General features: G+C 45.9%; 36 protein-coding genes (1 of these 36 running past the window's edge). 11 read left to right on the forward strand and 25 right to left on the reverse strand.

Annotation, left to right across the window (positions count from 1 at the left end; genetic code table 11):
• Nucleotides 1–94: 94 nt before the first annotated feature.
• The 11 genes from H583_RS36080 to H583_RS0111350 form a co-directional block, all read right to left on the reverse strand.
• Nucleotides 95–1446, reverse strand: a protein-coding gene (locus tag H583_RS36080; protein ID WP_245585872.1) for an IS1182 family transposase whose coding sequence is annotated in 2 segments (ribosomal slippage) — nt 95–879 and nt 879–1446 — 1353 coding nt in all. Because the reading frame shifts where the segments join, the coding sequence is not laid out codon by codon here.
• Nucleotides 1447–1594: 148 nt separating this feature from the next.
• Entirely contained in the window at nt 1595–2434 is an 840-nt protein-coding gene (locus tag H583_RS0111305) for a hypothetical protein (protein ID WP_028560565.1), read from the reverse strand.
• A 103-nt stretch (nt 2435–2537) separates the two neighbouring features.
• The gene (locus tag H583_RS0111310) at nt 2538–3149 is read right to left on the reverse strand and encodes a GNAT family N-acetyltransferase (RefSeq protein WP_028560566.1); all 612 of its coding nucleotides are present in this window, start codon (nt 3147–3149) and stop codon (nt 2538–2540) included.
• A gap of 311 nt (nt 3150–3460) precedes the next feature.
• Complete coding sequence (locus tag H583_RS0111315; protein WP_028560567.1) at nt 3461–4414, reverse strand: iron-hydroxamate ABC transporter substrate-binding protein; 954 nt, start codon at nt 4412–4414, stop codon at nt 3461–3463.
• Nucleotides 4415–4573: 159 nt separating this feature from the next.
• On the reverse strand, nt 4574–6229 hold the full coding sequence (locus H583_RS0111320) for a helix-turn-helix domain-containing protein (RefSeq protein ID WP_028560568.1): 1656 nt from the start codon (nt 6227–6229) through the stop codon (nt 4574–4576).
• Between the two features lie 110 nt (nt 6230–6339).
• Nucleotides 6340–6897, reverse strand: coding sequence for a peroxiredoxin family protein (locus H583_RS0111325; RefSeq protein ID WP_028560569.1), 558 nt, complete (start codon nt 6895–6897; stop codon nt 6340–6342).
• An 18-nt stretch (nt 6898–6915) separates the two neighbouring features.
• On the reverse strand, nt 6916–7638 hold the full coding sequence (locus tag H583_RS0111330) for a cytochrome c biogenesis CcdA family protein (protein ID WP_028560570.1): 723 nt from the start codon (nt 7636–7638) through the stop codon (nt 6916–6918).
• Entirely contained in the window at nt 7631–8311 is a 681-nt protein-coding gene (locus H583_RS0111335) for a hypothetical protein (protein ID WP_028560571.1), read from the reverse strand. Before H583_RS0111335 ends, H583_RS0111330 begins: the two co-directional genes overlap by 8 nt.
• A 198-nt stretch (nt 8312–8509) precedes the next feature.
• Nucleotides 8510–9592 (reverse strand): sensor histidine kinase, encoded by a 1083-nt coding sequence (locus H583_RS0111340; RefSeq protein WP_161631197.1) that lies wholly within the window; start codon nt 9590–9592, stop codon nt 8510–8512.
• Nucleotides 9579–10265 carry a response regulator transcription factor gene (locus tag H583_RS0111345; RefSeq protein ID WP_036709298.1) on the reverse strand — a complete coding sequence of 229 codons (687 nt, stop codon included), beginning with the start codon at nt 10263–10265 and terminating at the stop codon, nt 9579–9581. Before H583_RS0111345 ends, H583_RS0111340 begins: the two co-directional genes overlap by 14 nt.
• Nucleotides 10266–10366: 101 nt before the next feature.
• On the reverse strand, nt 10367–11770 hold the full coding sequence (locus H583_RS0111350; protein ID WP_081667134.1) for an aminotransferase-like domain-containing protein: 1404 nt from the start codon (nt 11768–11770) through the stop codon (nt 10367–10369).
• Between the two features lie 116 nt (nt 11771–11886).
• On the opposite strand from H583_RS0111350, the gene H583_RS0111355 reads away from it, so the two are divergent.
• On the forward strand, nt 11887–12819 hold the full coding sequence (locus H583_RS0111355; RefSeq protein ID WP_028560575.1) for a DMT family transporter: 933 nt from the start codon (nt 11887–11889) through the stop codon (nt 12817–12819).
• Between the two features lie 210 nt (nt 12820–13029).
• On the opposite strand, the gene H583_RS0111360 is transcribed toward H583_RS0111355, so the two are convergent.
• Nucleotides 13030–13554, reverse strand: coding sequence for an HPP family protein (locus tag H583_RS0111360; RefSeq protein WP_028560576.1), 525 nt, complete (start codon nt 13552–13554; stop codon nt 13030–13032).
• Between the two features lie 161 nt (nt 13555–13715).
• Between H583_RS0111360 and H583_RS0111365 the strand changes: the two genes are divergently transcribed.
• Nucleotides 13716–14705 (forward strand): GntR family transcriptional regulator, encoded by a 990-nt coding sequence (locus H583_RS0111365; protein WP_036709304.1) that lies wholly within the window; start codon nt 13716–13718, stop codon nt 14703–14705.
• Between the two features lie 378 nt (nt 14706–15083).
• The gene (locus tag H583_RS0111370) at nt 15084–15656 is read left to right on the forward strand and encodes an RNA polymerase sigma factor (protein ID WP_028560578.1); all 573 of its coding nucleotides are present in this window, start codon (nt 15084–15086) and stop codon (nt 15654–15656) included.
• 438 nt (nt 15657–16094) lie between these two features.
• Here H583_RS0111370 and H583_RS0111375 read toward each other — a convergent pair whose 3' ends face one another.
• Nucleotides 16095–16934: a helix-turn-helix domain-containing protein gene (locus H583_RS0111375; RefSeq protein ID WP_028560579.1), complete on the reverse strand. Its 840-nt coding sequence runs from the start codon at nt 16932–16934 to the stop codon at nt 16095–16097.
• 222 nt (nt 16935–17156) lie between these two features.
• Here H583_RS0111375 and H583_RS0111380 point away from each other — a divergent pair, with 222 nt between their 5' ends.
• Entirely contained in the window at nt 17157–19625 is a 2469-nt protein-coding gene (locus H583_RS0111380) for a beta-mannosidase (RefSeq protein WP_028560580.1), read from the forward strand.
• A 152-nt stretch (nt 19626–19777) separates the two neighbouring features.
• Here the strand turns inward: H583_RS0111380 and H583_RS0111385 are convergent, their stop codons facing one another.
• From H583_RS0111385 to H583_RS0111395, 3 genes are all read right to left on the reverse strand, one after another.
• The gene (locus tag H583_RS0111385; protein ID WP_028560581.1) at nt 19778–20245 is read right to left on the reverse strand and encodes a 2-thiouracil desulfurase family protein; all 468 of its coding nucleotides are present in this window, start codon (nt 20243–20245) and stop codon (nt 19778–19780) included.
• Nucleotides 20246–20351: 106 nt separating this feature from the next.
• Entirely contained in the window at nt 20352–21035 is a 684-nt protein-coding gene (locus H583_RS0111390) for a DUF554 domain-containing protein (RefSeq protein ID WP_028560582.1), read from the reverse strand.
• A gap of 75 nt (nt 21036–21110) precedes the next feature.
• Entirely contained in the window at nt 21111–21929 is an 819-nt protein-coding gene (locus H583_RS0111395; protein ID WP_036709307.1) for a MerR family transcriptional regulator, read from the reverse strand.
• A gap of 137 nt (nt 21930–22066) precedes the next feature.
• Between H583_RS0111395 and H583_RS0111400 the strand changes: the two genes are divergently transcribed.
• Nucleotides 22067–22555, forward strand: a complete 489-nt coding sequence (locus H583_RS0111400; RefSeq protein WP_028560584.1) for a DinB family protein — start codon at nt 22067–22069, stop codon at nt 22553–22555.
• Nucleotides 22556–22778: 223 nt separating this feature from the next.
• Here H583_RS0111400 and H583_RS0111405 read toward each other — a convergent pair whose 3' ends face one another.
• Together H583_RS0111405 and H583_RS0111410 are read right to left on the reverse strand one after the other, a co-directional pair.
• Nucleotides 22779–23699: a cation diffusion facilitator family transporter gene (locus H583_RS0111405; RefSeq protein WP_028560585.1), complete on the reverse strand. Its 921-nt coding sequence runs from the start codon at nt 23697–23699 to the stop codon at nt 22779–22781.
• A 257-nt stretch (nt 23700–23956) separates the two neighbouring features.
• The gene (locus H583_RS0111410) at nt 23957–24748 is read right to left on the reverse strand and encodes an SDR family oxidoreductase (RefSeq protein WP_028560586.1); all 792 of its coding nucleotides are present in this window, start codon (nt 24746–24748) and stop codon (nt 23957–23959) included.
• 181 nt (nt 24749–24929) lie between these two features.
• Here H583_RS0111410 and H583_RS0111415 point away from each other — a divergent pair, with 181 nt between their 5' ends.
• The 6 genes from H583_RS0111415 to H583_RS0111440 all read left to right on the forward strand — a co-directional run bounded on the left by H583_RS0111415 (nt 24930) and on the right by H583_RS0111440 (nt 30352).
• Nucleotides 24930–25805, forward strand: coding sequence for a LysR family transcriptional regulator (locus H583_RS0111415; RefSeq protein ID WP_028560587.1), 876 nt, complete (start codon nt 24930–24932; stop codon nt 25803–25805).
• A gap of 151 nt (nt 25806–25956) precedes the next feature.
• Nucleotides 25957–26904, forward strand: a complete 948-nt coding sequence (locus tag H583_RS32620) for a phosphatidylinositol-specific phospholipase C/glycerophosphodiester phosphodiesterase family protein (protein ID WP_051236324.1) — start codon at nt 25957–25959, stop codon at nt 26902–26904.
• Nucleotides 26904–27605, forward strand: coding sequence for a response regulator transcription factor (locus tag H583_RS0111425; protein WP_028560588.1), 702 nt, complete (start codon nt 26904–26906; stop codon nt 27603–27605). The genes H583_RS32620 and H583_RS0111425 overlap by 1 nt, the downstream gene beginning before the upstream one ends.
• Entirely contained in the window at nt 27580–28881 is a 1302-nt protein-coding gene (locus H583_RS32625; protein WP_051236326.1) for a sensor histidine kinase, read from the forward strand. Before H583_RS0111425 ends, H583_RS32625 begins: the two co-directional genes overlap by 26 nt.
• A 245-nt stretch (nt 28882–29126) precedes the next feature.
• Nucleotides 29127–29759, forward strand: a complete 633-nt coding sequence (locus H583_RS32630) for a class I SAM-dependent methyltransferase (protein ID WP_081667140.1) — start codon at nt 29127–29129, stop codon at nt 29757–29759.
• Nucleotides 29756–30352, forward strand: a complete 597-nt coding sequence (locus H583_RS0111440; RefSeq protein ID WP_028560589.1) for a DedA family protein — start codon at nt 29756–29758, stop codon at nt 30350–30352. Before H583_RS32630 ends, H583_RS0111440 begins: the two co-directional genes overlap by 4 nt.
• Nucleotides 30353–30445: 93 nt before the next feature.
• Here H583_RS0111440 and H583_RS0111445 read toward each other — a convergent pair whose 3' ends face one another.
• The 7 genes from H583_RS0111445 to H583_RS0111480 form a co-directional block, all read right to left on the reverse strand.
• A complete protein-coding gene (locus tag H583_RS0111445; RefSeq protein ID WP_028560590.1) occupies nt 30446–31441 on the reverse strand; it encodes a D-cysteine desulfhydrase family protein in 996 nt (331 codons plus the stop codon).
• Nucleotides 31442–32075: 634 nt separating this feature from the next.
• Nucleotides 32076–32642 carry a flavin reductase family protein gene (locus H583_RS0111450; RefSeq protein ID WP_028560591.1) on the reverse strand — a complete coding sequence of 189 codons (567 nt, stop codon included), beginning with the start codon at nt 32640–32642 and terminating at the stop codon, nt 32076–32078.
• A gap of 811 nt (nt 32643–33453) precedes the next feature.
• The gene (fabD, locus tag H583_RS32635) at nt 33454–34380 is read right to left on the reverse strand and encodes an ACP S-malonyltransferase (protein WP_051236328.1); all 927 of its coding nucleotides are present in this window, start codon (nt 34378–34380) and stop codon (nt 33454–33456) included.
• A gap of 257 nt (nt 34381–34637) precedes the next feature.
• The gene (locus H583_RS0111465; RefSeq protein ID WP_028560593.1) at nt 34638–34880 is read right to left on the reverse strand and encodes an acyl carrier protein; all 243 of its coding nucleotides are present in this window, start codon (nt 34878–34880) and stop codon (nt 34638–34640) included.
• 377 nt (nt 34881–35257) lie between these two features.
• Nucleotides 35258–43939, reverse strand: a complete 8682-nt coding sequence (locus H583_RS0111470) for a hybrid non-ribosomal peptide synthetase/type I polyketide synthase (RefSeq protein ID WP_028560594.1) — start codon at nt 43937–43939, stop codon at nt 35258–35260.
• Between the two features lie 2 nt (nt 43940–43941).
• Nucleotides 43942–51318: a hybrid non-ribosomal peptide synthetase/type I polyketide synthase gene (locus tag H583_RS35285; RefSeq protein ID WP_051236330.1), complete on the reverse strand. Its 7377-nt coding sequence runs from the start codon at nt 51316–51318 to the stop codon at nt 43942–43944.
• Nucleotides 51319–51347: 29 nt separating this feature from the next.
• A protein-coding gene (locus tag H583_RS0111480) for a non-ribosomal peptide synthetase (protein ID WP_028560595.1) crosses the window boundary here: on the reverse strand, nt 51348–57671 show its 3' portion. The gene runs 3657 nt beyond the window's last position; 6324 of the gene's 9981 nt are visible here — the last part of the coding sequence; its start codon lies off the right edge, out of view — the gene reads right to left on this strand; it ends in the stop codon at nt 51348–51350.

Genomic DNA, 57671 nt, shown 5'->3' on the forward strand with positions numbered 1-57671 from the left:
CAGAGTGTCGAGAAACCCACGTTTTTTCTAAAACGTTGGGTTTCTCTTTTGTTTTATGAGCGTTCGCGTAGCGAACGAGAGGGGGATAACCCTCTCATCCTCTCTTCTCAAGATGAAGGGCGATCTTCTTCATGTTCTGAACGGCAGCGGTCATCAACGCTTGTTCCATAACGTTGCCCAACCCCCGCAACCGGCAATAGCGAAACCCGTGGAGCTGTTTAGCATCCGCGAAGCTTCGCTCAATCGTTTCTTTTCGTTTTCGGTACAGCCGTTTCCCCGACTTGCTCAGCCGGTTTAGACGCACGTGTTCCTTACTGTCCTCCCAGATATGCCGTGTGACGATCTTTCGTTTGGTTTGAGATCGTGTACATGTGGCTAACAGGGGGCAAGATGCACATTGCTTGGGATCCGAAGCATAGTGGCGGTAACCCTGGCGGTCTGTCGTTCGGTAGGGCAACACTTGTTGTGCTGGGCATACATACACATTCCGCGTTCCATCATAGGTGAATTTCCACTTGGGAAACAACCCTTTTGTGGGGTGAAATCTGCGGTGCGCAATCACACCAAAAATATTTCGTTCCTCAAGTCCTTTGCAAATCGGAGTGGTCATATAGCCGGAATCCAGTGCGACGGCTTCTACCTGAAACCCAAATTGGTGACGCTGACGATCTAATCGCGAGAGGTACGGCACGGAATCATGCACATTTCCGGGGGTCACGAAAACATCCGTGATGAGGTTGTACTTCACATCGACCGTACGGTGATCCAAGTAAAAGAATCCTTCCGGCTTCCCTTCACGGTACATATAGCCGCTATCAGGGTCTGTTGTACTGACCTTCACTTCCTTGTCTTCGTTCACCTCCTCCCGTGGTTTTAGGGCTTTTTTCCTTGTGTTTTTCGTTCACTTTCCACCGCTGCATTCAGCTCATCGAGGTAGTCTCGCGCGTTTTGTTGTACCTGAGCTTTGGTAAACTTGTGTTTATTCGCACTAGCTTTGACATGAGTAGAGTCCGAAATAAGCACGCGGCCGCCAACCATACGATGAGAGATGGCTTGCAGCACAATTTCATCGAAGATATCTTGAAATACAGTCGTGTCTTTGAAACGAGTCCGGCGATTCCAGCTAATTGTCGTGTGATCGGGTACACGATCGGTGAGTCCTAGCCCAAGAAACCAGCGGTATGCCACATTCGTTTGAACCTCACGTTCCAGTTGGCGCTCGGAACGTATGCCATAAAAATAACCCAGGAAAATCATCTTGAAGAGAACGAGCGGATCGATAGCAGGGCGGCCATTATCTTGGGAGTAGAGGTGGCGTACCTTTTCGTCTATAAAAGAAAAATCAATATACCGATCGATCTTACGCAACATATGATCAGCGGGCACCAAATCTTCAATGGAAACCAGTTCAAAGTTCTGTTGTTTATCTCGATTAGACCTCAGCATACAAGAACACCATCCGTTCATAATTGGTTACTATTAGTATATAGTATTAACGCGGTGTCGTGTTAAACATTTTGGATATAAGAAAGGCTGTCGAGACTTTCTCGACAGCCTGAGCCGCTCCAATGAGCGGCCCTTCATCTTTTTATGATTACAATGGTGCCGTATAACGGTAGTTGCTCAGGATGTCGCGGAATTTGCCGCCTTGCTGCTGAATGACATTGAGCGAGCAGCCTTCGAAGCCGAACCATTCATAGGCAAGAGCATAACCCACTTTGGATTTGGTAACGAACAACACCTTGAACATACTGGCATCGATTTCTCCGCCATCGTCAACCCGCCACGTAGACTGCAAATCGTCATTGCCGGGGAAATCTTCGAAGAGAAGGCCCGATTTACTGGCCACAACCAGGCTTGCAAGCGGCTTTTGCCCCTTTTTCTTCTCAAACACAACCAGCCCTATCGTCACTCCATTGCCCGCCTGGCCGATCACCTCGTGCGAGACGGCTTTGCGCTTCTTGGCTTTCTCAATATTACGGATAACGTCCTTCGTCAGCTTTCCTTTGCCGGAAGGCTTATAGCTTAAAAACTCATGTCCCTGGAAAGCATCCTTCTCTGCCAGCAGAACACTTTCATCACCCGGGACACTTCCCTTTATAACCGTGAATAACTCCCCTTGGTCCTTGTCAAAATTATAATGATTTTGTCGGTCTGTGCTTTGCTCGTTTCTTTTCTGATGCTTATTGAACTTGATGGGGAGAATTTTTCCGGGAGCTGTGACCGCCTGTACATACCGTTTCGGATTTTTCTTTTCAAATCCGAGCAGCCGTTTGCCCGATTCATCGGCATAAGCAAAGCTGAGCTTTTCTGCTTTTAGCTCCCCCGTTGCTTTGGACGCTTTCGCTGATGCAACAGGGGCTGCTGCGGGAACCGCGGACTGAAGACTGCCGATTACAAGTATGCTTACAAGGATATAAATTAATTTTTTCATCGGTTGACACCGTCCTGTTTGAATGGATTCAATATCAATTAGACGTCATGCAAAGCCATAATGTTGTCTTTTTTACTAAAATTTGAGCAAAATAAAAAGAGCCTTACGGCTCCAAACTTTTCACCATCCGATATAAGGAATACGGCGGCTTCTCAATAGAATCCGCAATGGTATACCCAAGCCGCTCATACAGCTTGCGTGCCTGGTTATTATCCTTTTTGACCGTCAAGGAGCATTTGCCGTAGCCGCCGCGCCTTGCCTGCTCCTCCGCAAATTGAATCAGCCTGGAGCCAACGCCATACCCTCTGCTCTCCGGCAGCGTAGCCAAAGTCCCGATATGATATTCTCCCGCTCGGCCTTCATTTAAAGAAATCATGGAGAAGACAGCCTTCAAATTTTGGAGGGAATGGCGGATCAGGCTCCACTTGCGAAGCTGAATCAACTGACGCATTGTAGGCCATGCCAGCTTGTTCATCACCGGGACCGGGTAACAGGTTATCATGCCGATTGTTTTGTCCTTTAATTTCGCTTCAAACGCATATTGATGGCTGAAGCGGTTTGCACTCTTGCCCCAAAGATCGCCCAGTGTCTGCTCAATTAAGGATTTCTCTGTGGAGCCTACAAGCGGATACGCCATATAATCCAGCGCCATGCTGTTCAATTTGCCGCCGGCATCGGATGCCGGATGTCCCTTGACGATTTGAATATGTTCCATTCTGTTTCTCCTATCCGATGCTCTGAAGCAGTTTTAATATTTGTATAAAATGATAAACCAATATCTATTTTGATACTTTATTCTATCATTATTTACACATATAGATCAATGCACGTTGTACATATGCCCCAATCCACGCCTCGATCGTATCCCACATCGCTTTCCATGAATGATGGCTCCGATTTCATATTATGAAATAATAGGCAGACAGCTACAACAAACCCGCCCACTTCAAAAAGTGGACGGGTTTGTTGATATCCTTCAATGAAGGCGGGCGGATTCGGCTCATTCTATAAAGTGAAGAAACTGAATTACTTGCCCAGGAAGCTCTTAATGAAGAACTCCAGTTGGAATTCAAGGCTGAGCGGATCATTGAAATAGAAGGACTTGGCATCGACCTCATAGACCCGGTTGTTCTTCACGGCTGCCGTATTTTTGTAGACAGCTGTATCCTGGAAGGAATTGTCCTCATCCGCGTTTTTGCTGAAGATGACATAATCGCCGAAGTAATCATCCAATACCTCATTCGATAATGCCGCATAGCCATCCTTGCTGGTTCCTTCTTTTACTTTCTCAGGCATTCCGAGGTTGAACTCTCCGTACAGAATTTCTGTACCGCGGCCAAAGTTATAGCCGTATACATAAAGCTGTTTGTTGAACGTCTCAACAACAGATACTGTTGCACCCTCGCCGACCTTGGCACGGATTTCCTCACCGGCTTTTTTGGCACGCGCCTGGAAATCCTGAGCCCATGCCCGGGCTTCCTTCTCCTTGTTCAGCAATTTGCCGATCTCGATCTGCTGATCCAGGAAACTCAGCTTGTTGTAGGTATACGTAATAGTAGGCGCGATTGACTTGAGCTTATCCACATTTGCAATACCTGAAAGCCCAATAATGAGGTCCGGCTGCAGCTGCATGATTTTCTCAAGACTTTCGTCCGAGACCGATTCCACATCTTTCAGCCGCTCAGCGAAACGGGGATTTTCCTTGGACATTTCATCTACACCAATCAGCGGCACATCCAGCGCCATCACGTTGCCAGTCAGGAAACGGGTCAAAACGACGACACGCTGTGGATTCTTCGGCACCTCAACCGGGCCATCCTCGGACTGATAGGTCACCGTGCCGGAATCTTGCGTGTTTGTATTCTGTGCCGGCTCAGAGGATGAATCGCTGCCTTTGGCAGTATTCACCGCCTGATTGCCTCCGCAGGCGCTCAGCATCATTACTAACAATAGAACAATCGGAACAAAAAGCTTTTTCATACAGGTCTCTCTCCCTTATTAATTGCATGTATCCATTCCAGAAATAATCCCGCAAATGAGGCTTCTAATCGATAATGAAAACCATTCCCATTTACATAGATTATTATAGGGAGGCTTATTGTTTGAAACCATGCCTTTTTGTTGGAAAAAGAGCTTGGACTATTGATCGCCTGTCAATAAGGCGACTGCCCGATGAAGCTGAAGACGAATGGAGACCGGATTATATGGAATCCACTCATCCAGGCTCAGATGGTGAACCCGGTTCTGCTGTACCGCAGCCAGACTTGTCCATTCCGGAGCCTGGAACACGGCCTCTGCATGTGCTGTTGAACCCTTCGCATCGGGATATACAATAACTAAGAGCCGGTCTCCTGCATACTCTGAAAGCTCCTGCAGAGCGATTGGAACGGAATGGAACTGGTCCTTCTTCCGCTCCATCTCCGTTCTGATCCGATTCGGCGGATTGAGCCCGAGCGACTGATACAAGACATAACCAACATTCCTCGCCCCGTACACGAGAATCTGCTGCGGACGGAGTACAACAATCGTAATCACTTCGGCTGCCGCCGCAGTCTGCTGCACAACAAGGCGTGCCTCCCGCTCCTCCTGCTCGAAATCAGCGAGCCATTGCTCCGCTCTCCCGCTCCGCTGGACGGCATGGGCAATCAGACGAAGATGCTCTTTCCAGCCAAGCTCCATCCAGGATACCTCAATGACAGGGGCAGCTGCCCGAAGCTGCTCGGCAGTCAGCCCGTGTATGTTCAGATGCTGCCGGGCGGCAATGATTAGTCCGATGCTGTTCTCAAGCAGGACGGACTGAATCTGCCTGGGGGAACTGCCCGTATGGAGAAACATCATCGTCTGCGGCTGCAGCAGGCTTTCCGTATGAATGTACTCGCTGCTCTCTGCAATTGCAATGACAGGCTCCAGCCCAAGCAGCAGCAGGTGGCTCGCATAAGGTGTAAGCATGACAGCCGTACGCGGGGATGAACCGCGGTCATAGCGGGAAGGTGAAGCGCCGGTCTGCCCCTTGAAGCGGCGGCTAAGATAAAATTCATCCTTGTAGCCGACCTTGAGCGCAATTTCCCTGAGCGTGGCTGTGCTGCCAATGAGCAGCTCCATCGCCCGGTGCACGCGCAGCCGCGACAAATATTCATTGGGAGAAAAGCCCGTCATCTGCTTGAATAAAATCGAGTAGTGGGATGAACTGATACCCGCGATGGCAGCCAGTTGCTCCCGGGTTATTTTCTCATGAAAACGGGTCTCTAGATAAGCAATGCTGCGTTCCATACTCGGCTGCTCGACTGCCTGATCGCTGACATCCTGCCGCTCCAACAGCTCCAGAATGAGCTGGTGAAATAAAATCTGGTTTTTCACATGACGAAGCTCATCCTCAGGCAGACGGTGGCGGTACAGCTCCTCCACATTGGCGGTGATTACAGGCTCGCAGGGGAGAAAAAGGACGCTTGTGCCAGAGGCCACATCGCTTCTGCGCACCATAGCATCCCCGTGCAAAGCATGTCCCGGCTCCCCGGTACCGATAGTCAGCTTGTAGGCATGAAGAGGGTGACGCGGATTCATCAGCAATACTGCGGATGTGAATGCAGGAATCAGAACAATTCCTCCTTCGAGCAGTTCGAAGGTCTGATCTTCAATGCTTAAGGTGCCTTTGCCGGAAGCAATGGCAATCAGGACAGCATGCTCTTCATCTATAGTATGGACCGGTAAATTTGAGGTTCCGTAGAGCGAATCAATACTGTGGATAGTATATAAAGGAAAGCGGGATTCCGCCCACTCCGAGCTTGCATTATTCACAACCTAAGCCTCCAATAGAAAAAATGAGGAGCATTCGCCTCTGCTCCTCTGCATGATGGTAAGCCCTATTATCCGGGTTATGAAGGACGAACACAAGAGCTATTGCTCTTTTATCTAATTCTGGCAACCGCATTCTTCATCGTGTCATAGCTGATCGCTCCCCGGAACTTCTCCTGGATGACTCCCTTGGAATCGAGAATATAGGTTGTCGGATAGGCTACAACCCGATAGGTTTGATTCACAATTCCCTCCTCGTCGAGTACGATCGGAAACGTCAACTGCTGCTCGTCTACGAAGGCTTGGATGTCGTCCAGTGATTTCTCGGTCGGTGTAAGATTGACACCGATAATCATGATGTCCTCTGCAAGGTGATCATCAAAAAATTCTTGCATATGCGGCATTTCGATCCGGCATGGCGGGCACCATGTTGCCCAAAAGTTAACCATGACCGTCTTGCCCTGATAATCGGAAAGGCGTACCTCCTCCCCTTGCATATTCTGCAATACAAAGTCCGGGGCAAGCTGGCCCCTTTCAATTCCGACCACAAGCCCATTGTCCCCGGCGTCCGTGGTTTGCGCCGCCTTTGAATCAGACTTGCTAAAATAATCATAGCCGCCATATGCGACCAGCCCAAGCAAAACAATAATTGCAATCCAGCTTTTTTTCATCCTGACCGTCTCCCTTGATTAAAAATTGAATTCCCAGAACGTATATTGGGCAAGAAATGCGCTAAGCCTTTGCAATTGCCCGGTAAACAGCAATAGACCCATGGCAATAAGCAGCCATCCGTTGATTTTAGACAGGAGCGGCATCCACTTGCCCATTTTTTTGATGATGCCCATCGAGTAAGTAAGCAGCCATGAGATCAACAGGAAGGGAACCCCCAGCCCAAGCGAATAGACGGCCAGCATGCCGATTCCGCTCCATAGCGTCTCTGCAGAGCCCGCCAGCAGCAGGATTGAAGAGAGCGCCAGCCCTACACATGGACTCCATCCGGCCCCGAATGCCAGCCCGGTCAAGAGCGAACGGACTGCGCCACGGTTCATGCCCGGCTTGGTTTCCCATACTTTGCCGGACATCAGGATGCGCAGATTGAGCAGACCGGTCATTTGCATGCCAAAAATAATGATCAGCAACCCGCTAATCCGCTGGACCAGTTCGCGCTCCTGGGCAAATAAACGGCCGACAAAGCTTGCGGAAGCGCCCATTGCTATGAAAATCAGACTAAAGCCCAAAATAAAAAACAACGATTGATAAATCAGATTCCCCCGATGCACCACAAGCTTGCCATCCTCAAAGGACGAGCCTGTCAAATAGGACACGTAAGCGGGAATAAGCGGGAACACGCAAGGCGATAAAAAGGACAGCATGCCCGCTGCAAATGCAATTAAAATCGTAATATTATCCATGTATACCTTCCTTCTTCATCTTCTCAGCAAACAAGGGCCACCCGGTAATAAGCGCGGCAGCCAGCAAAAAAACAATTTGCTGTTTGCTGAAGGACAACCACCACAATGAACGGTCAGGATTCAAAAACATCAGCAGTACATTGCCGATGGAGAACCAGACGGCAGCACCCGCTTCCTTCCCCTTACCGTTCAGGCGTTGCGGCCTGATCAGGAACATCAGACAACCTGCAGCCAAGGCAGCGCTTGCTGCGTGATGCAAGACGACCCCACCCTCCACGACAAGCAATAAACTGTGATAGGCCAGCCACCATCCGAGAATCAGCCACACCCCGTTTGTCATCCATAACCGGGCAGGCCAACCATGCCTCCATGACCGATACCCGAGATACGATACGGATACCAATGCCGCCAGCCATATTCCCCGTGACCCGCCATCGAAATAGAGCACTGCCAACGGAGTATGAATGAATTCAACCGGATGGAACAGGATAAAGCTGCCTTTCCAGACGAGCAGCCACAGCCAGAACGCATTCCCTGCACTGGACAATATCAGCTCACGTCCCGCTGCTTCCCGCAGCCGGTACTTCAAAATCAGCCAGCCTGCTGCTCCGAGTATCAGGTATAGAACCAGCGGCCCATTCAGGATCATGGTTCCAATTTGAATATTGTGCAACTCCCTGCCCCCTTCCTGTACAACAGCTTACCTGCCGTGTTTAAAGAAATGATAAAGCAGCATTATGAAAAAAGTTCCATCCATGAATAACGGAACTGCAAGCCCATTTGGCGAAAACAAGCATCACAAAAAGGACTGAAAAGCAGTATGCTCTGCTTGTCAGCCCTTCTCATCGTTCCTCTTGCTTATCCTTTGCCCTCAATCACAGGGAATCGTAATCCAAAACGAAAGCTTGTCATGCTCTGAAATCAGTCCGACATTGCCGCCAAGCTTGGTAACGATCTCCTTGACAATTGCCAGGCCAAGGCCGCTGCCGGTTCCGTTCCCCGCGCGATGCCTTGCCGGATCTGCCCGATAAAAGCGCTCGAATACCAATTCTTGCAGCGGTTCCGGCAGCGGCTCGCCAATATTGCTGACTGTGATCCGGTACTCATTTGGCCCCGCCTCGCCGGAAAGCCAGATCTTGGGCCCGGTGCTATAGCAGATGGCATTCTGTATCAGATTCGTCAGCACCTGCTTTAGCCCGTCCTCGTCGCTCCATAGAATGCCTGGTTCCACCGACATCTCCAGCTCCAGCTTATTGCTATGGAGCTCAAGCTGAAAGGATTGCGCGCTCCGCATAATCAGCTCCTCCATTTGAATCTCGCCTGCGGCTATGCTCCCTGCCTGACGGTCCTCCCATACAGCCAGCTGGTGCAGTTGCTCCACAAGCCGGGTAATGTGCCGGGTCTCCTCCAGCAGAGACATATACAGCTCTCTGTCACCGGCAATTACACCATTGCTCAGCGCTTCCAGATAACCATGGAGATTGCTTAGCGGAGTCCGCAAATCATGGGATACATGGCTAAGCATCCGCTTGCGGTTTTCTTCCGTCTGCTTGAGTGTTAAGGTCATCGCATTAAAATGCCTGGCGAGTTCTCCGATTTCATCTGTGGATGAAATGTCTACGGGCTTCGGGTATGAACCGCTTGTCAGCTGGCGCGTGGACTGCGTTAATTTTTTGAGCGGGGACAATATTTTTTTAATGAACACAAAATGAATGATGGCAGCTACGGCAATCGCCAGCAAGCTGGCGCGGATCAGGTAAAAATTCATCGTCCGGTCAAAAAAGTAATTTTTCTCATCACCGGCAAGCTGATAATTGGCTACAAGCAGGCAGGCAAAATCTTTGACCGACACACCGGCCAGCCAGATCACAATCAGCATGACCAGCACATTGAGCCCGATTAGCTTCCAGGCCACATGCTGCTTCCACAACGCAAGCTGTTTAATAGGCTGCAAAGCGATACCCCATTCCGCGAACCGTCTCGAAGAAACGTGGTGTTTCGTTCGACGTCTCGATTTTTTCCCTGAGCTTGCCCATATGCACATCTACTGTACGGTCAATCACGCTCTTCTCCTCATTCGGATAGAGCTCGCCCAAAATTTGCTCTCTGGACAAAATCTGATTCGGATTCCGCATCAAAAAGTGCAGCAGCTTGAATTCATGCTGCGTCAGTGCAATGTTCGTCCCGTTGTACTTGACCTCTCCGCGTGACGGCTTGATGGTGAGACCCTTGAAGCTGATCTTGCTGCACCGGTTGGATGTCCGCCGAAGAACCGTATTCACACGGGTCACGACCTCCTGAGGGCTGAAGGGCTTGATAATATAATCATCCGCACCCATCTGCAAGCCTTCAATCCGTTCTTGTTCCGTTACTTTGGCAGTCAGCATGATAAGCGGGATATCGCTTTTGAGCTCGGTGCGAATCCATGTACACAGTTCTTCCCCGCTCACCTTCGGGAGCATCAAATCTGTGATTACAAAGCAGGGATCGAATTTTTGGAAGGCTTCCTTGGCTTTTTCCCCATCATCCGCCTCTATGATCTCGTATCCGTCTTTTTCCAAATATAGTTTGAGCAGCTTTCTTATTTTCGGATCGTCTTCAACGATTAAAATGTGTGTATCCAGCATGCGTCACTCCTTCCATTACTGATAGTAGTTTATCCCCTCTTTTTAAAGAAACCGTAAAGCACATTCAAAAACAGGCTTATGAACATGCCGAAGCCGTGTCATTATTGGCTTGCCTCCAGCAGTCCTGACGGTGCAGGGACAAGACTTATAAATCGCCTCATCCCCTCCCGCAGCTGCTGCTCATTCAGATAGGCGTAGCTGAGCCGAATCCAGGATCTGAACCCCTTGAACGAATCAAAGATATACCCCGGAACGAAGGTGATGGAATTGGCGATGCTTGTCTCCAGCAGCTTCTCCATCTGCACATGATCCGGCAGCCTGATCCACAGGTTAAAGCCCCCTTGCGGGCTTTCCCAGCTCCATCCGGTGTCTGACAGTGCCTCCTCCATAATTTCCTTGCGGACTTCCAGGGCAATTCTAAGCTTAACCAGATGCTGCTGCATACGCTCGGAGAAGAAATAATGCAAAAAGATTTTTTGGCTCAGCAGAGGCGTTCCACTGTCCGATATCGACTTGGCACGAAGCAGCTCCCTCATGACAGCAGGGCGGCAGACAGCAATGGATATCCCGAGTCCGGGAGCCACATATTTGCTGAAGCTTCGGATATAGATCACATACCCTGCGGTGTCATAAGTGAACAGCGGAAACGGAGGCTTCTCGCCAAAATAGATATCCCGGTACGGGTCATCCTCCATAATCAGACACCGGTATGTCTGTGCAAGCTCCACCAGCCTTTTGCGCTGCTCGGCCGGGATGGTATATCCGGTAGGATTATGAAAGGTCGGATTCATATAGAACAGCCGCGGCTTGAATTGCTGCATGAGCATTTCCACCTGATCCAGGTCATAGCCATGCGGGTGAATTTCGACCGGAATCATCCGGGCTCCGAGTCTGGTGAATACATCAATGGCCGGGCTGTACGTGGGCTGCTCCACAAGCACAATATCCCTGGACCTGACAAGCGCCCTTGCGACCAGATCAATCGCTTGCTGGGAACCGGAGGTCACAAGCAACTCGTCCGCCGTGATGTAGAACCTGTACTTCTCCGTAAAATAACGGGTTAAAGCCTCCCTTAGCTCCTGATCGCCCTGAATGGTCGAATAGGTTCCCAGCACTTTGGGATACAGATCAAATACTTTCTTCGCATATTCCGCAAAGTAGTGGTTCGGCAGGAGATTTGGATCAAGCAGCGCTTTGGAAAATTGATAGTCCACCTTCACATCATGAATTTCCGAGAGGCTGCTTCCCTGTACACTTGCCAGGACAATCGGGTCTTGAAGAGAATGAAAAGGCATCACTGCCCCGGTCTGGATATAGTAGCCCTGCTTGTCCTTGACATAGACCTTGTTGTTGTTCTTGAGCATCTGGTAAGCCTTGAATACGGTCAGACGGTGAACATGAAGCTCCGCAGACAAAGACCGGACGGACGGGAGCTTCTCATCCTCGCTCCATTCGCCGCGCTGAATCCGCTCCAGCAGATAATCATACACTTGTTTGAACAGCATAGCTCCGCCCCCTTTTCTCTCTATTATAAAAGATTTCCCGGCAATCTGTTCTATCCAGTTTTATCTGTTCTGCTCAATACCGCTTACAATAGGTACAGGAAACGGAGGAATCATCAATGATCATGTTCAATTACATCGTTATGTGCCTAATCTTCGGGACTACATTTTTGGCAATCAAGGTGGGCGTAGATGCGGGGGCGCCGCCGTTCTTCTCGGCAGGCATCCGCTTTTTTCTGGCAGGCGGAATTCTGTTCTTGTGGTCTGTATGGAGGGGAAAAGCAAGGCTTTCGCTGTTTCTCCGGAAAGAAATGATGCTTACAGGCGCAGGGTTGACCTTTGGTGTATTCGCCGCTTTGTATTGGTCTGAACAATATGTCAGCTCCGGTGTTGCGGCAGTCCTGTCAGCTACTGGACCTCTTATGATTTTGCTGATCCAAAGCCGCCTCTCTGATCAGAAGCTTCCGGTTAGTGCCTGGGCAGGCTGCCTGGTTGGCACAGTCGGGGTTGTTTTGCTAATTATGCCCGGAGTGACGATTGCATTCAGTGCAATTTGGATTGTGGCCTGTCTTGTTGTTCTGGTTGGCGAATTTTGCTATGCTGCCGGAGCCGTCTATTCACGGCGCGTCATCCAGCGCTTTTCGGATACATCCCCGATTGCGCTTAATGCCGCACAAATGACGCATGGCGGAATCATGCTGCTCTTGCTGTCTTTGTTTACCGAAAACGTCCGCCCTGGGTCCATACTCGCACCGGATGCCATGCTATCCTTGTTTTATTTGATTACCGCAGGCTCCATGGTCGGGCACACGATTTTCTATTGGCTGGTCGCCAAAACAAATTCTGTCTTCCCGTCAACCTGGCTCTATATTTCGCCTCTGATCGCGCTTTTCCTCGGCGTCTGGCTTTATCATGAGTCTGTATCTCTTATATCGGTAATTGGGGGGATTACAATTGTGCTAGGGCTCATACTCGTCAATTTGAAATCGCTCAGGCAGTTAACAATCAAAAAGCCAAAGCCTTTTCAGGAAACGAACCCGTCACAATCATAATTTGGAAACATAAAGAGCTCGTACAGGAAAATGCAGACAGAAACAGGGGACCTGCCAAGACAGTTCGACCGCCCCGGCAGGTTCCCTTATTTTAGCCCTTCATTCCATTGATAGCTGTCGGGCAGCAGCCGCTCTCCAAATATATTTGTACCGACCCGGACCAGTGTCGCCCTGTATCTGCTGTTGAATTGCAAACGGAAGGCTTTTATTTTAGAACCAAAAAGTCGGATAACGCCGGTGCTTGTGCAAATTATTGATAATGAGCGCAATGATCACAATGCATACTGAACCGGCAAGCACAGGTGTCAGCAGGAAGGACCAGCCGCTCCCGGCCATAATGACCACTAGCGGATCCGCACCCGCAGGAGGATGAGTCGTTTTGGTGAGCATCATCAGTCCAATTGCCAGTCCAACGCCTGCCGCCATCACCCAGATGCTGCTGCCAAACATATGAAACAGGAGCAGCCCTATAAAGGTGGAAATCAAGTGTCCTCCGATAATATTCCGAGGCTGTGACAAGGGGGCATCCCATAATCCGAAAGCCAATACACAGCTTGCGCCAAACGGAGCCATAACCCATGGCGTGGACGTTAAATCAGCAAGGCTCGCCAGGACAAAAATCGTGACAAAGCCGCCAATCAAGCCCAGCACCGCATTTCTTCCGCTCACTTTCAACGGACTTCTGCCAACACCTCTCATTTTTGCAAAAAAGCCCATTCCCTGTTCTTTATCCATCGTCCTATCACACCCAAATTCATAATTTACTATTTAAATAGTTATATATCCTATTTATGATCATGTCAATTACTTTCTTATCCCCCATGACTATAATCGTTTGCTATTCATTTGAACAAGGATATAATAAGACTAGAAAACTATGAAATGGGGTGTACTTCATGGTAGACAAGGAATTTGTGCTTCAAGTTGACCATGAATTGACATTCAACGTGAATACCCAAATCAAGGAACAGCTCAAATGGCTGATCGGGACCGGTCATATCGCCGCTGGAGACATGCTCCCTTCAGCCAACCAATTGGCCGAAGAGCTTCGCCTGAACCGGAATACGATCAACTGGGTTTATACACAATTGCGCGATGAAGGGCTTGTCACGATGCAAAAGGGCCGCGGCACACAGGTTACAGACGGTCTGGAGACACAGCAGCTTCGCAAGGAGCGGATGCCCATGCAGGGCATTGTCGAAAATGCAGTTCGTGAGGCAAAGGCCGAGGGCTTTGGATTGCAACCGTTTTTTCTGGCAAGCCTGGCGTATATCTTGCTCCATAATCCCCGGCCGGCGGGCAAGCTGCGAATTCTGTTTGTCGAATGCGAAGGGCATGATTATCCCTTCTATCGCCAGGCTATTGAGAAGTCTGCCGGCGCAGAAGTGGAAACCCTCTTCCTCGATGAATGCAGCCGCCCCGGCCATGAAATCGCTGAAATCGTTCAACGCAATCATATTATCGTGACTACGCTGAACCATGCGGATGAGGTCAAAACCGCTTTCGCACCATATGACCGTAAAGTTGTCGTCATTGGCGCTACCGTCGACAGCGCAGCACTCTTGGAGATTTCCAGGCTGGAGCACGGGACGAACGTCGCGTTCGTCTGCCTCGGCACGACTGGCGGCGACTGGATGGCCAGCAGGGTCCGCGAGGCGGGGATTGAACAGATCCGGTACGAGACCATCGGCTGGAATGAGAGTGAACAGGCAGCGGATGCTTACGGGCATTTGGACAAAATTTTTGCATCGGCTGCCGTGTTCCCGGCTTTGAAGGCGCTTGTTCCGGACAAAGTCGCGCTTTTTCCCATGCAGCTTGAAAAAAGCAGTGAGAATCTGCTCCAGGATATTTCCCTGGCCGGGCATCAACCGTCTGGCGGAAATTAATAAGTAACCGGCATCGTGCTTTCTTGCCAGTATGCGGCTCCGTCTGTCTGTTCTAAAAAAAATACAAAATCCCGGCAATATATGCCGGGATTTATTGTGTTGGTTACCAAAATGAAGTCATAGTTAATACTTTGAATACCTCGTTGATATCTTAACTTCTCCCCGTCAAAACAGACACCACCGCCGCCTGAACCAAACAACCATGTAATAGCATTCCTCTATCAAACTTGATTCCTGACAAAAAAATTCTACCAAAAATTTTCATTATATAAGATTTAAAATATGGTTATATATGCTAAAATTGGATTAAAGATATATTTCGGGTGGGCTGTCTCGCATTTTATACTATGTTCACAGTACGCAAGATGGGGTGGGATTATGGAGCAGGAGCAATGGAACACCTTCCTACGCAGCAATTTCAGTCAAATGGACAGCAACTCCCAGCAATTGCTCTTTCATTCGTATCGGAATCTGATTTATCGGGATATTTACTTTTTGTTCCGCAATCATGAATTAGCCGAGGATATTGTACAGGAATCCTTCCTGAAAGTCGTTGCGAAAGCTCCAAAATTAACCAATACTACAAATATGAAAGCCTGGATTAAAAAAGTGGCCCGCAACATCGCATACGACTACTTCAAGAAGAATAAAAAATATTACCCAATCTCCGAGCATAACGCTGCTATAGAGCTCACAGCTGTGAGCCAAGCGCAAATGCTGGCGGATCAGGTAGAGGATCAAATCCGCAATGAAGTGCTCCATCAAGCCTTAAATGAGCTAAGCCCAAATTATAGACAGGCCATCTTGTTATTTTACATTGAAGAAAAATCTTATAAAGAAATTGCACAGGAATTGAATACAACTGAACAGGCCCTTGCCCAGATCTTAATGAGAGCGCGAAAAAAATTATACCACTACTTTTCAAAAAAATGGGTGGATCGCAATGAATGACGAGTCCAAGCAGAATTGAAACATCCGATTCCGTTGAGCTTAACAATGCTGGCGCAAAAACCTCCTGCCGGTATATCCTGAGGTAGTATTGAAGATGCTCAAAAGAAGGCAGAGTTTCAAATTTTAATGCATATGCTCTGCTTTCGAACAGCAGGCCTTCCCAATTCTTACAACGATGCGGAAGCCTGGCTCAACAGCGATACAAGCTGCGCATTATCCAACGTGTCGTCTTTCCGCAGCTTCAGCGTTTTCTTTCCGGCGGACCGTCGAACTTGCCTTCCGGCAGTTCGGCTCACCCCACCCCGCGCAACTGGGCAGACAGCTCCTTCTGTCACTGCTCCTTCAATACTTCAATAAATTCTGCAATTTCCTGGCTCATTACGTTTCTCCCCTTGTTATCATTTCGGCTTGCTGCTGAACATATGTTCCCGGCCTAATTTAACGATACCTGATTTTTCCTGGGGAAGCACCATAATTTTTTTTGAACAGATGATAGAAGTGGCTCAAATTGTCAAAGCCGGCCTCTAACGCAATTTCCAGAATGGTCAGGTTTGTAGTCAACAGCAGGTTCTTGGCATACACCAACCTCAAATGATTAATGTAAGCCGTCGGCGTCGTATGAAGATACTGCTTGAATACGCGGTTTATATGGCCGACGCTGTGCCGTGACAATTCATTCAGACGGTTTAGCCCGCCAGTAAAATTCTCTTTTTTCTGAAGCTCAAGAAGGAGCGCGTCCAGCCACTGGGGCATCTTCTTCTGATTCTCATCCTGTTCCTTGAAAAAGTAATAGGTCAGCGCATCCGTCAGGAAGCTCCGGGCCATAATTCTGGCCTTCTGCTTGTCTATACTCGTGTACAGATGAATCTGCTTGCTCTTGCGGATCAATGCCTCCATATCGGCAGGCGGTAAAATAATACAAGGCGGCATCTGCAAGCCTTTCAACTTTTGCGCAAAAACTGGGGTTTCAAAATATTTGAAGGCATCTTCTACCACCTCTTTGTAAAAGTTCACATTGATGAACTGGCAGTCCGTCTCTTCATCATAAAAATCGTAATAATGCGTATCATCCGGCCGGATAAAGACCATCATGCCCTTCTCCAGATACTGCGCCTCCCCGTTAATATGGTGCGTGCACTTGCCGGATGTAATAATGAAGATCTCAAAATAATCATGCCGATGAAGCGGCGTTGTCTGCCTGATTGAATACTCGATATGAAAATTGGACTGCACCTGCGGATCAATGAGTGCGGCGGCTTTCAATACGGAGACTTGCATGTTCTGTCCTCACCTCGGCGGTTCATATTCAGCAGACCTGCTGCCTGATGCCACAGCTGCAATACAATGTTAATATAGCACAAAAAAAGTGGAAACAACACAAGACGACTATCCCCCGAAAGTGTTACTATCATGCTGTCGGTGGCTTACACACCCCTTCTTGCCGCCACACGATCATACCAATATAGCACAATAAACTACTTGAAAAAGCAGGTGAATCGCATGCTGTTGTTAACCTTGAATGGCGTATGGAACATGAAAAAAACCGATGAAGCGGAATGGATCAACGGGAATGTGCCCGGTTCGGTCTTCAACGACTTGCTTCAGGCAGGCAAAATGGAAGATCCTTTTTACAGAGACAACGAATTCGACGCCCTGGAGGTGTCCAAATTCGATTATGAATACAAAAGAGAATTTACTGTGGAGAAGGACATGCTGGAGCATGATGTTGTTCTGATCCGCTTTGAGGGCCTGGATACATTATGTGAAGTATTCCTTAACGGCACATCGATATTGAAAGCGGATAACATGCACAGAACCTATGAAGTTGATGTGAAAAACGTGCTCGTATCCGGCCAGAACGAAATTCATGTCGTCATCCAATCCGCTACCCTGTACGCGTTGGAAAAGGAGAAGGAACTTCATCTGTCCAGCTGTGCCGATGCAGTGCCGGGTATCTCGCATATCCGTAAAGCTCACAGTATGTTCGGCTGGGACTGGGGTCCGCAAATCCCTGACGCAGGAATCTGGAGAAATGTCCATATCTGCGGCTATGATCTGGGACGAATCGATGACGTGTATATGACTCAAAAGCATTCCGGCAATAAGGTTAATCTGGACATTCAGGTTGATTTGCAAAACTGGTCCGGCTCCGAGCTTAACCTGCGCGCTGTTCTGGAATCTCCGGACGGCAAAGTGCTGGAGCAAACGCTGACGACAAGCAATACAATTGCTTCGCTGGCGCTTGAGGTTACCGAACCTGAAATCTGGTGGCCGCGCAACTATGGCAGCCAGCCGCTCTATAACCTGAGGGTCGAGCTGTCCCGCGGGGAGCAGGCAATCGATGACAAATCCCTGACTATCGGACTTCGCACACTTACGATCAAGCAGGAAAAAGACACGTGGGGCGAATCCTTCGAGTTCGAAGTCAATGGCAAAAGCATCTTTGCGATGGGTGCCAACTATGTGCCGGAAGATAATGTATTCGGCCGTCTGAGCTTCGAAAGAACCGAAAAGCTGATCAAGAGCTGTGTGGAAGCGAACTACAACTGTATCCGTGTATGGGGCGGCGGCTATTATCCGGAAGATTATTTCTTCGACCTCTGCGACCAATACGGCCTGATTGTATGGCAGGATCATATGTATGCTTGCGGCAACTATGACTTTAACGATGAATTCAAGGAAAGCATTCGCCTGGAGACCATTGACAACATGAAGAGAATCCGTCACCACGCCTCCCTGGGACTGTGGAGCGGAAATAACGAGCTTGAATATGCATGGGCATACTGGGGCTGGAAAGAGCGTTACGGAGAAAAACTGGAGCAGGATTACATCAAGCAATTCGAAGTGTATTTGCCGGAGCTGTCCAAGTCAGTGGACCCTAACACATTCTACTGGCGCTCTTCCCCGTCTTCAACCGGTTACTTTGATGATCCGAACAATGAAAATATCGGGGATATGCACTACTGGGATGTATGGCACGGACGCAAGCCGATTACAGAGTTCAGAACGCTGTATCCGAGATTTATGTCCGAGTTCGGTCTGCAGTCCTTCCCGTCCTTGAAGACGGTAGAGACGTTCACGCTTCCGGAAGACCGGAACATCTTCTCCTATGTCATGGAGAATCATCAGAAGAACGGAACAGGCAACGAGAAAATTTTGTACTACATCAGCGAATACTTCAAGTATCCGAAAAACTTCGATACCCTGCTGTACGTTTCCCAGCTTATTCAGGCGGAGGGCATGCGTAATGCCGTCGAGCACTGGAGAAGAAACCGCGGCAGATGCATGGGTGCAATCTACTGGCAATTAAATGATATCTGGCCGGTCGCTTCCTGGTCCAGTCTCGACTACTTCGGCAGATGGAAAGCCGGACATTACTCGGCGAAGCGCTTCTTCGCGCCGGTGCTGGCGTCCGCCTGCGAAGAAGGAACAAAGGTTGCTCTGCATGTGAGCAATGAAACACTGAAGCCTGTTGCAGGTACGCTGACCTGGCGCCTGCTTAATAACCGCTCTGAAGTCATTCAAAGCGGAGAGCTGGCCGCTTCCATAGACGAGCTGTCGACGAAGGAAATTGTCAGTCTGGATTTCGCAGATGTGCTCGATACGAAGCACAAGCAGAGAGAGAGCTATCTGGAGTTTGACTTCATCGTGGACGGCGCTTCGGTTAGCGGCGGTGCGGTTCAATTTGTGAAATCCAAGCATTTCAATTACCTGAATCCGCAAATCAGCACCCGCATTTCTGAGACGGAAGACCAGTTCATCATTGAAATTGAGAGCCAGGCCTTCGCAAAATTTGTAGAGCTGGATCTGAAAGACGGGGATACCCTGTTCAGCGACAATATCTTCGACCTGTCAGCAGCACGTACGAAGACGGTTACGGTTAACAAAGACGGACTGTCCGGGAAGCTGACGCTTGCAGCATTCCAGGAGCAGCTTGTTGTACGCAGTTTGTATGACACGTATGAATAAGAAACAGATTTCCCGCAGGATGCCTTGATTGGCATTGGCACAACTGCAAAAGGCGCTGCGTCTATAACAGACACAGCGCCTTTTCATGTGAAGCCGATTGTAGCAGCTCCAGAATTCCTTCTTCATCTGGAGTGAATAGCCAGTTTCACCCGTTAACGGTTCTGCTGTAAATAAGAAGCCAGTGTTTCCTCCGACAAGACGGTAATTCCGTTTCTTCTGAGCAAGGCTGTTGTCACTCCGTTGCCCGCTTCCTTCTGTCCGGCAAACTGGCCGTTGTAAATCATCGCGCTGCCGCAGGAAGGACTGTATTCTTTCAGGACAACTGCCTTTGCCTTCACTTGTCTCGCTTTATCGAGCGTCAGTTGTGCCCCCCGCAAATACAGCTCCGTCACATCCTGACCGGATTGTTCCATTACACGGGCTTTTCCGTCCAGTACATCTTCCCCGTTGCCGCCTACAATTTCCGCAGGCTCCCGCGGGGTCGAGAACCCGCCCAGCAATTCCGGGCATACGCTGACCGCCTGTCCCTCCTCGATCAGCTCCCGGATTCTAAGGTCCAGGCTGTGCGTCCCATTATAACGAACCTCCAGACCAGCCAGGCAAGAACTTACCAATATCACGACTTCCACCTCTTACCCGCAAGCCAATTGCAGCCTGCATGTCTATTCTTAAGCCATTATTATACCGCATCATTAATGTGGTGCGCATCTGCTGTACTCCTAAGCACTAGAGGCCAAGCACATTTTTCAAAATTATAAAAACTACTGGAATCAATAGTGACGGAATCAGATTCATCATCTTAAAGCTTCGTATGCCCAGAATACTGATTCCTGAGCCCAAAATCAATATGCCGCCTACAATCGATATTTCAGTGAGCAGCTCTGGCGTCAGAAATCCGGCAATAGAGCCAGCCATGGCATACAGAAGTCCCTGCCAGCATAATAGCACAGCCGCAGACAGGATAATGCCAATTCCGAAGGTAGAAGCGAGTACGATCGAAGTGATTCCATCCAGGATCGCATTCGTAAACAGGTACGTATGGTTGCCGTTCAAGGCGCTCTCAATTGGCCCAATGATGGATAGCGTGCCGATGCAAAACAATAGGATCGCAGTCGACAGCCCCTCCGCCAGATTCCCCTTGGAAAAGCGGGATACAAGCTGACGGAATCGCTGCTCCAGATCCAGCCTTTGCCCGATCAATGCTCCAATTGCCAGACTGACGATAAACAGAACCGGGTAATTGCTGGCCGGCATGTATTTGACAATAGCATGGATGCCGAGCGCTGTAACTGCCAGTCCCATTGCCTGCATCAGAATATCCTGATACGAATCCTTCATCCCTCTCTTGAACAGGCTTCCGGCTATACTGCCGGCAACAATGGCTGCCACATTGACTATCGTTCCGATCATGTTGATTGATGTCTCCTTTATTCCAAGTTCTTATAGGCCAAGAATAAACCCTCTAGCAGCTAGAGGGTCAATCCGTTATTTGGCAAGCAATTGAATTTCGGTCACAAACTTTGCAGGATCACGGGTTAGTCCGTAATCAATATAGGTGATTTCTATGGCATCTTCAATCAGCTGGCCATTCTTCTGCCTGATGTAGTCCATCAGCTGCTGATAGTACGGTGAAGCGTCCTGATGAGTACCGACAAATCGAAGGGTAATATAGGTATCCTTTGGCAGCACCTTCAGATCCGTTCCGAATTCCTTCGGCGCTTCCTGCTCAAGGGTGACGAAAATCGAATCGTACTCATCGAACTTCTCTTGCAGCAAGCGCTCCCTGGAGATGGACAGCCCGACCTTGCCCAGAAAAATTGTGGAGTTCATCTTCGTCAGGTTTTCCAGCAGCCTGATCGGCATTTCCAGGTTGTCGCTCTTATGAATATTCTGTTTTAAAACAAGCAGGGTCCGCTCGGGCAGCTCTACTTCACGTATTTTGTAGAGTTCCTCTTGCCTCGAGGCATCTTCGATCTGATGAATGCGGCTTTCTATTTTTTGCCGGATGCGCTCAAATTGCCTGATTTTCTCCTCCGTTCTTTGCTGCTGCTTTTGGAGCAAATCCAGTATTCCTTCAATGTCACGGTGCTCCAGAAAGCTCTTGATATCCTTTAATGGAATATTAAGCGCCTTGAGATATAAAATCGTATTCAACTGTTCAAACTGGTCGATGGAATAATAACGGTATCCGGTGCTTGCATCCACAGAAGCCGGCTTGAACAGATCAATCGTGTCATAATATCTCAAAGTCCGGATATCAATTTGGAACAGCTTGGAGATTTCTCCGATTAAAAATGTGCTCATACTGATCCTCCTGCGACTAGTGTTGCCTGCTAGAAATATTCAGTCCCCAAATATGTTCATGATGATGCATTAGCCTTGACTTAAAGCGTACTTTAAGGATTATGATGGGTTGGATTAAAATAAAAGGAGAATGCATAATGGAATCCAAACAAGAGCTAATCTCAAATTCAGGAGCATTCATTGATTTTGTCCGGAAACTCCAGCCTTGTGATGAGCAGATCTGGATCAGACCGCTAGGGCCGCAAAAATGGACCATTAAAGAAGTGGTCGCCCATCTTCTTTTCTGGGACCAATATTTTTACGAGGAAGTCATTCGCAAGATTGTGCTTGGACAGCCTCTGACCTTGACAGAAGATATCGATGTGGAGGCCTTCAATCAAAAATCTGCAGCATGGGCATTAAGCAGATCAAAGGATGAGATCGTTCAGGCCGCCGTGTCATCGCGGACTGCAATTCTGGAAGCTCTGCGCGTCATCCCTGCAGAAGATTACACAAAGGAGTATACAGATGCGGACGGAGCACGGTTTGTACTCCAGGAGTTTCTTGTCGAAAACTTCGGGCATGACCAGCATCATAGGGGACAGATCATACAGGCTATAGAACCTGCGGGTTCCTGGAAAACATGAAAGTGCCTACTGATGCTCTTGAACTTTACATTTATAATAACATTCACCGCGGGATTATGTAATGTGGATCGGGCTTATAGGGGAGATGAAGGAGCAATTTGAATAAAAACACAACAAGCCCTCCCGCTTTGGCACACTGCCCGGAAGGGCTTTTAGCAACTGGCAAGCAAGTGAAAATGATCGAAAACATGCGGCGGGGCTGCTTCACGTTCATTCGTTTAACTTATCTATCCGCAGAAGCTTGCGGCCCGCCCTCGCCCTCATACCATGGATTAAGATGCACCATCACTTCTCCCACATCCTCATGCTGCTCCATAATGGTCTGCTTGATTGTCCTGGCAATATCGTGTCCGGTCTGAATGCTTAAGTGCCCCGGCACTCCGACCCTGACATCCACAATTATATAGTGGCCGTGGTCTCTTGCCCGGATTCGGTCAATGCGTTTGACTTCAGGGACGGATTCAACCAGTCTGGTCAGCTCGTTCAGCTTCTGTGCATCAACCGTCTTCTCCATTAACACATCCACAGATGACCTTCCCATATGAATAGACAGCTTAAGGACGAAATAAGCCACAACAATCCCAGCTACAGGATCGCCGTAGGACAAGAACGCAATCTGATAGTGGTCGCCAATCAACGCAAGCCCAATACCAATTACCGCGGCAATCGACGCATAGACGTCTGCCAGATGGTCGTAGGCGGTTGCAATCAGGCCGTTGCTTTTCAGCCTTTTCCCAATGGACATCGTGTACCGGTACAGCAGTTGCTTAACAATTAACGAGAAAGCCGCTGCAATAAGTGCGATTACGGTCGTCTCCTGGGGCGGATCAAACAGCACCATGACAGAGTGATACGCCATGTACACGGCTGCAAGCCCCAATATAATCGCCACTATGCCCGCACCCACAACTTCAGCTTTGCCGTGCCCATACGGATGGTCCTGATCCGGAGGCTGCTTGGAGATCCGCATCGAACTGAGCGCTGCGCCGGTCGCCACGACATCCCCCGCATTATGAACCCCGTCGGCAACAAGCACCGGGCTGTTGAACACAAGCCCGACGATTAGTTTGATGGCCGTCAGTACGATATTGCTTATAAAGCTTAGCCAAATGGCGAATGTAGATTGCTTATGGTTCTCGTTCATAAGTTCCCCCTCATGATGAGATTTCCTCATTTCACCATCATCATAATCAATTCAAACCGTGTGAGTCCAGAGAAACAGTTTTGCACCCTGCCAGTTTTCGCCGTTTCGGCGGTTTTATGCTACGTTTACTATTCCCCGATCTACAGGCAATACATGCCGGGAGAACGGAAGGTATCCAACTCGAAAACACAAAAAACCGGAGCACCTGCTCACAGGCACCCCGGAAGACAAAAATGACAAATTATTTATTGAAATTATTACACGGTCGGGATTGTACCGCCGTCAATCACGTATTCACTTCCGGTAATAGATGAAGCACGGCCTGATACCAGAAATGCCGCGAGCTCCGCTACTTCCTCCGGAAGGCCCGGACGTCCGAGCGGGATGCCGCCCAACGAATCCATGAGCTGCCCCAGTGCGCTTTCCCTGCTGCCTGTTGCAGTTGCAATGCGTTCAATCATGGCATCGGCAGCTTCGGTCTGAATAAAGCCCGGAGACAGCGTATTAACCCGGATGCCGCGGGGCGAAAACTCATTGGACAAACCTTTGCTGTAATTGACCAGTGCTGCTTTAGCAGCTGCATAAGCCAGTGTCGTTTCATACAGCGGCAGCTTTCTTTGAATAGAAGCAAAGTGAAGAATAACCCCTGCCCCTTTCTGCACCATAAGCGGCAGCAGGCCGCGGTCGAGCCGCACAGCAGAAAGCAGATTCCAGCTTAATTCATGCAGCCAATCTTCATCGTTCAGGACCAATGCTCCCCCGGGCGGTGTCGTCGATCCTCCAACACAGTGAATGATGATATCGATATCTCCAAACTGCTCTTTCACAGCTTGAATGACGGTATCCGTTCCTTCCTTTGTCGCCAAATCTGCCTGAACGAACTTTAGTCCGGGCAAAAGCGCCTCCGGTTTGGATCGGGCACTTGTCATTACCTCGGCGCCTGAGTTCATCAGTCTGCGTACGACAGCCTGCCCCATTCCCTTCGTACCGCCTGTAACGAGTACCTTCTTGCCTTCAAACTCTGTTGCTGGGTTATATAAATTGTGCATGGATAATTCCTCCTGACAGATAATAGTTGATGGATAGAAGCTTGACATGTTAGGAATTAGCCGGCCGGCAATATTGAACTGTTCTTGTCACATTAGTTATTGTAAACTTGACTTTATATAATGTCTAATTTATTATAATCATCTAATTGATTACTATTATTCATATAAAGAGGATGAAAAAATGGAACTTACCCAACTGGATTATTTCCTGACTGTGGCCAGACTGGAGCACATGACGATGGCTGCCAGAGAGCTGCGCATTACCCAGCCTGCATTAAGCCATGCGATCTCCAAGCTTGAGCACGAAATTGGCGTGCCGCTTTTTGAGCGCAACGGCCGCAATGTACAGTTGAATCGTTACGGCAAGATGTTTTCGGCCTGGGTGGAAAAGGCACTGAGTAATATTCAGCATGGCATGCAGGAAATTGAGGAATGGACGAACCCTGATCAAGGTGTGGTGTCCATCACCTATCTCAATATTTTAGGGGTAGACCTGATTCCCCAGCTCATCCGTAATTACCAGACTCAGTATCCCAAAGTCCGGTTCGAGCTGACACAAGGCAATCTTGGAGATATTGAACAGCAATTGGAACAGGGCTTGTCCGATATGATGATTTCATCCAGGGAATCTGCGAGCGACAGCCAGGATTGGATCATTATGAAGCAGGTTCCGTTATACATTGTTGTTCCCGCCGGACACCCGCTTGCAGACCGCCCCGGATTAAGTGTGGCGGATTTATCCGGTGAACCGTTTATTGGCCTGAAAAATAACTGCGGATTAAAAGCGACCATCTTATCCCGGTTTCAGCATACAGGCTTCATGCTGGCCTCCACTTATGATGCGGAAGACCTCATTACGGTTGCCGGATTCATTAAGGCCGGACTTGGCGTCTCCGTGCTTCCCCAAACTTTAGGACTCATGCTGGAAGGGCTGGTCTGGATTCCGATTACCGACGACGGCTGGTATTGGGAGATCGGGCTGAAGTGGCGCAGTCAAAGCTATGTATCCCCCGCATCCAGGCGTTTTATCGAATATGTCGCAACTTCCTTTTCATAGCGGACAAGACACAAAAGGCATGTAAATGAATCCTAAGTCTGTCTGGTTATGCTATAATAATCTTCATAATTTCATTCGTTTTTTCCTTACCTCTCCTTAATATCGGCCCTGTAAGATGGCTTACATAGGCACGAGAAAAGGAGAAAAGCAGATGTACAAGAAAAGCATGCGATTAAGTTTACTCATTGCAGTTTGTTTGATTTGGTTCGGCTGGGGAATGGTCTGGTCAGCGGGAACACCACAGGCAGCTGCTGACAACAGCGGCAGATGGAAAGAAAACGAATGGATTGCACACGCTTTGGGGGGAATTCAAGGTTCCACTTACACGAACTCCTATGAAGCGTTTATGACTAATTATCATAAAGGCCACCGCTTGTTTGAAGTGGATTTGCTGCAAACAACAGACGGTGATCTTGTTGCCAGACATGACTGGTCCGGGAGCCTCCAGCCTGATTTGGCAGAACTCTCCGGCCGCGCATTAACACTGCCGCAATTCGAAAGCTCGCTTATTCGCGGCCACTACCGCCCGCTCTCATTCCCGGATATACTCGACCTGATGCAAAAATATCCGGATTTCTATTTGATTACAGATACGAAAGAAACGGATCGGATGAAAATTGAGCAGCAATTCATAACACTGGTCCAGGAAGCCCGGGCCGTTGATCCTGCCTTGCTGGACAGGATCATTCCCGAGATTTACAGCCCGGAAATGTACGATGCCGTCATGAGCATTTATCCTTTTCCAAATAAAATGTATTCGATCTATAAATCTGCTGCTTCAGCGGAAAGCATTGTTGAATTTGTGAAGGAAAAGCAATTTACTGCGGTAGCGATGCCTGTCTACCGGGTATTTTTGAATCCGAATCTGGTTCATGCATTAAATCAGTCCGGCGTACAAAGCTATGTGCATACCGTTAATTCAGTTCCCTATATGAAGCTGCTGCAGGGATTCGGTGTGCATGGATTTTACACAGATTCGGAGACACCCCCAACCATGCTGGCGGATGAAGTCGCAGAGCCGCCGGGGCCGGCAAGCGCAGGATACATGGCGGCCCTGCTGTTTAGCATAAGCACAATAATAATGAAGGTGAAAAAATAATGGCTGCACATCATATTCTTGTCGTAGACGATGAACCGGAAATTCGCGAAGCACTTGTTATCTACTTAAAAAGTGACGATGTGGATGTATTCACAGCCTCCAACGGTGCAGAGGCGCTTGAAATATTGGAGAAGGAGACGATCCATCTCATCATCATGGATGTCATGATGCCTCAGATGGACGGCATTAAGGCAACCTTCAAAATCCGGGAAACACAAAATATCCCGATTATTATGCTCTCCGCCAAGTCGGAGGCGAATGATAAAATTCTGGGGCTCAATATAGGCGCTGACGATTATATGACCAAGCCGTTTGAGCCGCTGGAGCTGATTGCAAGAGTACGATCGCAGCTAAGGCGCTTTACGAATTTGGGGTCATTTCGGATGTCCGAAAGCGAGGATATTCTTCAAGTAAAAGGGCTTGTCCTGAACAAAACGACCAAGACCGTTGAAGTGGACGGCGAGGAAGTGCGTCTCACGCCGAAGGAATATAAAATTCTCGAACTGCTGATGGAAAACAAGGGCAAGGTGTTTTCCATCGAAGAAATTTATGAGAAGGTCTGGAATGAGCCGAGCTTTGCCTCAGATAATACGGTTGCCGTGCATGTGCGGAACATTCGCGAGAAAATCGAGATTAATCCCAAGGATCCGAAATATTTAAAGGTGGTATGGGGCATTGGATACAAAATCGAAAAAAAATAATTGGCTGAGCCGGATTTCGCCGGATTATCAGGTTATACTGGGAGCTTTGTTGTTAGGATTTATTGTTCTGGCGCTCCGCATCTATAATATCCTGTGGATGAGCATGCTTACTTTTGAGTCGATTATTACTATTCTTGTCGTTGTGATTCTGCTCATCTTAGCCGGGAAAATTTACTATCAAGTTACTCCAGGCACAGGCAAACATAACAGTGTAGTCCCGATTTATTTGCAACTGCTGCGTAGATACCTATCTGTGTGGCAAACATTCTTTATTAACGGCCAAATGACGTTCAAGTTTGTTACTTTATTTGTACTGACGGCTATAGCAGGGACCTGCATCTGGATTATGGTCAATAACCCTTACAGCTATGAACTGGTCGTACCGTATCTTGTTTTATATCTTTTCATTGTCATACCGTATTTGCTTAACAAGCTGCGGCAGTTGATTGAAATCGTCAGAAGCACCCGGGAAATTGCCCAGGGCAATATTCAGTCCGCCATTTCGGTTCAAGGCAAGGGAACGTTGCCCAAGCTGGCAGGCTATATCAATAATATGAAGTCGGGTTACCAGGATGCACTGGAAAACCAAATGAAGAGCGAGCGCCTGAAAACCGAATTGGTGTCAAATGTATCCCATGATTTGAAAACGCCGCTTACATCCATCATCAACTATGTAGACCTGTTGAAGAAGGAAGAGCTTCCCTCTGACAAGACCCGTTCTTATGTAGAAATTTTGGACCGTAAAGCGTTGCGGCTGAAAGCATTGATCGAGGACCTGTTCGAGGTGTCCAAAATGACCAGCGGCACCGTGGAGCTGGATATTCAATATGTTGATGTTGCGACCTTGCTGACGCAGGCAATTGCCGAGGTAAGCAGCAACTTCGGAGACGAATCCGTTGCGGTCCGGGAGAAAATCGCGAATCCCCATATCTATGCCCATCTGGACGGAAACCGGATTTGGCGTGTATTCGAGAATTTGATCGGCAATGCCAAAAAATACGCTCTGCCGGGAACACGAATTTATATTTATCTGGATGAATCGGAGAGTGATGTCCACTTTAAAATCCAGAACACATCCTCCTATGAAATTGATTTCGCTGCGGATGAGCTGTTCGAGCGGTTCAAGAGAGCGGACGAGTCCCGCCATACCGAAGGCTCCGGCCTTGGACTTGCGATTGTGAAAAGCATTGTGGAGCTCCATGGCGGCAATATCAGCATTGAAGTAAATGGAGACCAGTTCAATGTGAAGCTGGACTTGCCCAAAACACGGCTGTAAGCTCCTTCCACTGCTGCCATAGACCCAGGTTTTCAGCTCAAAAGCAATTCATTAAGCCTTTTCTCTCCTTTACCAATGGAGCAGAAAGGGCTTCTTTTTGCACTTGCATACGAATGAAACCGCAATTATGATTTTCTTATCAAGATTTCTTTAAAAATAATTAAGAATTTTCCCTAATTGAACTTCATTTTTATTGCTTAAAATAGGTACAGCAAACAGAATGACGGGAAAGAGGGTACCCCTTTATGTATAAAAATGTACACGAGCTCTTGATGTTCTTCTCCAAATTCATTCGCATGCCCAAGCAAATCGGCAGCATTACTCCAAGCTCGGCCTTTCTGGCCCGGAAAATGACAGCTCAAGTACCATGGGAGCGTACGGCCGCAATTGCCGAGCTTGGAGCGGGCAGTGGTGCTATAACCAAGTATATTGCCTCAGCCATACAAAAACATACGCAAGTGCTCTTATTCGAAAAAGATGCCGGACTCCGGCAAAGGCTCTCCGAGGACTACCCGGATTTTAGCTGCTACCCGGATGCCTCCTGTATAGATGATGCGCTGCGCCAGCACGGACTTGAGGATGAGAAGCTCGATTGCATCGTCAGCGGTCTGCCATTTTTCAATTTTCCGCAGCCTGTCCGGGACAAGCTGATGGAGCAAATTGCAGCAGCCTTAAAGCCGGGCGGGTTGTTCATTGCCTTCCAATATTCACAGCAAATGAGGAAGCAGCTTGACCTGCAATTTGAGATGGAGGATGTCCACTTCGTCCCTCTCAATGTACCGCCCGCCTTCGTCTATGTGTGCAGGAAGAAGCAAGTATATGCCTCTGCCGCTAGTATCGGTTCCATCCCATTCGAACAGGAGTGCTTAGATGTATGAGCTATGATTCTCTCTTATCCCTCATTCAGCAATTTGGCTATGCCGCCTTGTTCTTTGCCCTTTGGCTTGGCATTATCGGCCTCCCGATTCCCGATGAAGTCATCGTGATGACCGGCGGCGCCGTCACCTCTAATGGCGTCCTTCAGGTGCTGCCTGCCTTCCTGCTTACCTACCTGGGGGTCGTATCGGGTTTGTCGCTGGGGTTCATACTGGGCCGCCTGCTCGGGCCGCCCGTTCTGCAAAAGCTGCGCCGGAAAAAGAAGATGGACCACTACCTTCAACTATCGGAACGGATGATCCGGCAATACGGAAGCTTCGCCCTCTGTATCGGCTACTTCTTCCCGGTTATCCGGCATGTCATCCCTTATCTGATGGGCCTTGGCAAAATTTCATACGTGCGATATGCCCTGCTGTCCTGCACGACCGGTCTGGTCTGGACGGCACTCTTCTTCTTCCTTGGCCGGGGTGTCGGCAACCATGTTGAAGAGATCGGCTACCTGCTTTACCAGTACGGGGTGAAGCTGATCTGGGTACCGGTCGCAGCCATCCTCCTGTATGCGACTATCCGCATCCGCGTGGCCAAACGGAAATAGATGTGCAATAGATCCAACCCGGCGGAGCGTTATTGCCGTCCGGATGCGGTTCATCTGCATCCGGACGTTTGCTATGTAGAGATTATGCGGCTGTTATTGTGTAACGAATTGAAACTCATGCCCTTGTGGAAACAGGCCGAACAGCCCTCCAGTATGGATGAACAATATATTGTTCATCCCGGCAAATCTCCCCTTGCCTATCTCCTGCACCAGTCCGTAAAATGCTTTGCCTGTATATACAGGGTCAAGCAATATGCCCTCCAGCCCTGCTGCATCCCGGATAAGCGCTCTTTCCTCCGGACTGCCTGCGGCGTACCCCCGGCCTACATATCCGTCAATAATGCGGATATCTTCGTCATTATAGGTGAACGGTTTGTCCAGATAGACAGCAGCTTCGTGCAGCACTTGAGCGACAGCACCCTGAAAGTATCCGGGATGATGGCTGACATTGATGCCAATAATCTGATGCGCTGTATTCAGCATTTGCTGCGCCATAAAGAGGCCAGCATACGTCCCGCCTGATCCCATTGCAATTACAACGGCATCAAACGATACCTGCAATTTCCGCTCTTCCTGGAGGATTTCTTCCATAGCCGCATAATAACCGAATGCCCCGATTCCGCTTGAGGCTCCTTCCGGGATGATATAGGCATGATGCCCCTTCGCTTCTGCTTCTTCCTTCATCTGCTGCATCATCTCATTCCGGCGGGTGCGGTAATCCTGTTCACTCACCCATCGTATTTCTGCTCCAAAAAGCAAATCCAGCAAATAATTCCCTTCCACGGGAGAAGCTTCGTTTCCTTGCAGAAGCAGAATCGTTTTCAAGCCCAGCTTTGCCGCGGCCGCGGCAGTCGTCCGGCAATGGTTGGACTGGACACCGCCACATGTAATCAAGGTGTCGGCCCCCTGCTTGACGGCCTCACCCAGGACGTATTCCAGCTTGCGGATTTTATTGCCCGTCAGCTCCGTACCTGTCTGGTCATCACGCTTTATATAGATCGTCGGACCGCCAAGCTGTGCAGACATCCTGTCCAGCCTTTCGATTCGGGTCGGCAAATTGGCCAGCTTCAATTTATCAGGCATGATCATTTTCGTTGCTCCTCTTTCTATAATTGGTTTCATTAATTATTCCATTTTAGACGTACAACAACCTGAAATGGTTCATTTTTTATTATGTTCCAGATTAAAAAGGAATTTGGCCGTCACCAGGGGATAATTGTCCGCACCTTCTTATAATACTGTTCCGGCGCCTCTTTCTGGATACATACTCCATCAACGAAAGGAAAACAAATCCGTCTCCGGCCAGCACAGGTCTGCCGGTGTCCCCGCTGCTTCCAGAGTGGCGATGACCTCTATGACCGGTTTGCCATTCACAGGCACATTCTCAATTGTTATCCAGGGATATCCTGATGAAACATTTCATAAAGAGGAAGTTAGTCTTCGCCAGCCCAGCTGACAATTTTTAGTGTGACAGGGTCGCGACGGGGTTCAGTGGATGACGAGTCGGGGTCTACAGATTGATTCGTTACGGTCGTTGTGCTGTTGTGTCTCTGACATATACTTTTGGTCGATAAGCTTTTACGCACAGATTTTGCCATACGCAAGTATCCAAGCTACGCGGGGACTTGGCCCTTCCCATGACCGGACTTTCACCGGCTAGAAGATGCGTGCTTAGCTGGGCACGCTAAGCACGCAAAAAACCGCCCTTCAAGGCGGTTTTTTGCTATCTCTCCATATATAAAGGATGATTCTTCTCCCTTGCGTCTTGATCCAATACCCGATACAAGGATCGTCCGATGTAAAGCGGAATTTCCAATTTTGCAAAATCAGGCAATCCATCGTCAAGAAAAACCTCGCTATCCCGGTAGCATTGCAAAATTTCCCCTGCAATCCATTCATGATCGCCAAAGGTGGTCATGTTCATGACTTTGCACTCATAAGCGAAATAAGCATCGGTGAGAACCGGAATATCAGCTTTGAGCCCTTCTTCATAGGCAATGTTATACTTCACATATTTATCGATATCATGTCCGCTGAAAGTCCCCACCGCCTGGATTAATTCGGAGCATCTGGCAGGTAAAAAGTGAACGCCGAATACCCCGCTTTGCTCGATCAACTGATAGGTGAACGTTTCTTTACGAATGGATATTCCATAAATACTAGGCGAAGAACCAATGTAAGTATGCCAACCGGATGCCATAATGTTCTGCTTGCCATTAGAACGTGAAGTCACCACGGCTACCATGCCAGGGTATGAGTACCATACGGGTTCTTGGATCGGTAATCTCATTTTTCTTACTCCTCCCTATAGAATCTGTTTCAACTTACACACTTTCTTTATCGTAGTGGAGAACACATAAAATGTAAACAGACGCCTGGGGAAAAATGTTAAACAAATAAGAGATTAATGAGATCGAATATATCCCCTCTAAAATGACAGCTTGCTTCTTTAAAATCATTTTTTTTGATTGCTATACTAATTTATGATTGTTTTTCGAGATACCTTCGATCATGATATATTCAGTCCAGCAGTTCAGAAAGGAAATAATTGATCAGCCGCACCCTCGCAGCCTTGGCAAATGGCTTAAGCTTGCTGCACTCGGACTATTTCAATCATCCTTGGTGATGGGACTGAGTTATTTGAATCTGCAGACGATGTCATCGGGCAGTGTATCCACATTGGCTTCTATGAATCCGATTTGGTTTGTTTTTTCAGTTTTTGGTTCTTTCAACGCAGGTACCGCATCCTTCAATGAATCGGGGTCATAGTTGGTTTCATCGGGGTGATCATAACGCAAGGTTTGATATCCGGTTTGAGGAAAGCTGCCTTCTTACGCTTGGTGGCGGAATGGCTTAGGGGATACCATCCGCCTCAATTTATATCAGTATTATAAAGTGATAACGCGTTGATTCGTTAAAGTTTTTGGGCATAAGAAAGGCTGCCGAGACTTTCTCGACAGCCTTTGTTCGGATATGGTTGGATGGAACATTTATGTTTGACCAGACCAACCATCTTGATATCAAAATTCTCAGAACTTTTTCAGAAGAGCTGATTCTTGTCGCAGATACTTCCCAAAACAGAACGATTTCAGTTGCTCAGATTAAAATAACTCTTTCAAGGCAGCAATGTCATTATCAAAGGAGTGGCTGTCAAGTCCAGCATAAGTCTTTCTCATCATGTTTCGCAGGATACGTTGAGGTCCCAATTCCAATGTGAAATTGACCCCCTGTCTGACTAAAAAGTCCATCGTTGCGTTCCATTGTACCGGGCTAGTCATTTGAGTGGTTAGCAGTTCAACAATCTCCGATTTCCCTGAATAAGGCATTGCACGCACATTTGATATTACTGGGATCTCCAGCTCTGCCAATCGTATTTGCCTTAATTCTTGTTCCAACTTCCGAGCGGCATCTTTCATGAATACACTGTGAAAAGGTGCACTAACTTTTAAACGATATATACTGGCACCCAATAGTTGAAGGCGTGATTCCGCAAGCTCCAAAACCGATAATGTTCCAGAAATTACTGTTTGGTTCGGCATATTATTATTTGATATAGAGACGATATCGGTGCCAGAAGACACTTCCGTACAAACTTGGTCCACTACTTGAAAGCTAACTCCAGATATTGCTGACATACCGCCGGACAACGTGGACATTGCTTCTTGCATAAATATGCCCCGCTTGTTAACGAGGCGCACCGCATCCGCAAACGAAATTGATCCTGAACATGTCAATGCCGTAATTTCACCTAAACTATGACCAGCCATAAAATGGGGACGTATATCAAATTGTTGTAAAAAAACCCTGTAAGCAGCAACACTTTGTGTTAATATGGCTGGCTGAGTGAGTGCTGTTTGCTGAAGTTGTTCATTAGATCCTTCGAAACATAACGAACTCAATTCGAATTCCAGAACCCTATCAGCCTCCTTATACACCTCTTTTGCCGTATCATACCGATCGAACAATTTTTTGCCCATACCAGGGTATTGTGACCCCTGGCCCGGGAACAAGAATGCAATCCTTCTCAAATAACTCATCTCCCAATTAGTTTTTCATCACTATAAGACTCAAGGCCATGTCATAGTTGTTGTGTTGCAATTATCAAAAAGGAAAAAGTATGGAGACCTAGAATAATGAAATCCCATAGTGCCAATTATTTTTCGTCGAGAAGAGTTCCTGTTAACAAAAAGCCGTGCCCTGATCTCCTTCAAGAGGCTATTTTGAATGCATGAGTATAAAGATTCAATATAGCCCCTCTTGGATGGTTTGGATTTACTTTAAATAATCAAATTTTCCCTTCAATATAGCTGATTAGCTTATTAAGATTTTCAAAGTTCTTTATATCCAAATCTTCATCATCAAATTCAATTCCAGACTCTGATTCAATAGCTACAACTAATTCTATGAATTTTATTGAGTTTAAACCAATATCACTTAGACTATCTTCCAAACCAAGTGCGAAAACTGCCTCCTTGTTTTCTGTTAATTCACTAATAAAGTTCCTAAGTTTTAATTCTATCTCATTCATATAAACCTTCCCCTTCGTATCTCATTTTTAATTATTGTGCTCAATATATCCAAAAGAGGAAACGAAACTCTTGTTGGAATCATGAGGGCGGACAGTAATCCATCCGCCTAGCTTTTGAGACTCTTTTAACTGATGTACCCTACGGACCGATATCCCTCGTCCAGCTCATTCCGTTTTCCCAGAGATCCTCAGAAGCAAATGTGCATCACCCAGGAAATGCAAGCCGCTCCATTTCAGCCTGATACACAAGGTATTAAAAAAATACCGAGCTTCTGCTATAAAGAATGATTAGTGTCGAGTCCCTCCATTAGAGTCAACACGACCTAGTGATTTTCTACCTACCATTTCCTGTTCAAGTGACCCAACACATAATATTGCTATATCGATTGTAGTTCATCAATATACCTTGCCTCCAGTTCAGTAATTACTTCTAATTTGCTCAATAAGTTATAGACAGAGTTTTTACCAAATTTAGAAACTAATGTATACTTCACCACAATGGAACGGATATATTTCCAGTCGGTTAATAGCTGATCGGCCAAATTTATAAGACTTTCATTATTAGGACAAACAACTTCAAGCTTATATAACTCTGCTTTTTTAATGTTGACTATATTATTCAAATCACCAAGCAAGTTTTCTGCATAATCGATATTGAAATCGCCTTCTGTCACCTGCATCTTCAAATACTGAATAAATATCTGTATAGCATCAAGATGCCTTATAAGAGCCTCCTTATTTTGACTGATATTTTTTGCCAAACACCGTCTGACATTGTCTGCAGCCATATTTTCAAACTGTTCCGGGGTCTTATAAAACTCATAAAACGAGTGATCGTTGTGGGCTTCTGGAGAGTTCTCCAGATATCCTTTATATGACTGTTCTACATCACTAAAGCCAATTACTCTCTTTTCATAATTCAAATTGTCTCTATACAGGTGCTCAACTATATAAAGAACCTTTTTCTCCAGATCATACCCATATATAAGCCAAGTATGCATCATGTGATCTTTCTGATATGTCTCCTCACGTATTGACGCATAATAGCAATCAACCCAAATAATCACCGTTCTATCATTATTTATCGAAGTAATTATATCACTGATTATATTGTCACTACTCTCCTTTGAAGAGACACTCACACCTACTTTTTCCAAGACAGACTCCAACGGTTCATATTCAATGTATTCTACATCAATCGTTTTATATCCAGACAGTTCATTACAGGTATAAACAGCAAGATCATTGGCCAAAAAGCATGCCACATCCTTGTCATAATACCTTATTACAGGGAACAATGAGTTGTAGTAACAGCTTCTATAAAACAACTCGTTGAAAGGCTCAATTCCGTCAATAATCTTTCTCGTTCCATGGCTGTAACTTTTATTTGCAGAAAGATTAGCGGCCAAAGCTGTGTTTGCTACAGTAGTACTTTTAAGTTGCTTGCTCTCCCCATGTTCTAATATCTGCAAAAAATTCCGTATTGTCCTGTACTCAAAAACATTGGGTTCATCAAAAACAAACCCTTCCTTCTCCAGTTCCACCTCAAGCTTTATGGCGAGGAGGGAGTTCCCCCCAATATTGAAAAAGTCATCGGTAACCCCAATCCTATCTTTTTGCAGGACTTTTTTCCATATTCCTGTGAGCTTGACCTCAAACTCGGTCTCGGCGGCTAAAAATTCATTACTTATGACATTTTGATCAATGCTGTCCTGTAACGCTTTTCTGTTAACCTTGCCGTTGGGAGTGGCGGGAAAACTGTTCATCCATATAAACCTTATAGGAATCATGTACCTTGGGAGTTTTTTTATCAAGCAATTTAAGAGCAGTTGTTCATCCATCTCCTTGTCGGATACATAATAACAATATAAATTGTTAGTTTCCGACTCTTTCTTTGCTATTACCGCTACTTCAACCACCCTGTCAATTTCTAGCATTGCTTTTTCAATTTCTCCTATTTCGATCCTATAACCACGGACTTTTACCATTCCATCCTGCCTACCTATAAATCCCACATTTCCATCGGGCTGATAATATCCATAGTCTCCTGTCATATACATGATTTCACCGTTATTAGATATGAAAGTCTGGTCTGTTTTTTCTTGATCCTTGAAATACCCTTTGGTTACATTCAGGCCGGATATATGAATCTCTCCTATAACTCCCACCCCGCAAAGCTTCTTGTATCTATCGAGAATCAACAGCCTGTTGTTTACTATAGGCTTGCCTATTGGCAATGAACTAAGACTCCCTACATTGTCATCAACCGTATAACTTGTCACCCATATGGTAGTTTCGGTGGGACCATACATGTTGACAACAGCCGACTTTTCAAAAACCGACTTTATTTCGGTAGCTAACGCAACGTTCCAAGCTTCCCCACCTAGCATGATGAGCCTCATATCAAGTATATTTCCATGGTAGCCGGTAGCTATCTTCTGGGACAACTTCAGCATCAATTGCGTCATCAAAGCCGGGACGGAATGCCAGACACTAATGCTTTTCTGGCTAACATATTCAATGAGCAGATCCGGGTTTTTCAGAACATCACTTTTAATGATATGCAGTGTTGCCCCACTCAACAGTGCCCCAAAAATCTCGAACACTGAAATATCAAAGCTAATGGAGGTAACCAGTATCATGTTATCATCCGCATTCAGTCCGAAATTCTCAATGCTCCAGTTAATATAATTATATACGTTGCCGTGACTTACCATAACACCTTTGGGTATACCCGTGGAGCCCGAAGTGTACATGATATACATAAGACTTTCATTAGTATAAATTACGTCTGGATTGTCTTTGCTCTGGCGTATAACATCCTCCCGGGCATAAACATTAATATTTCCTTCTAAGATTACCCCGCTCCCTGAAATATCAATTATTGTCGTTACATTCAGTTGATGCCCTAATCTTTCAATCAGTTCAGTCTCACTAATGAGAATCCTGGCTTCAGAATGCCTCAACACAAAAGCTACTCTTTCGGTAGGGTACTCAGGATCTATCGGAACGTATACTCCCCCTGCTTTAATAATACCCAATATGCCGACTATGGTCTGCATACTTCTGTTTATCATTAACGCAACAGGCTCCCCGACTTTAACTCCTTCTCTCAGCAAAAGGCCGGCAAGCTGGTTTGCCTCTTCATTCAACTGCTCATATGTGACCTTGATGTTATCAAAAAACAAAGCTGTTTTGCTGCCGCAGGACTTGACCCGATTTTCAAATAATTCCTTTATATTACCGGCTTCTATACATGCGACGCTTGTATTATTTATACTATCTAATATTTTCCTTTCCCATTCAGACAACACATCAAATTCGCAGATGCGCTTTCCTATAGATTCCGATATTTGCTTCAGTATGCTCAGGTAGCTTTGAGCAAACCTTTTTATGGTTTCTTCTTTAAATAACCCTGTGCAATATTCAAATGTAAAATCAATCCTGTTATTTTGCTCCATAGCCTCTAGCTTCAAATCAAACTGGGCAATATTGTTTTTCATGGGGTAAGGTTCTACAGAGACGCCATCCAGAATTAAGCTCCGCTCACCCATATTCTGTAACACGAACATTACATCAAAAACAGGATTTCTGTCTAAGTCTTTTGGTAGATTCAGTTTTTTTACAAGTTGCTCGAATTGAAAGTCCTGGTTTTCATAAGCATTCAGTGTATTTTCTCTAACTTGTAACAAGAAGTCCTCAAACGCCATGTCACCTATAGGTTGATTCCGCATGCAAAGAATATTGATAAATATCCCCACGATATTTTCAGTGTCGGGATGCTGCCTGCCTGCCACTGGTGATCCGACGACTATATCCTCGTTAAGGGTAAGCTTATACAGCAACACGTTCAGTGCACTTAACAAAACCATATATAAAGTCGTACCTGTCCTGTAGCATATTCTGTGAAGCTCCTCCATCAAGCTCCTATCCGCTTCAAAGACATATCTGTTACCTTCAAAGTTCTGCCTTAGAGGCCTGGTATAATCCAAAGGCAGATTCAATGCATTAAACTCGTTTGAAAACTGGTTCATCCAATATTTTTCCTGGCTTTTCAGTTCTTCTGAAGATAAAAGCGATTTCTGCCAGGCTGTAAAATCCTTGTATTGTACTTTTAGTTCAGGCAATGTGATCCCGTTATACAAATCACACACTTCCTTTATTAGGATATTCATGGAAATCCCATCAGAGATTATATGATGAATATCAAACAAAAGTATATTCAGGTCATCCTTCCTTGAAACAATGCCAACTCTCATTAATGGAGCAAGTTCAAGCTGAAACGGTCTAATAAAATCATGTATAACAGACGCTATGGCCTCGTCCTCCAAATCGCCGGCAGTGTAGTATTCCATGTTGAGCTCAACGCTATCGACAACCTTCTGCATTATATCCCCATCAACCATATGAAAGGATGTCCTGAGAGACTCATGCCTTTCTATCAAAGCTCGAATTGCATCCCTGAATCTGCATTTGTCGAAATTGCCACGCATTGTGATTGCGTATGGAATATTATAGCTAAGTCCGATGTTGTCCATCCAGTTTATGAAATAGACTCTCTCCTGTGCTGAAGAAACATTATAGTATTCCTGCTTGTTCAAAACGTCAATAGGCTTGTATTCTTCTTTAACTTTCTTGCCATTTATAAAATCCGCCAGTTTTTCTATACTGGAATTATTCATGAGTTCACGGAGCGATACATCCTTTCTTAAAATCTTTCTTATTAAGTTCAACAAACTTAATGCTTTTAAGGAATCCCCGCCCAACTCGAAGAAGCTGTCCTTAATACCAATGGCGGTAATACCGAAAAATCCCTGCCAGATTTTAACCAGTTGTTTTTCCGTATCTCCCTGAGGCGCCGCGTATTCGGAACTTAACCGGTTCCGGATATCCTCACTGACATCCATGATGACAGAGACACTCTCGTCAAGTTCACAAAGATCGATCCATCGGGCCATTCGTTGTTTCAATCCTCCCACATTGGAGACAACAATGCGGTTTAAATGCCCGACAGTCAGAATCTTGTATATCGCAGCTACGGTTTTGGCAGGAGACAGTTTATCCCAGTCAACTGAAATCCATCGTGTTGCAGCAGTTGAAGGTTTGCTTAATATTTTGTAATCCATGAAGGAATTGGCAGATGAATACGCACAAAAACCCATTCCTCCCAGAATCGTGGAGACCGATGACATAACCAGGCAGAAATCCGGCTGTCTGGTTTCAAGCAGTTTTTCCAGGTTCATCAGACCATAAACTTTTGCCTGAAATTGCTCTTCAAAATCTAATTCATTCAATTCGAACACAGTTTTAAAAGATTTTTCTTCAATAATTCCGGCACAATGAATGATTCCGTCGATCTTGCCGAACTTGCTTTCGCCGATCGTGAACGCTTCTTCCAGTTGCTTATAATTTCCCACGTCGCCCTGCAGGTATAAGACTTCCGTTCCCGCAGAACGAATTCTTTGAAAATTCTTTATCCTGGTATTTTCCTTTTCGCCTTCCATTTGTCCGGAGTCTAACGGATGGCGTCCAGTCAGAATTAATTTAGCTTTATAATCACGGCTAATCGCTTCGGCTAATTGTAATCCAATCTCTCCCATACCTCCAGTGATTAGATACACACCATTGGTTTTTAACAAAGAGGTTTTTCCGCTTTTTTCTAGTACATCAAAATCTTCAATCCAGCTCTTTTCCCCTCGGAAGGCGACTATTTTATCTTCCGGGGGAAGATGGATAGCCTGATAAAGCTGCCGTGCCCCGCGCTCATGAATATGCTTCTCCTCCCACGGGGAGATCGAAAAATCGATATTCCTTGTTTTCAGAAAACTCATTTCCTGCGGGAAAACCTTTAACGGTCCTATAATCGTGGAACTTTCCACGAATAATGTTTCTTCTCCGGTTACGGAATGTAAATTATTCGTTACGATCGTAATCTCAATATCGCTTATGATTCCCGCTTCTTTGATGGCCCGGGCTAACAGCATGAGACCGAAAAGACCGGTTGTTTGAGCAGCTCTAAACCTTTCTTTCGCTCCCGTATCGGCATTTGACCGAGGGTTGTCCATTGACCAGAAATAGATAATCTTTTCGGGAATCCTTCCATTCTCCTCCAAGTCAAGAAGCAGACGCGTATAATGCATGAAATTCTCAGGGTCAAGGAGATAAGAGTACCCAGCGCAAATTTCAAAGGAGTCATGGTAAGCTACTTTGCTTATTGAGCCGGAGCTTCCTTCCAAGAGTTTAATAAAGTCATTGCATATGGGATGCGCAGAGGCAAAAACAAGTATGGATTTTGCCGCGTTTTCTTCCAGACTATCAACTGGAGGAGGGGGAGAAGACTTCCAGGAGATCGAGTAAATCTCCTCATCCTGGGATTCATCAACTTTCATCTGCCCTCTCAGAGCATCTAAAACCCCTTTTTCGGTCAGCTCGTTCTTCAAAATCTGTTCCTTAAAAGGGAAGGTCGGTAAAGAAATCCGATGCCTGTCCCGGGATAAGAAAATATGATCCCATTTCCATTCGACTCCATGATTCCATAACAGACCGATCCGGTTTAAAAGGAAGGGATAATCGTCGCCATCCTCGCCTTCGCTTTTGATTGTATTCAGGATAATCCCCTTTTTACCCACATAACGGCTAACAAGATTGACCAAATCCCGGCCGGGACCAATCTCAAGCAATACCGGCTCATCCAGTTGGGACAGCAGCTCCATGCTTTGATGGAATAGCACTGTTTTACTCAGGTGATCGACCCAATATTCCGGGCAGGCCATTTCCAAATCGGATAGCCACTCCCCTTTGACATTGGAGAGTATAGGAAATTGCGGCTTTTTCCAGTCTATTGCGGCCATTGCCTTTTTGAATTCATCGACAACGGGCAGGGCGAGATGGGAATGAACAGCCCGGGAATTGGAAATTCTGAAGGAGAAGATCCGCTCCTTTTTAAGCTGCTGTTCCAGTTCCGTCATCACATCCGCTGTTCCCGCGAGAATGGATGACTCCCCATTATCTATAGCCAGGGATATGTCCGGGCCCAGATATTTTTCTGTCTTTTCCTTTGGCAAAGGGATGGATAGAAGCACACTGTCTTCCAGTTTAGCAACCAACTCTCCCCTTGCTTTTAATATCTCCAGTGTTTCCCTGACTGTCATGATTCCGGCAATACAGGCTGCGGTGTATTCCCCCAGGCTGTAGCCGATAACACCCGTCGGCTTTATCCCCCAATGCATCAAGAGCTTGGCCATCGCATACTCCAATATGAAAACAACATATTGAGAGCGGACAAACTCATGAATTTCTTCCCCGCTTGTCAACTCGGGAGAGTTGTAAAAGTGAGGTATACGTACCCCCACTTCTTCCTGCAGGATTTTATAGCAACTGTCAATCGTATCGCGGAAGAAGGAAACCTTTGCGTATAGTTCGTTGCCCATATTTATATATTGGGATCCAAGACCAGCAAACATAAATATAAGGTTATGCTCACTGGCCGTTGTTTGTGAGAACTTTATTTTTCCCGGGGTTGGGTTCGCTAAAATGGATGCTGCCGTCTCCAAACTCGAAGCAAGGAACATACAACGGTGCTCGAAGCCTTTTCTCCCCACCCGCAGAGTATGAGCCATGTCTGAGAGAGAAATATCTGTATTCGATCCTATGAAATCCCTAAGGTTATCGATCGATTTTTTCAAGCCCTCTTGGCTGCGGGCGCTGAGCAATACCAACTCTGCTGTATCCTCACTTTTTTTACCGACAGGAGAGATATATTCCTCTAGCAGAACATGAGCGTTGGTCCCTCCGATCCCAAATGAACTCACTCCCGCGCGCCGCGGGCCTCCCTGTGCCTTCCAGGGAATATTTTCAGTGTTTATATAAAACGGACTATCTTCCAATTTCAGCCGCGGATTATACGCCTTGAAATTTATCATTGGCGGAATTTCTTTGTGTTTCAAGGCCAGGACAACTTTGATCAAACCTGCAATCCCCGCGGCTGTATCGAGGTGCCCGATATTAGCCTTTACTGAACCTAGTGCACAATAATTCTGCTTCGGAGTATTAAAAGCGCTTTTCAATGCCCCAATTTCTATTTGATCTCCAAGATTAGTTGCTGTGCCGTGGGTTTCTACCAGCGAGATGGAATCGGGTTCCACCCCGGCCAGCTGATGAGCATATTTTATAACTTCCCTCTGTCCTGCCATACTGGGTGACGTATAGCTTTCTTTTCTCCGCCCATCGTTATTTATCGCGCTTCCCTTAATTACCGCATAAATATTGTCATTGTCTCTTATTGCATCATCCAGCAATTTTAAAACGACAATGCCCGCGCCTTCTCCCCCGATAAAGCCATCGGCGTCCTTGTCAAAGGGACGACAATGCCCATCAGAAGACAGGATCATTCCCTCCTGGTACATATATCCATATTCTTCATGTGATTTAAGAGAGACTCCCCCTGCAAGGGCCATATCACACTCCCCGTTCAACAAGGATTGGCAGGCCATATGAACCCCGACCAGGCTGGTAGAACAAGCAGTATGAAGATGAAAAACCGGGCCTTTAAGATTGAGTGCATAGGAGATCTTGGAGCATATGTAATCCTTGTCCATGAATTGAGATTCAGAGAAATCGTCAGTCTCTTTATCCCCTTCCGCAAGGGTATTAATGCCTTCCCAATAAAAGCTGGAAGAGGCTCCTGCAAATAATCCGATAAGCTTCTCATACTCAAAAGGATTGTATCCTGCATCCTCCAGGGCTTCCCAAACGGTCTCATGAAGTATTCTGGTTTGGGGATTCATAACCCTGGCCTCATGAGGGGTGTAACCGAAAAAAGTATAATCGAATGAATCCCTGCTTTTAACCCGGCCCCCTTTGACATCAACAAAGCCGGCAGAGTTTATTTTCTCTGCCGGTACCCCTGCTTCAAGTAATTCATCTTCGCTATAAAAATCTATAGATTCTACTCCATTTTTAAGGTTGTCCCAGAATTCCCGGTAATTTCGAGAACCGGGAAAACGTACGGACATTCCGATTACGGCTACTTCTAATCCGTTCCTCTTATCCTCGAACATTCTCATTCCTCCTTACGCAAATGTAGACGTTTTTGCCGGTTTAGTCTGCCCCTGTCTATTTTCTCCTGCCGGTCAGCCGCGGCAGGCTCGGGCAAGTCATGTTCCAAGTATTGACTCAATAACTCGATTGTAAAATGGGAGAAAATTACTATAGGAGGGATTTCCCTTCCCAACTCTTCTTCCAATTTAGATATTGCCTGGATCGCAGAAAGCGAATCCCCTCCGATTTCAAAGAAGTTATCTTTAGTACTAATCTCTTCTTTGTTCAGAACCTTTTTCCAAATTTCAGAAAGCTTGTTTTCTATAGCCGAGGCAGGTTTAACAAAATCGACCTTAGACTCAAATCGTTCTCCGCTCCGCTCTAATTCACTAATATCTATCTTATTATTGGAAGTAATAGGAATTTGACCGATTTTATAAAATAAAGCGGGAACCATATAATCCGGCAGCTCTTTTTTAAGGCAGGATCTTATATCCTCCAAATTAAACTCTTTACTTGTTTTAAGATATGCCGTCAGGAGATCAAATCCGCTGTCGTTCTTTTTAGGTACAATAAAGGCATTTTCAATCCCGTCCATTTTCAAGAGGCTGCTTTCAATTTCTCCGATTTCAATACGATATCCCCTTATCTGAACCTGCTTGTCGTTACGACCGATGTAGATGATCTCACCTATTGTATTGATAAACGCCAGATCCCCTGTTTTATAAATGATTTCATTATTGTTATAAGGGTTGGGAATAAATCGTTCCTCCGTCAGTTCAGGTTTGTTCAGATAGCCGGAAGAAACCCCTTCCCCTCCGACGTAAATCTCGCCCGTGATTCCGGGAGGTACAAGCTTCATATGTTTATCAAAAAGATAGATATTCATTGTAGGCAGAGGTTTTCCTACATTCGAAATATTCCCTTCAATCTCCTTCTCCCCGATTTCTTTAAATGTGCCATGCACGGTTATTTCAGTAATTCCGTACATATTCATAATCCGGGTTTGCGGATATTGCTCCTTAAAGGCTTTTAAATTGTACGGTGTTAATTTTTCACCACCAAATATGACATGCCTCAAGACAACGGGAAGCTCGTCCTTATGACGGAGAATTTCCGCCTGTAAATTAATAAAGGCCGAGGGGGTTTGATTCAATATTGTTATTTTTTCCTTGTGCAACACGGAAAGCAAAGCCCTAGTATCTTTTTTCACGTTATTAGGAATAACAACGATAGTTCCGCCCCACAATAAAGCACCGAAGATTTCCCATACAGAGAAATCAAAACAATAAGAGTGGCATAGTATCCAACGGTCATTTTCATTAAAATCGTATACCGGGGAATCATTATAGAACAAACGAATCACATTGTGGTGATTGATGAGCACACCCTTCGGCACCCCGGTAGTTCCCGAGGTATATATAATATAAGCCCCATCCTCTTTCCCGGTAAAATTCTCCGGATTAGCAGTTTCTTCGTTATCAAGGGCGATTGTTCGCAAGTTATATATCTCATGGCCATCAAATTCCTCGTGTAGTTCATCATCCTCAAGCAGTATATGCTTCACCTTGGAATCCGTCAGAATCTGTTCGATTCTTTTCCGGGGATACAGAGGATCAATAGGCAGGTAGGTACCGCCTGCCTTCAAAATAGCGAGAATGGCAATAATCATTTCAGCAGAGGGTTCCAGCAGCAATCCGACAATGGTGTTGCCCGTTACTCCTTTCTGCCGCAAGAAATGGGCCAAACGGTTAGCGCTCTCATTTAGCTCTTTATAAGTAAGAGATTTGTCCTCAAAGACCAAAGCATGTTTTGCGGGATACTCTTCCGCCTGCTTTTCAAATAAGCCTTGGATAGAATGATTCGAATAAGTTGCAGGATGATTATTACATAAAATTGTCAGGTACTCTTTCTCTAGAGCGGGAGCCAAGAGACTAATATCTTTCAGATGAATTTTGTCATTGTTAAGACATTCATCAATAATATGGATAAAGTATTCTTTGAACTGCATGATCGTTTCTTTGTCATAGAGATCGGTGAAATATTCAAACTCAAAATAGATTTTATCATTACGCTCTTCGGCTATGACGGTTATATCGAATTGAGCAGTTCTACTTTTATAAAGATGTGGACTTACTTCCACCCCGGGAATTTTCACCGTAGAGTCGGTGTCATTCATCATATTCTGAAAAACAAACATCGTATCGAATAGAGGATTTCGGTTGCTTGTCTTTTTGACTTCGAGTTTATTTACCAATTCATCAAAAGGATAAAGCTGATGATCAAAAGCCTCGAGTGTAACCTCTTTGACATATTTCATAAAAGAAAGAAAGGTTCCGTAACCATCCAACTCCGCTTTCACAGCCAGGGTATTTACAAAGAAACCCACTACATTTTCAAGCTCCATGGTATCCCTGCCGGCGATAGGCGTTCCGACAACAATCTTTTCCTGTCCCGTTAACTTATATAATAAGACAAAGTAAGCAGAGAGTAAGTACGCATAAATACTGCTTCCTTGCGCCCCTGCGGCTTTTCTGATCGCCAGCGCTTTGTCCGTATCGATATAGAAGGATATCGAGTCTCCCCGGTAGCTGAGATTTGCGGGACGTGTTTTATCCGACTTCAGATCGAGCAAAGGGATTTCCCCTTTAAACCTCTCCAGCCAGTAGTCTTCTTCCTTCCTTATCCTTTCCTGCTGGGCAGGTTCATGCAGCCATTCGCTGTAATCTTTATACTGAAACTGCTGAACTCCGGGCTCATCCCCGCTGTAAAAATCCATCAATTCACGAATGATGATTTTAAACGAAACCCCGTCAACAAGTATATGGTGAAAATCTAGAACCAGCACAGAATAATTATCCCGGACCTTTAAGATATTTACCCGGAACAAAGGAGCTTCCAGCAAATTAAAAGGTTTCACAAATCCTTGAATAGTCGAATCAAGAGATCTTTCATCTGTTTCTATCAGTTTACACTCAACAGGTAAGTGAGGAACGACTTTCATAAATGGTTTTCCGTCCAGCTCTACCAGAGAGCTTCTGAAGGCATCATGCCTGGATGCCAACTTTGAAAACGCCTGTATGAGGCGTTCAACCTCAAGGGCGCCGTCGACTTGAAGAACATGTGTCTGGTTATAGGCAATACTGCTCTTATTCAGTTTCCATAAAATATACATCCGCTTTTGTCCCGGTGTCAGTTCATAATACGCTCTCTCTTCAGCTTTTTTCATGGGGACGTATTCATTATCTTTATGACCTTCTATTAAATTTGCTAATTTGCTGATCGTTAAATTTTTATAAAAATCCTGGATGGATATTTTCACATTGAGTTCTTTATGAATCATGGAAAGGATCGTTAACGCTTTTAAAGAATCCCCGCCCAATTCAAAGAAGCTATCCTTAATACCGATGTCGGAAATACCGAAGAATTTTTGCCAGACTTTAACCAGCTGTTTTTCCTTTTCTCCCTGGGGCGCCTCATATTCGGTGCTTAACCGGTTCCGAATATCATCACTGATATTCATCATAACAGGGGCAGTCTCGTCAAGCCCATGAAGATCGATCCATTGGTCAAGTCGGCCCTTAAGATCTCCCCCGGCAGACACAAATATCTGTTCCAAGCCCTTTATCAAAGCAATCTGTTCAAATTGCTCCATACTTTCCCGGAAATTCATCCCATCCCAATCGATAACTTTCCAGCACCTGTTGTGCTGAAAATTATTTTCCAGAATGTAGGAGTCAAGGAAAGCATTCGCTCCGGTATACGCTGCAAACTCCATTCCGCCAAGCAGGCTGGAAATGGAAGAGACAAAAAGGCAAAGTTCAGGCTCATCTCTTTCCAGTGCCAAGGCGACATTCTTAATACCGTAGACCTTTGTCAGGAATTGACTTTCGCAGTCGTTCTTCTTTAAGGAATCTATAAATCGGATACCCGGTCCGGAGACAGAACCCGCTGCATAAATTACCCCCGTGTAGTCCCCGTAGCGCCTTTTCACTTCATCAAAAAACTTTGAGACCTCGGAGGCTTCCGCTACATCCAGGGAGAAGTAATGAATACCGGTACCATATTCTTTTAATTTATTCAGTCTGTCCAGCCGGGTTTGTTTTAACTGATCCTTTGTGAAAGAGTCAGTAGAATCCATCTCTTCCAATCTGCTTTTTCCTGCAATAATCAAATTAGCTTCATACCTGGAAGCGAGCAAACTGGCAAAAGAAAAGCCCACATCTCCCAGACCGCCAAAGATAATGTAGGTGCCTCTTCTCCGTAAAGATGTTTCCCCTTCAGCCTCCGGCAGGTTTAATTCCTGGAAGTCCTGAATCCACTTCCGTTTTCCCCGGAGTGCAACCACAGGATATTCCACAGTCTTTAACAATTCATCGTAAATCAGCGCCAAGGTTGCTTCCCATGGTCCGAATGTATCGATATCGATATTACGACAGACTAAAAAGGGATATTCCTGCGGAATCACCTTCATTGGACCCATGATAGTCGCGGTTTCGGGAAAGGTACGGTTTTCATCACATAGACGATAAAGGTTTTCCGTTATAACATTAATCACAGTTTTATGGGAATGCTCGAACATTTTCAGACTTTTGGCAATATTTAATAACGAGTAAAAGCCCTTGTTCTGCTCTTCCGCGAAATCTTTCCCGGTCTGTTGACCCGGTGCTGTGAGTGAAAAGCAGTGCAAAATATGCGAAGGAATTAAGGACTGTTCAGCCAGGGAGGAAAACATCTTCATGTAATCATCCAAAGCCCCGTGCCTGACAATAAAATGATTGTCAGGCAGAGCCTTAAAAGCCTCCCCCCCTTTTACTAAGATGGGAGCGGAAGAATCATTCCCCAGCTTTTCGGCTAACTGTTCACCGAGACCAAAGTCATCACAAAAAATTAGCCAGCCCTTTTCAACGCTCTCTGCGGAACTTATTCCTGTTTCATTCTTTTGCTTCCAAAAAAGTGTATTTAATACACCCGAAGGCTTTTTATTTTTTAAGAAGGAATCCATTCCGTTTCGCAGGCTGATTTGATTCAAATCAATAGAGTAATCTTTCCGTTCAAATTGAACGCCAGGCAAAACCGCCCTTTTTACCTTCTGTTTCGCATAAGTCTTTTGCCATTGAATATCCCAGCCCTTGATCCATAATATCCCAAGTGTATGGCTAAGAGCTGTTTTTTCAGACATTTCCCCTCGTGATACTAAGGGGGTAAGGATTTCCTGGTCTAAATCCTCCTTGATATTCTCTTTTAGCAGGGATGCTAAATATCCGCCCTGCCCAAGTTCCAAAATTGTAATATTCTTTTGAGCGCACAGGCTTCGGCTCACTTTCTCCATTGAAAGAGCGCTGGCCGTCCGGTTAACCCAGTAATCCCGGGAGCTGATTTGAGCTATGTCCACAGGTTCCCCCGTAATGCTCGAAATCATGGTTATCTGGGAAGCTTTAATAGGCAGGGGAGCCGCTGCCTGTTCTGTTGCTATTTGTGGCTGCAAGCTTTTTACAAGAAGAGTCAGCAGATCTTCTAAGCTAAACAGACTCGCCGCGTATGCCGCAGCCAGTTCTCCCAGGCTGTCTCCGGCCACAACATCCGGCAAAATACCGTAAGCCTTTAATGTATCCGCCAGGGAAATTGCCACACAGAAATGTAAAAGAGTAAAATGGGCGGGATCAGTAATTCCCTTTTGCTGAAAATTATTTTTTAACGCAATCCCAAACTTTTCATTTAAGATGTCAAAGCATCGATCCAGATAGGCCTTAAAGTGATAACTGCGGCTATACAGTTCGGTTCCCGGAAGAAAATCTGTTGCCTCTATTCCGCTAAAAACAAAGGCGACCCGGCTTTTCTTTCCAACAGGAGAACTTTCCCTGTAACTCCCTTTAATCAGCCCCGCTTTGATATCATCAAGCCCCTTTCCTAGCAGCAGACGGCGCACAGGAAAAGAAGATCTGCCGGTCTTCAATGTGTAAACCAGACTTTCAAATTCCACAGATTCATTAGCCATACACCCGATAATTTCTTTGCCCAACTGCTCCAAAGCAGTTTGAGACCTTTCAGAGAGGAGTACGACATCTCCGTCAACGTTTACAGACCGGGAAGCTATTTTAACTTCCGGAGCTTCTTCAATAATGATATGGGCATTCGTTCCTCCGATGCCGAAAGAACTCACCCCCGCTACCAATGGGAAATCTCCGTTTTCCCATTTGGCAGGCTCATCTAAAATCGTAAACATACCATTTTCATCTGTCAAAGAGGCGATTGGTGAATCACAGTTGATGGAGGGTGGAAGCGTTTTGTTTTTCATAGCCAGAATAACCTTGATTATCCCGGCAATCCCCGCTGCCGAATCCAGGTGTCCGATATTGGGTTTCAAAGATCCCAGCACACATTTTTTATCACCGCTAATGGATTCCATAGCATATTTTAAGCCCTCGATCTCAACAGAATCTCCCAATGGGGTTCCTGATCCGTGAGTTTCGATGTAGGACAGCTCACCAGGCGCAATATCCCCAATGGCCATGGCCGTTTTAATTACGTCAGCCTGAGCATATATACTAGGAGCGGCATATCCCACTTTTCTTTTTCCGTCGTTGTTAACAGCGGAACTTCTGATAACTCCAAGGATATTATCGCCGTCACTTAAAGCGGCAGCAAGAGGTTTCAGGACAATGACCCCGACCCCTTCTCCAGGAATTGTCCCTTTGGCCTCTTGATCAAAAGCACGGCATTGCCCGTCAGGAGAAAGAATCATTCCATCCTGATAGCTGTAACCCTTGCTCATATCACCAAGGATTGAACCTCCGCCGGCCAAAGCCATGTCACACTCCCCTCCTAACAGAGCGCGGCAGGCCATATGGACGGAGACAAGAGATGTGGAGCAGGCTGTATACATAAAAACACTGGGTCCTTCAAAACCAAAGTTATAAGAGATCCGGGTGGGCAGATAATTCGTGCTTACCAGATTGTCCAACATAAGCTGGGAGGAGATCGCATCGTCTTCCCGGGCAATATTTACAAATTGCCAATAGAGATTCGGGGCCGCCCCGGCGTACACGCCCACAGAACCGGGAACATTGCGGGGATCATACCCCGCATTTTCTAATGATTTCCAGGCCACTTCGTGAAAAATCCGCATTTGCGGCTCCATAGCCTGGGCTTCGCTTTCACTATAGTTGAACAACCCCGCGTCGAATTCATAGGGCGAATCCATTGTGCCGCCTTTTACTTTTACATAATCAGGAGAATTTAGCTGTTCTTCACTTACACCGGCAGCAAGCAGCTCAGAATCCGTAAGATGCTCTATACAATTTCGGCCTTCGTAAATATTATTCCAGAATTCCTCAGGCGACGATGCCTTGGGAAATTTCAATGACATCCCTATAATAGCGATTCCGTAACCTTTCACTTGTCTACTCCTCCCAAACCTATTACTGATTACAGTTCCTCATTCTTATCTTTCAATCTCTTCTTAATCATGCCGAGATTTGAAATGCTTTCAGCCATCCGTTTGGCTTTATCTTCATTAAACTCATAGAAAGATTCCCGGTAAGTAATGAAATAAGCCAACTGGCTTATGGTCGTATGCTTAAATAACTCCATCAAGGGCAGCCTTATCCCCAATTCTTCCTGAATCCGGGAATTCATCTGGATCAGCATCAACGAGTCGACTCCCATATCGAAATAATTATCCAGTACACTGATTTTATTTATCTTTAACAGCTCTTTAATAATATCCCTTATCTTTTCTTCCGTTTCATTCCTGGGTAATACAAATTCCTCATCGGAAACATAATGCTCTTCGGGTAAAGGCAGAGCCTGCGTATCAACCTTATTATTCCTGTTTAATGGTATTTTTTCCAGATGCATAAAATATGAAGGAATCATATACTCGGGTAATTGCCCGGATAAATAATTTTTTATGCTCTCTGCTTCCAGCTTTTTATCCGCTTCATAATAAACACATAGTTTTTCGGTTTCCCTTTGCTGGAGCACATGTACCTGATTGATACCTGGATAATTCATCAGCTGGCTTTCGATCTCTCCCAACTCAATTCGATACCCTCTAACCTTAACCTGCCGGTCCTTCCTCCCCAGATACTGGATATCCCTTTCTGAAATCCATCGTCCCAGGTCCCCGGACTTATACAATATTCCGGCAGAATTAAACGGATTGGCTATAAAGACTGTGTTATTCAGCTCAGGACGATTTAAATATCCCGCCGACACTCCAGAGCCACCCACATAGATTTCACCGATGACACCACGGGGAACCAGCTCAAGTTTATCGTTCAAGATATAAACTTCGGTTTCGGGCAGAGGTCCGCCTATATTACTTATAGCTGTGCTATCAACAATCTCATCTTCCCTTAAGAAATGATAGGTTGTGTGAACGGTTGTCTCTGTAATGCCATAAAGGTTACACATCGAAATTTCATCTAAAGAGTACCTTTTTATCCAATCCTTAAGTAAATAAGGCTCGAGCTTGGCTCCTCCAAAAAGAACATACTTTAAGTGCCGCTGCAATTCAGGTTCCCCAAGTTTTTTCTCCACCAGCATGAAAACAGAAAAGGCGCCGGGAGTTTGATTCAAAACAGTAATTTTGTTCTTTTTTACGATATTCACAAACTGCTCGACATCCCGGATCTCCTCAAGAGAAGGTATGACCAGTTCTCCTCCTGTTAGCAATGAGCCAAAGATTTCCCAGACAGAGAAGTCAAAGCTATAAGCATGAGCCATAATCCATTTGTCCGCTTCTGAGAAGTCAAAAGGCATATCTTCGTTAAGAATCAGACGAATCACATTGCGATGCGTAATTAGACATCCCTTAGGTTTGCCCGTAGTACCGGAAGTATAGATTATATAGGCAGGATCGGTCTGCTCCAGGGAAGGGACAGGGCGATGCGCCACCTCCGGAGGATTCTCTGCATAACAGTTTACATTAAATACCTTGAACTCCGGTTCATGCTCATCATGATTAATAATATTCTGATCCGTAATGATTACCTTACTCTTGCTGTCCTCCATAAAATATTTAATCCGGTCTGTCGGATTTTCAATATTGATAGGCAAATAACTGCCACCTGATCTTAAAATGGCTAATATAGCAATAATCATCCATTCGGAATTATGCATATAGAGCGCCACAATTTCGCCCCGCTCTATTTGATACGCTCCGAGCAGGTAATCAGACAGATTAACAGAGAGCTTCTCCAGCTCCCCATAAGAAACCGAACGGCCATTGAACGTTAAAGCTGTTTTCTCCGGCATTTTTTCCACCTGTTTTTGGAATGCCTCAAATAAAGTCAGCTCCCGGGGATACACCGCGTTATTCCGCTGCTGAAGCCCGAGCATAGCCTCCTTAACCTCTCCGGTAATAACCGGATAAGCTAAAAGATCCTTCTGAGGATCGGTAAAAAGTTCATCCAGCAAGACGGTAAAATGCTGCACCAGATGGTCTATAGTCGTGCTGGAGTAATAAAGAGCATTATAAACAAGAGTTCCGGTAACAGAAGAAGCTGTTTTCTCCATTAACAGATTCAGGTCATATTTACCCAATCCCAGGTTAGCTTCCATACATTTATACGTATCGGTATCACCAGAAATATCGGAATAGCGGAAAAGAATATCAAATAAAGCTGTCCGGCTCATGTCCTTTCTTGGATTAATATGGGCCACTATAGGCTCAAAAGGAATATCCGTATAGGGATTGCATCGGTTTAAATAGTCATCTGCCGCCATAACCAGCTCTTCAAAAGTCATACCTGGGGCTATATCAATCGAAATGGTCAGCAAACCAGCCAAAGGCCCAATAATTGAATCTCCCCCGACCTTACTTCTGTTATCCGTCATCTTTCCGATAGTGATATTTTCGGTGCTTGAATATCTGTACAATAAGGCCTGAAATCCTGCCATTAACAAGGTAGCCGTATCAACATTTTGTAAACCGGAACGGTTGTTCAACTTCTTTAAAATTCCCTCAGGCAGGGTAAATGTTTTAATACCCGATTGATAAATATGAACATCTTCGCGGCGGAAGTCGCTGTAAAGTTCTAATGGCTTCACTTTGTCAAGCAGGGTATTTTCCCAGAAAATCAATAGCTGCTTTTTAACATCCTCCGGAATCGAAGCCTGCCAGTGGGAGTAATCAGCATACTGAAGATTTTCTCCATCATATTTGACTGCTCCTCCTGCCTGGTAAGCCGCAACAAGTTCCTGCAGTAATAATTTCAAGGAATGATTATCACAAATAATATGATGAGCAACGATGACTAGCAGAGAGCGATTATTCGAATTCTTAAATAAAATGACCCGGATTAGAGGCGATTCTTCCAAAACAAATGGGACCTGAGTTTCCTTGATTACCAGCGCCAGCAACTCGTCCTTGTTGCTTTCATCAAAATCGCTTGCACGGACCTGTACAGGAAATGAAGCAGGCTTCGAAATAACCTGGACCGGTTTATAAGACCGGGTATGGACAGTAGTACAGAGCGCATCATATTTATTGAGAACAGCATTCACCGTATTCTGCAGAATAGAAATGTCTGGAATGAAATCCAAAGAAGCAAAAACAGGAATATTATGATATACCGGACTTCCCTGGTAGAGTTTATTTGTTTCAAAACTGTCGATAAACCAGAGCCTTTCCTGGTGAGAGGAAGTATCGGCATAGGAAACGACCTGCCTTGCCTCCTGCTTTTTAATTTCCGGCAAACGGGGAATATCCGGTGCTAGCAAGGCCCCAAGCTGAATAGCCGGATTGTCCAGTATTTTCTCCAACATAACAGTAAAGCACTTGCGATACTCCTCGATGGTAGACTCGTTAAATAGCGCCTTGGCGTAAAGGAATCTAAAGGCCAGACGGTCACCCTTTTCCCCAAAAAGCAGGGACAGATCAAAACGGGCGGTAATATATTCTGATGGCAGCTGATACAGCTCTAAGGTAAAGTCTTCAACCTGATCATTGGAATCTTTGCCTGCATCATTAAATTCGTGCTGTTCTAAACTAACATTAAAAATAGGATTATCCATGTAATCCCTTTTCTTCACAACTTTTTTAACCAGTAAATCGAATGGATAATATTGATTTTCAAAAACACCGAGGTAATGCTCTTTCTGCGCTTTAAGAAAATCCAGAAACGTACTCTCTTCTCCAAGACGCATACGAAATGAAAGCATATTAACGAACATCCCCACGATCGGCTTCACATCTTTATGCCATCTGCCCGATACAGGAGAACCGATAACGAAATCTTTTTGCCCGGTAATTCTCGCAAGAAAAAGGGCATACAGCGCCAGGATATTGACAAACTGGGTGGTGTCAGTACCGGTAAAGACGCTCCTCCATTTTTCCGATTGTTCGGGAGTTAATTCAAAATCCAGAATCGCTCCGCGGAACATAGCATCCGGTGTTTTTTGATGATCATACGGAAGCTTCAATTCAGGAACTCCATCCTTGAATAAATCCAGCCAAAACCGTTCATTTTCATCTTGCATGCTATCCCGGTAAGTATGGTTATACCATTCGGAAAAATCTACATATTGCAAAGCCTGCTCAGGAAGTTCCGCTCCGCAGTATAGTTCAACGAAGTCCTGGAATAAAATCTGGTTTGACAAGCCGTCGCAAGTTATATGATGCTTATCGATGACCAGAATCCATTCATTTTCAGCTGCGCGTACAAGACCGGCCCTTACCAGAGGAGGCGTGGCAAGATCGAAAGGCTTTATAAAGCTCCGGATAACAGATTCAACGGAATCCTTGTCGGCCTCCAAAACCTCGACTTTAAAATCAACAGCTTTATGAATTTTCTGCACAGGTGTTTGATTATTAAAATGATAACTGGTACGGAAAGATTCATGCCGATCCACAATCATCATAAAAGTCCGTTCTACCCGGCTAATATCAACTTTGCCTTTCAACGTAACAATATGAGGTTCATTATATGTCGTAAGCGCCATTTCTTTATAAATTTGATCGGTCACAAACATTCTTTCCTGGGCCGGGGACAATGTGTAAAACTCTTTAGGTTCGGCTTTGGTGATGGTTGTAAATTTCTTCTTGGTTAAAGAATCGATACTTCCTGCAACTTCTCGTATCGTAGGTTGATTAAAAAATTTATCCACAGGCAACTTTACATCAAAATGCGCATGAATATAGGAGAGGATAGACATCGCCATCAATGAATCCCCACCGATATCGAAGAAATTATCCTCGATGCTGATATCATCGGTTTTAAAAAGATCACGATAAATATCAAGCATTTTATCCTCTGTCTTACTTAACAGATCGTTTTCTTTCTGGCTCAATTTATCTTGCCCTTCTTCCTCAGGGCTAAGATATCTTTTTGTCATCCTGGCATAATTCATCTCTACATCTTTAAGAATAAGAGAGGATAAATCATAAGGAGCGATTACAAGCCGCCGCTGGTTCATGTGAAGAACATGGTAAAACGCGGCGACACCTTCTTCCGGTTTTGTGGCGATAGGCTCATCAAATTCTGGAACACTATCTTTTCCTTCGAACCGTTTATAATGCGAATCAACAGACATGCCAACTTCAGACCAGTCATTCCAGTTGATAGTAATGACCTTTTCTCCGCTGTCACTTTTGTAATGGGTATAGGCATCTAAAAATTCATTACCAGCAGAATAACCTATTTCTCCGACCTTTGAAGCCGGAATAATATCCCCGATTGAAGAACATAAAACGAAAAAGTCCAGCTTATGCTTATTAAATACCTGGTCAAGATTAATTGTCCCTTCGATTTTGGGTGCTGCAGCCTCAGCAGTCTTTTCTCTTGGACGGTTTTGAATAATGCCATTATAATCAACGAGACCGGCAGTATGGATAATCCCGTTAAGGGGAGCACTCCAGCGTTGCTCAATCTTTTCCGCTAATGAACGGACCTGTTCCTTATCCGAAATGTCGGTTGGAACGACAAGAAATTCAGCCCCTAGAGCTTCAAGCTCCAGCATTTTGTTTATAAACCTGGCGGTCTTCTTACTTTCCCCGGAATAATCGTTCCACTCCTCAGCAGGAGGAAACGGGGAACGGCCGACAAGAACACATTTTGCCCTATACGTTTTTGCCAAAAATTCTGCGATTGAAAATCCCATTCCCCCAAAGCCGCCGGTTATTAAATAGATGCCTTTTTCTCTTAGCAGAGGTTCCCAGTTCTTTTCCGGTAAGGGATCACATTGCTCAAATCTCTCGATATACCGTTGCCCTTTTCTATATGAAAAAACAGAAAAGTGTTCACTCGCTAAAGCGATGTCAACGAGGATGGAATCGCAGATCTCTATGAATTCATTTTTATTTTCCACATCGATATCCAGGTTTAAACACGACAGGGATGGATATTCAAAAGGTATGACTTTTACAGCTGCCAGTCCGGGTGCTTTCCCGGGATTGATTACATCCGTCTCGTGAATTTTGATGATGTTATTCGTTAGTGAACAGATGGTTGCTTTCGTGACCGTGTCAAACCGTCCCATCGCCCTGGCAATATTTATAAGGCTGTACAGTCCCCTGTCCAAATCCTTATCCAGGTTTTGTGAAGAGAACAAACTCCTGTCATTGAAATTAAAGCCATGAATAATAATGTCCGGCAGTCCTGTTTCAGACTGAATAGTGTCAAAAAGTTCGTAATAATCTTCCAGTTTAGAACTATTAATATAATAGGTTTTTTTATCGTACCGGGAATAGCCTTCTCCCTCCCGGACAACGATTACATGATTAAACCTTGTGGAAAAAACTTCCTC

The sequence above is a fragment of the Paenibacillus pinihumi DSM 23905 = JCM 16419 genome, from assembly GCF_000422505.1.
Classification (GTDB): domain Bacteria; phylum Bacillota; class Bacilli; order Paenibacillales; family Paenibacillaceae; genus Paenibacillus_D; species Paenibacillus_D pinihumi.

What these genes read in the sequence shown, in the direction of transcription:
- H583_RS0111415 (WP_028560587.1), top strand. Translation starts at nt 24,930, where the DNA reads ATGGAACTTACCCAACTGGATTATTTCCTGACTGTGGCCAGACTGGAG.
- H583_RS0111410 (WP_028560586.1), bottom strand. Translation starts at nt 24,748, where the DNA reads ATGCACAATTTATATAACCCAGCAACAGAGTTTGAAGGCAAGAAGGTA.
- H583_RS0111440 (WP_028560589.1), top strand. Translation starts at nt 29,756, where the DNA reads ATGAGCTATGATTCTCTCTTATCCCTCATTCAGCAATTTGGCTATGCC.
- H583_RS0111380 (WP_028560580.1), top strand. Translation starts at nt 17,157, where the DNA reads ATGCTGTTGTTAACCTTGAATGGCGTATGGAACATGAAAAAAACCGAT.
- H583_RS0111350 (WP_081667134.1), bottom strand. Translation starts at nt 11,770, where the DNA reads ATGCTGTTCAAACAAGTGTATGATTATCTGCTGGAGCGGATTCAGCGC.
- H583_RS0111465 (WP_028560593.1), bottom strand. Translation starts at nt 34,880, where the DNA reads ATGAATGAGATAGAATTAAAACTTAGGAACTTTATTAGTGAATTAACA.
- H583_RS0111305 (WP_028560565.1), bottom strand. Translation starts at nt 2,434, where the DNA reads ATGAAAAAATTAATTTATATCCTTGTAAGCATACTTGTAATCGGCAGT.
- H583_RS0111425 (WP_028560588.1), top strand. Translation starts at nt 26,904, where the DNA reads ATGGCTGCACATCATATTCTTGTCGTAGACGATGAACCGGAAATTCGC.
- H583_RS32630 (WP_081667140.1), top strand. Translation starts at nt 29,127, where the DNA reads ATGTATAAAAATGTACACGAGCTCTTGATGTTCTTCTCCAAATTCATT.
- H583_RS0111400 (WP_028560584.1), top strand. Translation starts at nt 22,067, where the DNA reads ATGGAATCCAAACAAGAGCTAATCTCAAATTCAGGAGCATTCATTGAT.
- H583_RS0111445 (WP_028560590.1), bottom strand. Translation starts at nt 31,441, where the DNA reads ATGATCATGCCTGATAAATTGAAGCTGGCCAATTTGCCGACCCGAATC.
- H583_RS0111325 (WP_028560569.1), bottom strand. Translation starts at nt 6,897, where the DNA reads ATGAAAAAAAGCTGGATTGCAATTATTGTTTTGCTTGGGCTGGTCGCA.
- H583_RS0111365 (WP_036709304.1), top strand. Translation starts at nt 13,716, where the DNA reads ATGGTAGACAAGGAATTTGTGCTTCAAGTTGACCATGAATTGACATTC.
- H583_RS0111345 (WP_036709298.1), bottom strand. Translation starts at nt 10,265, where the DNA reads ATGCTGGATACACACATTTTAATCGTTGAAGACGATCCGAAAATAAGA.
- H583_RS0111470 (WP_028560594.1), bottom strand. Translation starts at nt 43,939, where the DNA reads ATGTTCGAGGATAAGAGGAACGGATTAGAAGTAGCCGTAATCGGAATG.
- H583_RS32620 (WP_051236324.1), top strand. Translation starts at nt 25,957, where the DNA reads ATGTACAAGAAAAGCATGCGATTAAGTTTACTCATTGCAGTTTGTTTG.
- H583_RS0111375 (WP_028560579.1), bottom strand. Translation starts at nt 16,934, where the DNA reads ATGCAAGTCTCCGTATTGAAAGCCGCCGCACTCATTGATCCGCAGGTG.
- H583_RS0111390 (WP_028560582.1), bottom strand. Translation starts at nt 21,035, where the DNA reads ATGATCGGAACGATAGTCAATGTGGCAGCCATTGTTGCCGGCAGTATA.
- H583_RS0111330 (WP_028560570.1), bottom strand. Translation starts at nt 7,638, where the DNA reads ATGGATAATATTACGATTTTAATTGCATTTGCAGCGGGCATGCTGTCC.
- H583_RS0111370 (WP_028560578.1), top strand. Translation starts at nt 15,084, where the DNA reads ATGGAGCAGGAGCAATGGAACACCTTCCTACGCAGCAATTTCAGTCAA.
- H583_RS0111310 (WP_028560566.1), bottom strand. Translation starts at nt 3,149, where the DNA reads ATGGAACATATTCAAATCGTCAAGGGACATCCGGCATCCGATGCCGGC.
- H583_RS0111360 (WP_028560576.1), bottom strand. Translation starts at nt 13,554, where the DNA reads ATGGATAAAGAACAGGGAATGGGCTTTTTTGCAAAAATGAGAGGTGTT.
- H583_RS0111405 (WP_028560585.1), bottom strand. Translation starts at nt 23,699, where the DNA reads ATGAACGAGAACCATAAGCAATCTACATTCGCCATTTGGCTAAGCTTT.
- H583_RS0111315 (WP_028560567.1), bottom strand. Translation starts at nt 4,414, where the DNA reads ATGAAAAAGCTTTTTGTTCCGATTGTTCTATTGTTAGTAATGATGCTG.
- H583_RS0111355 (WP_028560575.1), top strand. Translation starts at nt 11,887, where the DNA reads ATGATCATGTTCAATTACATCGTTATGTGCCTAATCTTCGGGACTACA.
- H583_RS0111395 (WP_036709307.1), bottom strand. Translation starts at nt 21,929, where the DNA reads ATGAGCACATTTTTAATCGGAGAAATCTCCAAGCTGTTCCAAATTGAT.
- H583_RS0111450 (WP_028560591.1), bottom strand. Translation starts at nt 32,642, where the DNA reads ATGAGATTACCGATCCAAGAACCCGTATGGTACTCATACCCTGGCATG.